The 56,669-nt window shown below is 59.7% G+C and carries 53 protein-coding genes and 1 pseudogene (2 of these 54 cut by a window edge); 23 read left to right on the top strand and 31 right to left on the bottom strand.

Annotated features, from left to right (window positions below; all coding sequences use genetic code 11):
* The 4 genes in view from hisG to hisS are tightly spaced (at most 16 nt apart) and all read right to left on the bottom strand, a layout consistent with a single transcriptional unit that may run on beyond the window.
* A protein-coding gene (gene hisG, locus AC1DCP_RS02765; RefSeq protein WP_065688313.1) for an ATP phosphoribosyltransferase crosses the window boundary here: on the bottom strand, positions 1 to 491 show its 5' portion. It extends 202 nt beyond the left edge of the window; 491 of the gene's 693 nt are visible here — the first part of the coding sequence; it begins with the start codon at positions 489 to 491; its stop codon lies off the left edge, out of view.
* Positions 488 to 1,615 carry an ATP phosphoribosyltransferase regulatory subunit gene (locus AC1DCP_RS02760; protein WP_004432209.1) on the bottom strand — a complete coding sequence of 376 codons (1,128 nt, stop codon included), beginning with the start codon at positions 1,613 to 1,615 and terminating at the stop codon, positions 488 to 490. The genes hisG and AC1DCP_RS02760 overlap by 4 nt, the downstream gene beginning before the upstream one ends.
* A 16-nt stretch (positions 1,616 to 1,631) precedes the next feature.
* Positions 1,632 to 2,000 (bottom strand): VOC family protein, encoded by a 369-nt coding sequence (locus AC1DCP_RS02755; protein WP_065688461.1) that lies wholly within the window; start codon positions 1,998 to 2,000, stop codon positions 1,632 to 1,634.
* 4 nt (positions 2,001 to 2,004) lie between these two features.
* Complete coding sequence (hisS, locus tag AC1DCP_RS02750; protein WP_065688314.1) at positions 2,005 to 3,528, bottom strand: histidine--tRNA ligase; 1,524 nt, start codon at positions 3,526 to 3,528, stop codon at positions 2,005 to 2,007.
* 156 nt (positions 3,529 to 3,684) lie between these two features.
* Here hisS and relB point away from each other — a divergent pair, with 156 nt between their 5' ends.
* The 3 genes and pseudogenes from relB (at position 3,685) to AC1DCP_RS02735 (ending at position 4,941) form a co-directional block, all read left to right on the top strand.
* Positions 3,685 to 3,918 (top strand): type II toxin-antitoxin system RelB family antitoxin, encoded by a 234-nt coding sequence (relB, locus tag AC1DCP_RS02745; RefSeq protein WP_004432214.1) that lies wholly within the window; start codon positions 3,685 to 3,687, stop codon positions 3,916 to 3,918.
* Positions 3,902 to 4,170, top strand: a pseudogene (locus tag AC1DCP_RS02740) (type II toxin-antitoxin system RelE family toxin). The gene relB and the pseudogene AC1DCP_RS02740 overlap by 17 nt, the downstream one beginning before the upstream one ends.
* A gap of 6 nt (positions 4,171 to 4,176) precedes the next feature.
* Positions 4,177 to 4,941 (top strand): hypothetical protein, encoded by a 765-nt coding sequence (locus AC1DCP_RS02735; RefSeq protein ID WP_065688315.1) that lies wholly within the window; start codon positions 4,177 to 4,179, stop codon positions 4,939 to 4,941.
* 51 nt (positions 4,942 to 4,992) lie between these two features.
* Here the strand turns inward: AC1DCP_RS02735 and AC1DCP_RS02730 are convergent, their stop codons facing one another.
* Positions 4,993 to 5,910: a LysR substrate-binding domain-containing protein gene (locus tag AC1DCP_RS02730; RefSeq protein ID WP_476774123.1), complete on the bottom strand. Its 918-nt coding sequence runs from the start codon at positions 5,908 to 5,910 to the stop codon at positions 4,993 to 4,995.
* A gap of 82 nt (positions 5,911 to 5,992) precedes the next feature.
* Here AC1DCP_RS02730 and AC1DCP_RS02725 point away from each other — a divergent pair, with 82 nt between their 5' ends.
* Positions 5,993 to 7,036 (top strand): YeiH family protein, encoded by a 1,044-nt coding sequence (locus AC1DCP_RS02725; protein ID WP_065688317.1) that lies wholly within the window; start codon positions 5,993 to 5,995, stop codon positions 7,034 to 7,036.
* A gap of 15 nt (positions 7,037 to 7,051) precedes the next feature.
* On the opposite strand, the gene AC1DCP_RS02720 is transcribed toward AC1DCP_RS02725, so the two are convergent.
* Positions 7,052 to 7,495 carry a hypothetical protein gene (locus AC1DCP_RS02720; RefSeq protein WP_013635544.1) on the bottom strand — a complete coding sequence of 148 codons (444 nt, stop codon included), beginning with the start codon at positions 7,493 to 7,495 and terminating at the stop codon, positions 7,052 to 7,054.
* Positions 7,492 to 8,121: a DNA-3-methyladenine glycosylase I gene (locus AC1DCP_RS02715; protein WP_004432231.1), complete on the bottom strand. Its 630-nt coding sequence runs from the start codon at positions 8,119 to 8,121 to the stop codon at positions 7,492 to 7,494. The genes AC1DCP_RS02720 and AC1DCP_RS02715 overlap by 4 nt, the downstream gene beginning before the upstream one ends.
* A gap of 237 nt (positions 8,122 to 8,358) precedes the next feature.
* Here AC1DCP_RS02715 and AC1DCP_RS02710 point away from each other — a divergent pair, with 237 nt between their 5' ends.
* Both AC1DCP_RS02710 and AC1DCP_RS02705 read left to right on the top strand, forming a co-directional pair.
* Positions 8,359 to 9,132 carry a L,D-transpeptidase gene (locus tag AC1DCP_RS02710; protein WP_065658316.1) on the top strand — a complete coding sequence of 258 codons (774 nt, stop codon included), beginning with the start codon at positions 8,359 to 8,361 and terminating at the stop codon, positions 9,130 to 9,132.
* Positions 9,133 to 9,395: 263 nt separating this feature from the next.
* Complete coding sequence (locus AC1DCP_RS02705) at positions 9,396 to 10,055, top strand: outer membrane beta-barrel protein (RefSeq protein ID WP_065688318.1); 660 nt, start codon at positions 9,396 to 9,398, stop codon at positions 10,053 to 10,055.
* Positions 10,056 to 10,205: 150 nt separating this feature from the next.
* On the opposite strand, the gene glcF is transcribed toward AC1DCP_RS02705, so the two are convergent.
* From glcF to AC1DCP_RS02690, 3 genes are all read right to left on the bottom strand, one after another.
* Entirely contained in the window at positions 10,206 to 11,507 is a 1,302-nt protein-coding gene (gene glcF, locus AC1DCP_RS02700) for a glycolate oxidase subunit GlcF (RefSeq protein ID WP_065688319.1), read from the bottom strand.
* Positions 11,508 to 11,510: 3 nt separating this feature from the next.
* On the bottom strand, positions 11,511 to 12,713 hold the full coding sequence (gene glcE / locus AC1DCP_RS02695; RefSeq protein WP_065688320.1) for a glycolate oxidase subunit GlcE: 1,203 nt from the start codon (positions 12,711 to 12,713) through the stop codon (positions 11,511 to 11,513).
* A 91-nt stretch (positions 12,714 to 12,804) separates the two neighbouring features.
* A complete protein-coding gene (locus AC1DCP_RS02690; RefSeq protein WP_404944505.1) occupies positions 12,805 to 14,253 on the bottom strand; it encodes an FAD-linked oxidase C-terminal domain-containing protein in 1,449 nt (482 codons plus the stop codon).
* Positions 14,254 to 14,351: 98 nt separating this feature from the next.
* Here AC1DCP_RS02690 and AC1DCP_RS02685 point away from each other — a divergent pair, with 98 nt between their 5' ends.
* Positions 14,352 to 15,251: a LysR family transcriptional regulator gene (locus AC1DCP_RS02685; protein WP_004432244.1), complete on the top strand. Its 900-nt coding sequence runs from the start codon at positions 14,352 to 14,354 to the stop codon at positions 15,249 to 15,251.
* 9 nt (positions 15,252 to 15,260) lie between these two features.
* On the opposite strand, the gene AC1DCP_RS02680 is transcribed toward AC1DCP_RS02685, so the two are convergent.
* Complete coding sequence (locus AC1DCP_RS02680; RefSeq protein WP_065688321.1) at positions 15,261 to 16,535, bottom strand: DUF3422 family protein; 1,275 nt, start codon at positions 16,533 to 16,535, stop codon at positions 15,261 to 15,263.
* Positions 16,536 to 16,825: 290 nt separating this feature from the next.
* Between AC1DCP_RS02680 and AC1DCP_RS02675 the strand changes: the two genes are divergently transcribed.
* From AC1DCP_RS02675 to AC1DCP_RS02645, 7 genes are all read left to right on the top strand, one after another.
* Positions 16,826 to 17,599 carry a FadR/GntR family transcriptional regulator gene (locus AC1DCP_RS02675; RefSeq protein WP_112153182.1) on the top strand — a complete coding sequence of 258 codons (774 nt, stop codon included), beginning with the start codon at positions 16,826 to 16,828 and terminating at the stop codon, positions 17,597 to 17,599.
* A gap of 102 nt (positions 17,600 to 17,701) precedes the next feature.
* On the top strand, positions 17,702 to 19,048 hold the full coding sequence (locus AC1DCP_RS02670) for a glycosyltransferase family 4 protein (RefSeq protein ID WP_004432251.1): 1,347 nt from the start codon (positions 17,702 to 17,704) through the stop codon (positions 19,046 to 19,048).
* The gene (locus AC1DCP_RS02665; protein WP_019564256.1) at positions 19,045 to 19,815 is read left to right on the top strand and encodes an HAD-IIB family hydrolase; all 771 of its coding nucleotides are present in this window, start codon (positions 19,045 to 19,047) and stop codon (positions 19,813 to 19,815) included. The genes AC1DCP_RS02670 and AC1DCP_RS02665 overlap by 4 nt, the downstream gene beginning before the upstream one ends.
* A gap of 274 nt (positions 19,816 to 20,089) precedes the next feature.
* The gene (locus AC1DCP_RS02660) at positions 20,090 to 20,530 is read left to right on the top strand and encodes an NUDIX hydrolase (RefSeq protein ID WP_065658320.1); all 441 of its coding nucleotides are present in this window, start codon (positions 20,090 to 20,092) and stop codon (positions 20,528 to 20,530) included.
* A gap of 161 nt (positions 20,531 to 20,691) precedes the next feature.
* Complete coding sequence (locus AC1DCP_RS02655; RefSeq protein WP_065688322.1) at positions 20,692 to 22,197, top strand: inorganic phosphate transporter; 1,506 nt, start codon at positions 20,692 to 20,694, stop codon at positions 22,195 to 22,197.
* 20 nt (positions 22,198 to 22,217) lie between these two features.
* Positions 22,218 to 22,955: a 16S rRNA (uracil(1498)-N(3))-methyltransferase gene (locus tag AC1DCP_RS02650; RefSeq protein WP_065688323.1), complete on the top strand. Its 738-nt coding sequence runs from the start codon at positions 22,218 to 22,220 to the stop codon at positions 22,953 to 22,955.
* Between the two features lie 173 nt (positions 22,956 to 23,128).
* Entirely contained in the window at positions 23,129 to 24,502 is a 1,374-nt protein-coding gene (locus AC1DCP_RS02645; RefSeq protein ID WP_476774122.1) for a glutamate--cysteine ligase, read from the top strand.
* 207 nt (positions 24,503 to 24,709) lie between these two features.
* On the opposite strand, the gene AC1DCP_RS02640 is transcribed toward AC1DCP_RS02645, so the two are convergent.
* Positions 24,710 to 25,003, bottom strand: a complete 294-nt coding sequence (locus AC1DCP_RS02640) for a YjiS-like domain-containing protein (protein WP_003515205.1) — start codon at positions 25,001 to 25,003, stop codon at positions 24,710 to 24,712.
* Between the two features lie 204 nt (positions 25,004 to 25,207).
* Here AC1DCP_RS02640 and AC1DCP_RS02635 point away from each other — a divergent pair, with 204 nt between their 5' ends.
* Complete coding sequence (locus AC1DCP_RS02635; protein WP_112153181.1) at positions 25,208 to 26,158, top strand: LysR substrate-binding domain-containing protein; 951 nt, start codon at positions 25,208 to 25,210, stop codon at positions 26,156 to 26,158.
* Positions 26,159 to 26,238: 80 nt separating this feature from the next.
* Here the strand turns inward: AC1DCP_RS02635 and AC1DCP_RS02630 are convergent, their stop codons facing one another.
* Positions 26,239 to 28,677, bottom strand: a complete 2,439-nt coding sequence (locus tag AC1DCP_RS02630) for a DUF1217 domain-containing protein (RefSeq protein WP_476774121.1) — start codon at positions 28,675 to 28,677, stop codon at positions 26,239 to 26,241.
* Positions 28,678 to 29,043: 366 nt separating this feature from the next.
* Between AC1DCP_RS02630 and AC1DCP_RS02625 the strand changes: the two genes are divergently transcribed.
* On the top strand, positions 29,044 to 29,610 hold the full coding sequence (locus tag AC1DCP_RS02625; RefSeq protein WP_003515202.1) for a DUF6101 family protein: 567 nt from the start codon (positions 29,044 to 29,046) through the stop codon (positions 29,608 to 29,610).
* Positions 29,611 to 29,688: 78 nt separating this feature from the next.
* Here the strand turns inward: AC1DCP_RS02625 and ubiA are convergent, their stop codons facing one another.
* The 4 genes from ubiA to AC1DCP_RS02605 form a co-directional block, all read right to left on the bottom strand.
* The gene (ubiA, locus tag AC1DCP_RS02620; protein ID WP_003515201.1) at positions 29,689 to 30,642 is read right to left on the bottom strand and encodes a 4-hydroxybenzoate octaprenyltransferase; all 954 of its coding nucleotides are present in this window, start codon (positions 30,640 to 30,642) and stop codon (positions 29,689 to 29,691) included.
* 120 nt (positions 30,643 to 30,762) lie between these two features.
* Positions 30,763 to 31,563 (bottom strand): MipA/OmpV family protein, encoded by an 801-nt coding sequence (locus AC1DCP_RS02615; protein ID WP_003515199.1) that lies wholly within the window; start codon positions 31,561 to 31,563, stop codon positions 30,763 to 30,765.
* A 233-nt stretch (positions 31,564 to 31,796) separates the two neighbouring features.
* Positions 31,797 to 33,053 carry an SAM-dependent methyltransferase gene (locus AC1DCP_RS02610; RefSeq protein ID WP_003515197.1) on the bottom strand — a complete coding sequence of 419 codons (1,257 nt, stop codon included), beginning with the start codon at positions 33,051 to 33,053 and terminating at the stop codon, positions 31,797 to 31,799.
* A 167-nt stretch (positions 33,054 to 33,220) separates the two neighbouring features.
* Complete coding sequence (locus tag AC1DCP_RS02605) at positions 33,221 to 35,545, bottom strand: Tex family protein (protein ID WP_065688325.1); 2,325 nt, start codon at positions 35,543 to 35,545, stop codon at positions 33,221 to 33,223.
* 201 nt (positions 35,546 to 35,746) lie between these two features.
* On the opposite strand from AC1DCP_RS02605, the gene purD reads away from it, so the two are divergent.
* From purD to AC1DCP_RS02590, 3 genes are all read left to right on the top strand, one after another.
* A complete protein-coding gene (gene purD, locus AC1DCP_RS02600; protein WP_065661341.1) occupies positions 35,747 to 37,018 on the top strand; it encodes a phosphoribosylamine--glycine ligase in 1,272 nt (423 codons plus the stop codon).
* Positions 37,019 to 37,175: 157 nt separating this feature from the next.
* A complete protein-coding gene (locus AC1DCP_RS02595; RefSeq protein ID WP_013635527.1) occupies positions 37,176 to 37,688 on the top strand; it encodes a plant virulence effector HPE1-like domain-containing protein in 513 nt (170 codons plus the stop codon).
* A gap of 327 nt (positions 37,689 to 38,015) precedes the next feature.
* Positions 38,016 to 39,839, top strand: coding sequence for a methyl-accepting chemotaxis protein (locus AC1DCP_RS02590; protein WP_065688326.1), 1,824 nt, complete (start codon positions 38,016 to 38,018; stop codon positions 39,837 to 39,839).
* A gap of 59 nt (positions 39,840 to 39,898) precedes the next feature.
* Here AC1DCP_RS02590 and AC1DCP_RS02585 read toward each other — a convergent pair whose 3' ends face one another.
* The 12 genes from AC1DCP_RS02585 to AC1DCP_RS02530 form a co-directional block, all read right to left on the bottom strand.
* Positions 39,899 to 40,384, bottom strand: a complete 486-nt coding sequence (locus AC1DCP_RS02585) for a 2-thiouracil desulfurase family protein (protein WP_065688327.1) — start codon at positions 40,382 to 40,384, stop codon at positions 39,899 to 39,901.
* Positions 40,384 to 40,698 carry a helix-turn-helix domain-containing transcriptional regulator gene (locus AC1DCP_RS02580; protein ID WP_003515190.1) on the bottom strand — a complete coding sequence of 105 codons (315 nt, stop codon included), beginning with the start codon at positions 40,696 to 40,698 and terminating at the stop codon, positions 40,384 to 40,386. The genes AC1DCP_RS02585 and AC1DCP_RS02580 overlap by 1 nt, the downstream gene beginning before the upstream one ends.
* A gap of 1 nt (position 40,699) precedes the next feature.
* A complete protein-coding gene (locus AC1DCP_RS02575) occupies positions 40,700 to 41,044 on the bottom strand; it encodes a type II toxin-antitoxin system RelE/ParE family toxin (RefSeq protein ID WP_025592539.1) in 345 nt (114 codons plus the stop codon).
* A gap of 41 nt (positions 41,045 to 41,085) precedes the next feature.
* Entirely contained in the window at positions 41,086 to 43,239 is a 2,154-nt protein-coding gene (gene glyS / locus AC1DCP_RS02570) for a glycine--tRNA ligase subunit beta (protein ID WP_112153179.1), read from the bottom strand.
* Positions 43,240 to 43,337: 98 nt separating this feature from the next.
* Entirely contained in the window at positions 43,338 to 45,275 is a 1,938-nt protein-coding gene (locus AC1DCP_RS02565; protein WP_112153178.1) for a DUF2207 domain-containing protein, read from the bottom strand.
* A gap of 23 nt (positions 45,276 to 45,298) precedes the next feature.
* A complete protein-coding gene (locus tag AC1DCP_RS02560; RefSeq protein WP_065688329.1) occupies positions 45,299 to 46,576 on the bottom strand; it encodes a 3-phosphoshikimate 1-carboxyvinyltransferase in 1,278 nt (425 codons plus the stop codon).
* 84 nt (positions 46,577 to 46,660) lie between these two features.
* Positions 46,661 to 47,212, bottom strand: a complete 552-nt coding sequence (locus AC1DCP_RS02555; protein WP_025592535.1) for a LemA family protein — start codon at positions 47,210 to 47,212, stop codon at positions 46,661 to 46,663.
* A 78-nt stretch (positions 47,213 to 47,290) separates the two neighbouring features.
* A complete protein-coding gene (locus AC1DCP_RS02550) occupies positions 47,291 to 48,253 on the bottom strand; it encodes a glycine--tRNA ligase subunit alpha (protein ID WP_035241643.1) in 963 nt (320 codons plus the stop codon).
* Between the two features lie 100 nt (positions 48,254 to 48,353).
* Complete coding sequence (locus AC1DCP_RS02545; protein WP_003515179.1) at positions 48,354 to 48,548, bottom strand: NfeD family protein; 195 nt, start codon at positions 48,546 to 48,548, stop codon at positions 48,354 to 48,356.
* Between the two features lie 20 nt (positions 48,549 to 48,568).
* The gene (locus AC1DCP_RS02540; RefSeq protein WP_041694304.1) at positions 48,569 to 49,438 is read right to left on the bottom strand and encodes a S49 family peptidase; all 870 of its coding nucleotides are present in this window, start codon (positions 49,436 to 49,438) and stop codon (positions 48,569 to 48,571) included.
* 87 nt (positions 49,439 to 49,525) lie between these two features.
* A complete protein-coding gene (locus AC1DCP_RS02535; protein ID WP_019564271.1) occupies positions 49,526 to 50,326 on the bottom strand; it encodes a tRNA1(Val) (adenine(37)-N6)-methyltransferase in 801 nt (266 codons plus the stop codon).
* Positions 50,327 to 50,332: 6 nt separating this feature from the next.
* Complete coding sequence (locus AC1DCP_RS02530; RefSeq protein WP_003515173.1) at positions 50,333 to 50,563, bottom strand: putative signal transducing protein; 231 nt, start codon at positions 50,561 to 50,563, stop codon at positions 50,333 to 50,335.
* Between the two features lie 111 nt (positions 50,564 to 50,674).
* Here AC1DCP_RS02530 and AC1DCP_RS02525 point away from each other — a divergent pair, with 111 nt between their 5' ends.
* The 4 genes from AC1DCP_RS02525 (at position 50,675) to moaB (ending at position 55,190) form a co-directional block, all read left to right on the top strand.
* On the top strand, positions 50,675 to 51,691 hold the full coding sequence (locus AC1DCP_RS02525) for a polyprenyl synthetase family protein (RefSeq protein ID WP_003515172.1): 1,017 nt from the start codon (positions 50,675 to 50,677) through the stop codon (positions 51,689 to 51,691).
* 191 nt (positions 51,692 to 51,882) lie between these two features.
* Positions 51,883 to 53,727 carry a tetratricopeptide repeat protein gene (locus tag AC1DCP_RS02520; protein WP_026330626.1) on the top strand — a complete coding sequence of 615 codons (1,845 nt, stop codon included), beginning with the start codon at positions 51,883 to 51,885 and terminating at the stop codon, positions 53,725 to 53,727.
* 6 nt (positions 53,728 to 53,733) lie between these two features.
* Positions 53,734 to 54,618, top strand: a complete 885-nt coding sequence (locus AC1DCP_RS02515) for a 4-(cytidine 5'-diphospho)-2-C-methyl-D-erythritol kinase (protein ID WP_065658330.1) — start codon at positions 53,734 to 53,736, stop codon at positions 54,616 to 54,618.
* Positions 54,619 to 54,644: 26 nt separating this feature from the next.
* Positions 54,645 to 55,190 carry a molybdenum cofactor biosynthesis protein B gene (moaB, locus tag AC1DCP_RS02510; protein WP_003515169.1) on the top strand — a complete coding sequence of 182 codons (546 nt, stop codon included), beginning with the start codon at positions 54,645 to 54,647 and terminating at the stop codon, positions 55,188 to 55,190.
* Between the two features lie 44 nt (positions 55,191 to 55,234).
* Here the strand turns inward: moaB and AC1DCP_RS02505 are convergent, their stop codons facing one another.
* Both AC1DCP_RS02505 and adhP read right to left on the bottom strand, forming a co-directional pair.
* On the bottom strand, positions 55,235 to 56,113 hold the full coding sequence (locus tag AC1DCP_RS02505; RefSeq protein ID WP_065661349.1) for a dienelactone hydrolase family protein: 879 nt from the start codon (positions 56,111 to 56,113) through the stop codon (positions 55,235 to 55,237).
* 110 nt (positions 56,114 to 56,223) lie between these two features.
* Positions 56,224 to 56,669, bottom strand: partial view of an alcohol dehydrogenase AdhP gene (gene adhP / locus AC1DCP_RS02500; RefSeq protein WP_003515167.1) — the end only. Its footprint extends 583 nt past the window's final position; only the last 446 of its 1,029 coding nucleotides appear in the window; the start codon falls outside the window, past its right edge — the gene reads right to left on this strand; the stop codon is at positions 56,224 to 56,226.

Raw genomic sequence — 56,669 nt, 5'->3', positions numbered from 1 at the left:
TCGGTGGCGCCAAGGCTTTCGACAATACGGTAAAGCTGAATGCCGTGCTGGCGCGAAAAGAACTGCTGCGTCAGCCGCCAGTATTTGGTTGCGATTGCCAAACGGCGACCATGACGGGCACGGAATTCCGAGGCCACATCGCCGAGATCGGCCATGCTGTCCACATCCAGCCAGATTTCCGGCACGGCGACAACGACATCGGCATGGCCGAAACCGAGGCGGGCGCAGAATTCCACCTGCGCATCGGCGTTGGTCAGCCCCTCTCGTACCAGGTCTTCACCCGTCACGCCGAAATCCACGCTGCCAGCACCAATTTCGCGGGCGATCTCGGAGGCTGAGAGATAGGCAATCTCGATATCGTCGCGCCCTTCGATGCGGCCGCGATAGGACCGGTCGTTACCGACAGCTGCGACCTTCAGCCCGGCGCGTTCCAGAACGGCGGAGGCGTCTTCCTTCATCCGGCCCTTGGAGGGCAAGGCAATGGTGATCATGGCTTATCGCTCCCGCGCACCGTTTCGATGCGATCCAGCCAGAGGGAAAAGCCCACGGCCGGTATTTTTTCCTGCGCGCCAAGCAGCGTCAGCAGTCGGTCAAAACGGCCACCACCGGCCAGAACGCTATCGCTACCTTCTTCCATCACCTCGAAAACGAGTCCAGTATAATAATCGAGCGGACGGCCGAAGGCCGCGCCGTAGCTGACTGTTTCGAGATCGACCCCGGCATTCGCAAGGGCCGCGACACGCTTATCGAAAGCGGAAAGCGCACCGTCCAGTTTCAGCTTAGCCTTTGCGGCAAAATCGGCCAGAACTTGCGAGGCCTGCGGCAAGGGCGCCTGCAGGGCCAGAAACTGCTTGAGCAGTTCGAAACTCTCATCCGGCAGACGCGTGGCGGCAAGCGCCAGCTTTTCCCGCAGACGGCGGGCGATTTCCTGCGGCGAGCGGCTGGCATTGGTGGAATAGCCGGTTTCCTGCATTACCGTGTCGAGATAATCGACCAGCACCGCCTCTTCGCCCGTCGCCAGAAGGCCGGCGACCCGCGCGTCAAGGCCGGTCATGGGCTTGGGGTGCACAAGACTTTCCAGCAGCGCGTCGAGCTGCGCCATATCGCCGAAAGCCTGCACCAGCCGTTTCTGCCAACCGAGCGGCAGGCCGAGCGCTGCAACGACCGCCTCGAACACCTGCTGGTCGCCCAGCGTGACGGCGAGCGAACGGCCAGGCAGAAGGCGTTTCAGAATGGCGGTTGCATCAATCACGGCGCGGGCATCGGCGGCGGCGATATCGGTATCGCCAAGATCCTCGATGCCGGCCTGATAAAACTCGTTCGCACCCTCCCGGCGCTGGCGGAAGACCTCACCCAGATAGGAGTAACGCTTCGGCGTACCCGTCGCTGTCTCGATATGGCGCAGGCAGACGGGAATAGTGAATTCCGGGCGCAGACAAAGGCTTTCACCTGTCTCGCTCTCCGTCATGAAAATACGCCGGCGCAAATCCTCGCCCGCCATATCCAGAAACGGTTCGGCAGGCTGGATGACAGGCGTATTCACACGACTTGTGCGGCGCGCGGCGAATTCTTCCAGTAGCTCTCCGGAAAATTCCGGCATGTCGATCAGGGGCATGGAACGGTACTTTTCGTCACGGTTCGAGCGGCTGCATCATTTCGATGCGGTTTCCGAAGGGATCAAGGACATAAAACCGGTGATATCCTTCGAGCGGCTCATCCTCAACCACATGGTAGCCTGCAGTTTCAAGTGTTTTTCGCAAGATATTGAGATCGTCTACCAGAAAGGCAGGATGGGCTTTCCTGGCAGGTCTGAAATCCTGATCGATGCCGAGGTGGAGTTTTATCGGTTCAGATGAGAACCAGCATCCGCCGCGCGCCGCCAGATTGGCGGGTTTCGCCTGCTCCGCAAAGCCGAGCAGGTCGCCATAAAAGGCTCGCGCCTCGTCTTCCCGGCCGACGGGCATCGCCAGTTGAAGGTGATCGAGCGCGAGGATCGCCATCGCCTCAGCGCCCTTCAGCGGCGCGGCGAACGTCCCCTGCATGATGTTCCAGAATCTCGCGAACCTTCGCCACCAGTTCCGTCTCCGGCGCGGTGATCTGTGCCACCCGCGCTTCGCGCCAGCTGGCATTGTCCTCGATCTCGCCGGAGAGGCGCTTGCCTTCGATCAGATCCTTGATCTGCACGACGCCTTCGGCGCGCTCGTCACCGCCCTGGATGATGGCGATGGGGGAGCCGAGACGGTCGGCATATTTCAGCTGATTGCCGAATTTCTTCCAGTTGCCCTGGTACATTTCGGCGCGGATGCCCTCGGCACGCAGCGCCTGTGTGAAGCGTTGGTAACGGCCCATGCTGTCCACATCGCCATCCATGACGGTGATGAGAACCGGGGCGAGCGGCTTGACCTGACCGAGTTTGCCGAGGTTCTTCAAGGCCGTCATCAGACGGGAAACGCCGATGGAAAAGCCTGTTGCCGGAACCGGCTGACCCATGAAGCGAGAGACGAGACCATCATAACGGCCGCCACCGCCGACCGAGCCAAAGACGACCTTTTCGCCCTTTTCGTTGGTGACGTCGAAGGTCAGTTCGGCCTCATAGACAGGGCCGGTGTAATATTCGAGACCGCGCACGACGGAGGGATCGATCTTGATACGCGTCGCATCGTAACCGGCACCGGAAACCAGAGAGCCGATGATGTTCAGTTCATCGACGCCTTCCGCGCCTTTGGATGTGCCCGCAACCAGTTTTGCAAGATCATCGGCGCTTTCCACATAATCCTTGATGCCGACGAAAAACAGAACCTTTTCGATCTGCTCTTCACCGAGACCCGCACCCTTGGTGAAATCGCCGGACTCATCCTTACGGCCGGGACCGAGCAGCAGCTTCACGCCATCAGGGCCGAACTTGTCGAGCTTGTCGATGGCGCGCAGCACGTTCAGGCGACGACCGGCATTTTCCACGCCACCAAGGCCGATGGCCTCCATGACGCCGTCCAGCACCTTGCGGTTGTTGACGCGGATGACATAATCACCGCGCGCAATACCAAGCGCTTCCAGCGTATCGGCCATCATCATGCACATTTCGGCATCGGCGTGCACACCGGCAGCACCGACCGTATCGGCATCAAACTGCATGAACTGGCGGAAGCGGCCGGGGCCGGGCTTTTCATTGCGAAACACATAACCGGCGCGATAGGTACGGTAGGGCAGCTGGATTTCGTTGAAATTTTCCGCGACATGGCGGGCAAGCGGTGCAGTGAGATCGTAACGCAGGCTCATCCACTGGTCGTCGTCATCCTGCAGCGAAAATACGCCCTCGTTCGGACGGTCGCTATCAGGCAGGAATTTGCCGAGCGCATCGGTATATTCAAACAGCGGTGTTTCCACCGGATCGAAGCCGTAAAGCTCGTAGACCTTGCGGATCTTGTCGATCATTTCATTGGTGGCATGGATATCGGCAGCAGAACGGTCCACGAAGCCACGCGGCAGGCGGGCTTTCAGTTTCTGAGGCTTTTTTGCTTTTTCGCTCATGATGCCGATCCGATATTTTCCTGAAATTATGCCGGTGTATTAGATGATGAAGCCCGGTGCGGCAAGCCGCAAAGCCTCTGGTTCCACTGGCCGCACGGGGCAAACAATGCTATATGGGATGCATGTATCCCATTTTAGTCGAAAAGGGCGCAAGCAATGAGCAAACAGACTGCCATCCGCCTGCCGGACGAGACCTATGAACGGCTGAAAGCGCTTTCCGAGCGCACGGGCCGTACGTCCGCATACTATATCCGCGAGGCGATTGAGAAACATATCGAGGATATGGAAGATCTCTATCTAGCCGAAGAGGCGACGCGACAGCGCATTGCCAATAAAGAGCGCACCTATAATCTGGAAGAAGTGATGCGCGATCTTGACCTGGAAAATTGAATTTCAGCACCGAGCCGTCAAACAGCTTGGAAAGTTGGCAAAGCAGGACGCGAACCGCATCGTTTCTTTTCTGGCGGACCGGGTCGTCCAGGACGACAATCCCCGCCAGACAGGTGCCGCCCTGCAAGGCTCAGAACTCGGCAGCTTTGGCGTTACCGGGTAGGCGATTACCGTATCATCTGCGATATACAGGACCACAAGCTTGTCGTGCTGGTGGTGGAAATTGGCCATCGCCGCGAAATTTACCGTTAGGCATCAATGATCCTCGAAGCCCTGCAATATGCCGCCACGCGTGCGGCCACGCCGAAACCATTCCGGCCGCATATCCGCTATTCCGTCAATCTATGGGCGCGCGCCAATCGCTGCGCAACAGCATGGGCGGAGCATGAAAACAACAGCCAGCAATTTGTGCTGCAATCGGCGAGAAAACTCAAACAGAGACGGACGGCGGTGGTGCTCGGGTCGGGTCTGCTGCGCGACGTGCCATACGATGCGCTGGTGGCGATGTTCGATACCGTGGTTCTGGTCGATCTGGTGCATCTTGCCAGCGTGCAGGCGAAGCTACGCTTCAATTCCAAAAAGAATGTGCGCATCGTCAACCGCGATCTTTCCGGTTTTGACGACATCGTTGCAGGTAAAGAACCGGAACCGCTCGAGTTCCTGCGGCGGGTGCCCTATCTGGATTTCGTCGTCTCGGCCAACCTCCTGTCACAGATCGGCACCGGCGCGCGGCATCGGCTGGAGCGGGAGAAGATTGCCGGCGCGCCTGATGACCTTTTGCCGAGGCTCATTCAGACGCATCTGGATGCGCTGGCCGCCCTTCCCTGCAAGGTGTGCCTGATAACGGACACATCCTTTGACGTTATCGGCAAAGACGGCAGCCTGCACCAGCACGAGGACTTGCTGCACGGTGTTGATCTGTCCGCGCCGGCCGCCGCATGGGAATGGCCACTCGTTCCGTTGGGAGAGGAAAGCAGGGACTATCGAATCGTTCATCACGTCGTTGCGCATGAGCTGACGTGATAGGCTCTGCCCGCGCACCGCGATCCCGATAATGCCGCGCGGCCTTTCGACCTACAAACCGGCAAGACCGGCCTTGTAGTCCTCCGAGGCGGCACGGCTGAGGCGTTCCAGTTCCATGGCGGCACGGCTGGTGTGACGTTCCTTGTGGCGCAACAGAGCAAAATTGCGGGCGGGCAGATCGATGCCGGCGCGGACCAACAATCCCTGTCGTAAGAACAGGGAAGCGACGGAGGCGGAAACCGCCGTCGCCGCGCCGCCGGAGCGTGCCGCCATCACCACGGCCTCGTTGGAGGGCAGTTCCAGCATCACGGAAAGATCTGCCGGGTCGACACCCATCTGCCGCACCGCCGCCTCGAAGGCGGAGCGGGTGCCGGAACCCTGTTCGCGCAACACCCAGGACGTTCCGTATAGAATATCGAGGGTGGTGAGATAACGACCGTCGGCGAAGGGGTGGGCGGAGCCGGTGACGACCAGAAGCTTGTCGGATACCACGGGCTGCACCATCAGCGCCGGCTCGTCGATCTTGCCCTCGATGAAGCCGACCTCAGCCAGCCCATCGAGCACGGCCTGAGTTACCGTTTTCGTATTGCCGATATCGAGTTTCAGCGTAACACCCGGATAAAGCTTCTTGAATTGCATGAGGATCGGCGGCAGCCAGTAGCTGGCAATGGTCTGGCTGGCGCATACGGTGATTTCGCCGCGCGTCAGACCGCCCATTTCGGAGAGAATCAGTTCGGCGCTGCGCACGCGCGCCAGCGTCGCCCTGGCCTCACCCAGAAACACCCGGCCGCTTTCGGTCAATTCGATATTGCGGCCGACGCGATGGAACAGCTCGACATTGTAAAATGCCTCGAGGTTCTTGATAGCGGAACTGACGGCCGAGGCGGTCAACCCGATCGCCCGCGCGGCCCTTGTCAGGTGCTCCCGTTCGGCGACGGCGATGAAAATGCGGAGTTGTTCAAAGGTCATGGCTTTTTCATTCGATTTTATCGAATAATATATGCCATATTATTTGATAGAATAAAACAGGCCATTCCGGCATTGTCTGGCCATGGCACAGCATCGCACCCTCACTCATCCCTTCCAGTCTTCTTTTCGCTCGCTGACCCCGCTTCTGCCGGGCATTCTGCTTTGCGCGGCGGTCAGTTGCGCTGCCATTCTGGCGGAACGCTTTCAGGTGCGGCTTGCCGGACATGCATGGCTCGGCGATCTGGTGCTGGCTATTCTGATCGGTACGCTTTTGCGTTCGCTCGTGTCGCTGCCAGCGGTTGCTTCGGCCGGCATCAAGTTCAGTGCCAAGACCCTGCTCGAGATTGCGGTGGCGCTTCTTGGCGCATCCTTGAGCCTTGCCATTCTAAAAGGCGCCGGCGGTTTGCTGATCGGCGGCATCGCTGTCATCGTCGCCCTTTCGCTGATCTTCAGCTATGCCGCCGGGCGGATGCTAGGGCTGCCACCCAAACTCGCAACCCTTATCGCCTGCGGCAATTCCATCTGCGGCAATTCGGCCATTGCGGCGGCAGCGCCCGCCATTGGCGCCAAGCCAGAAGATGTCGCCGCATCGATTGCTTTTACAGCCGTTCTCGGTGTCGCCGCCGTTCTGCTGATGCCGTTTCTGCCGCAGCTTCTCGGTCTTGATGCCACCCAATATGGCATCTTCGCGGGCCTGACGGTCTATGCCGTACCGCAGGTGCTAGCAGCCACCGCCCCGCTCGGCGCCGTTGCGGTGCAGACCGGGACAATCGTCAAGCTCATACGCGTCCTGATGCTGGGGCCGGTCATTGCTGCCCTCTCCGTCATCCACGGCCAGTCCGGCAAGGGCCGGCTGAAGTTGCAGCAGATGGTTCCGTGGTTCATCATCTGCTTCGTGCTGATGATCATGGCCCGTTCCTTCGGCCTTATTCCCGATGTTCTGCTAGGCCCCCTCGCCTCGCTCTCCAACATCCTCACCATCATGTCGATGGCGGCACTTGGACTGTCGGTCGACATTCGCAGCCTTCGCCATGCCGGGGGCAAGGTCATCGTCGCCGCCAGCCTCTCGCTCGTGCTGCTTGGAATCTTGAGCTTCGGCCTGATCGCGCTGACGCAAACGGCCTGAAGGTGCGGCGGGCCGTTATTTCTGAGTGCTGACCGTCAGGATATAATGCGCGCCGAGCCCGCGACGCGGTGATCCCAGGATAAGCGTCGGGCGGATCAGCCATTCGGTATCCGCCTTCGGCGTCAAAGTGGCGATTTTACCTTCGGAGTCGCTGAAAAAGATCGCGTCCTGATCCGGCGTCGAAAAATCAAAGATCGCCATCAGGACGAATTCGCTGGAAGAGGTAAGCTCGACCTTCATCGTCTGCCCGGCCTTGACCTTCAGGCGGTAGACATCGCCACGGCCGCGCCGTGTCCAGCCATCTAGTTTCAACGGCCCTGTGGGCGGCAGGGCAACTTCCTTGAGCCTTTCGCCGTCGTCCAGCCAGATGCCGTCGACGTTGCGGCTTTCCGCAAGGGATGGATGCGGTACGGCCGCCACGGCCATGGCAAAAGCCAGAAGAAGGGACTTTGCTTTCATGGACGTACAAACTCCCGCCGCATGGCCTCGATCGGCTCACGGCAATGACAGCCTTCGATATGATCGTTGACCATACCCATGGCCTGCATGAATGCATAGACGGTCGTCGGGCCGACGAAGGTCCAGCCGCGCTTTTTCAAATCCCTGGAAAGACGAATGGACGCGTCGCTGGTGGGGTTGGCCCTTAACGTCGCATAGTCCAGCCTTTGCGGCCTTTCTGCGGCGGAAGGCTCGAACCCCCAGAAATAATGGGCAAGCGAACCGAATTCGTCCCGGAGCGCTATGGCGCGACGGGCATTGTTGATGGTCGACACGATCTTGCCTCGATGGCGGATGATGCCCTTGTCCGCAACACAGCGCTCAATGTCGGCTTCACCGAACTGCGCCACTTTTTCGAATTCGAAATTGGCAAAGGCAAGACGGAAAGCCTCGCGCTTGCGCAACACCGTCAGCCAAGAGAGCCCGGACTGGAAGCCCTCGAGACATATCTTCTCGAACAGGCGGCGATCGTCGGTGACGGGATAACCCCATTCTCCGTCATGGTAGCGGCTGTAATCCTCAAGTCCCTGCTGCCAGAAACACCGCACGCGGCCATCCGCGCCCGTTTCAAGTCCCGCCTCGTTCATCCCGCAACCACCCTTTTTCGCTCCCGCCTGTGACCGGCGTGATGCGCGCACTTACCACTCATTCACCACGTTTCAAAACGGGTCGCTAACCTTAAATCCAGCTTTTTCTAATCAAGCGCTTTTTAATGAACAGCCATTTACGATTCGCTGGCGTCAAGGTGCGAACGTAGCCGGCAAGGCGGGCGAATGATCCCGCAATTGCTATTGTTGCGACATACCGCAGAGAGAGTCCACCCGATGACGATGAAGTCCGTTTTTCTGGCGCTGAGCCTCGTTTCCACCTTCGCCGCCCCGGCCGCCGCAGCCGGTGAGCGTTACCGGGAGCGCCCGCCTGTCGTCGTCAGTCCAGACCTTTCCGCCCCCTGGGTAACGCAGCTTGGTGGCGGCAATGTGCGGCCCGTGGTTTACCCGCGCGCGCCAGCAGCCCGCCAGCCTTTCTTCCAACAGCGCCAGGCCACCATGCCACAGCGCCCAAGCTCCGGCGTCACCTCGCAGCGCCCGGCCCGGGTACAGAACGCCGCCGTTCGCCCGAATGCGCCGGTGCGCACGCAGATCGCCCCGCAATTCCTGCCCCAGATCGTGAGCTACCAGACCACCCAGAAGCCCGGCACCATCGTCATCGATACGCCGAACCGCTTCCTCTATCTCGTCATGGCGGATGGCAAGGCCCGCCGTTATGGCGTCGGCGTCGGCAAGCCCGGTTTCGAATGGGCCGGAACGCACAAGGTGACGCGCAAGGCGGAATGGCCGAGCTGGACGCCACCGAAAGAAATGATCAGCCGCGAAGCGACGAAGGGACACTACCTTCCGGCTTTCATGGAAGGCGGCCCTGCCAATCCGATGGGCGCGCGCGCCATGTATCTCGGCTCCACGCTTTACCGCATCCACGGTACCAACCAGCCCTGGACGATCGGCAGCAACAATTCCTCAGGCTGCATCCGCATGCGCAACGAGGATGTCACCGATCTTTACGAGCGTGTGAACGTCGGAACAACAGTCATTGTGATATGACGGCAACGGTGCCGCTAATACGCGGACTTGCAGCCGACACCACGGCAGATCGCGCTTGAATTGATGCCCCGCAGCGGTACAATCGCTACTAGATTGATTGAAGGAGACTTGGCGGGGGACGCCAGGCGCCGGACCTCTCTCAGGGGGATGATGGAACGGCCTTGAAACGGGTGGTCAACTGACCGCCCGTTTTTCGTTTCTGTCATTTAAATGTTACTAAAAAGCGGTTTGGTGTGTCCTCAACACCAAACTGGATTCTCCCCATGCTGCGCCACGTTTCCATTCTTTGCGCCCTGCTGCTCAGCGGCGTTTCCTTCTCTTCCGCAATCGCGGGGGAATTTGAATTTTCCGGTTACGGCGGCTGGCAAAGCGCCCCGCACAGCGATGTCACGGTTTCGGACGGAACGGACTTCCGGGCGGGGTGGGAAGGCAAGTCATTTTCGAGCCCTGCCTATTGGGGGGTGCGCGGCACCTACTGGTTCGAGGAAGGCCAGCTCAACAATCTCGGCATCTCGCTCGATTACACCCACGACAAAGTCTATGCCGACGACCAGACGCTGGCGCGTTCCGGCTGGTCGCATTTCGAGTTCACCGACGGCCTGAACCTTTTGACGCTGAACGCGCTCTATCGTTTCCCGCTGGAGACCTGGCGCCTGACGCCTTACGTGGGCGCGGGCGTTGGCATCAACGTGCCGCATGTGGAGGTTACCCGGGCTTCCGGCAAAACCTTCGAATACCAGTTCGGTGGCGCAACCCTGCAGGCGCAGGCCGGCCTCAGCTACCGCATAACCGACAACTGGTCGACCTTCGTGGAATATAAAGGCACCTACTCCTTTATCGACGTGGATATCGACAATGGCGGCAAGCTGAAAACCGATATCATCACCAATGCGGTGAACTTCGGCGTGGCCTACAAGTTCTAAAGCTGGGATGGAAATAGAGGGCGCTTTCCGACAGGGTGCCAAGCTACCCTCAAACCCCACTCCTGTGCTTGTCACAGGATGAGCAGAGCGAACGACGCACCGGCCCGAACCTTGTGTCGGGTCCCATGGCCCTTACAAGCGAACGGCGCTCTAAGCCAAAAGCCTCGCGGGTTTCGGTCCGCCATAAGCCCAGTCCAGCAGCTCGACCGTGTGCAGGATCGGCATTTCCGTGCCAGTCGCGATCTGCGTGATGCAGCCGATATTGCCGGTGGCAATGACATCCGCGCGTGTGGCCTCGATGTTCCTCACCTTGCGCGCCTTCAGCTTTCCTGAGATCTCCGGCTGCATGATGTTGTAGGTTCCGGCCGACCCGCAGCAGAGGTGCCCTTCCGCCGGATCGCGGACGGTAAAACCAGCCGCTTTCAGCAATTGCTTCGGTGCCATGGTGATCTTCTGGCCATGCTGCATGGAGCAGGCCGAATGATAGGCAACCGTCAGGCCCTGGCTTTCCTTTTGCGGCAGGTCGAGCGTGGCAAGATATTCGGTGATGTCCTTCGCGAGTGCCGATACCCGTGCGGCTTTCTCCGCATAGGCCGGATCAAGCCGCAGCATATGGCCGTAGTCCTTGATGGTCGTGCCGCAGCCGGATGCGGTGATGATGACGGCATCGAGGCCACCATTTTCCATTTCACGCATCCATACATCGACATTGCGGCGGGCGGCGGCGAGCGCCTCGGCCTCGCGCCCCATATGATGCACCAACGATCCGCAGCAGCCTTCCCCCTTCGGCACGACAACCTCGACGCCAAGCCGCGCCAGAAGACGCAGCGTCGCCTCGTTGATACCAGGATCGAGCACCGGCTGGGCGCAGCCGGTAAGAATGGCGACACGTCCACGCTTTTCACCTTCGGCTGACCGTTCACCCGGACGGGCAGAAGCTGAAACGGCGGGCACGGAAGCCGGGGCGAGAGCGAGCATGGATTGCAGCGGTTTCAGCGCGGGAAACTTCGCGAGCACACCGGCGAAGGGTCGCGTGATCCGTGCCAGATGCAAGGCCAGCCGGAAGCGACCGGGATAAGGCAGAACTGCAGCCAGAAGATTGCGGGTCAGGCGGTCCATGAAGGGACGTTTATAGGTTTGTTCGATATGGGCGCGGGCGTGATCGACCAGATGCATGTAATCGACGCCGGACGGACAGGTGGTGGTGCAGGCAAGGCAGGACAGGCAGCGGTCGATATGGGTGACGACTTCGCGGTCCGCCGGGCGGCTATTTTCCAGCATGTCCTTGATGAGGTAAATGCGGCCGCGCGGACTGTCCAGCTCATTGCCAAGCGTGACATAGGTGGGACAGGTGGCGGTGCAGAAGCCGCAATGCACACATTTGCGAAGGATTTTTTCGGATTCCGCCACATGCGGATCAGCCAGCTGCTCGGGCGTGAAGGATGTTTGCATGGTTCAGACGGCCCTTCCCATCTTGCCAGGATTGAAGATGCCCGCCGGATCGAGCTTTTCCCTGATGCGCGCAGACAATATGGTCTCCGCCGCCGGGCGCGGTTCGAATGCCGGCACGGTGGCGCGCACCGCGTCGCTCGCCCGCATCAAGGTGGCGTGCCCGCCGCCGAGCGCGCGGATGGCACCGCGCAGCAATTCCGCTTCCGGGTCCGCCTCCATCTGCATCCAGATGAGACCACCCTGCCAGTCATAAAAGGCATCGATGCCCGCTTCCATGCGCAAGGCAGCAACCAGCCTGTGGCCTTCGCTCGGCGCGACCGAGACTTTCCAGAGCGGTTTGGCATCTTGCCCGGCATAGGGCGCGACATTCCGCACCTGCCGCCATAAAACAGCACTCTCCTCGCCTTCCAGCAGCGCCCATGGGCCAACCCGATCCATGACGGAAAGGAGTTTCGCCGCGCGCGCCTCGACGGAAGCCCCGAGCCCTTCCAGCCGCAGGATTGTCGCCGGACCTTCCGGCAGAGCGCCTGCGATGAAATGGGAGCGAACGCTTTCCGGCAGATGGGCCGCACCGGAAACCTCGACGCTCATCGCCATCGCTGCCGCCATGATCCGCGTCGCGGCCTCGTCGTCCAGACCGGAGACAACCACGGTTTTTTCCGCTGGCGGTTTCGGCAACACGCGGAAGGTTACTTCCGTGAGAAAACCGAGCGTGCCGTGTGAACCCGCCAGAAGCTTCGAAAGATCTAGCCCGGTGACATTCTTCATCACCCGGCCACCCGCCTTGATGACTTCCGCCTTTCCATTGACGAAACGGATGCCGAGCAGGCTGTCACGCGCCGCACCAGCCACATAACGGCGCGGGCCGGAAACATTGGCAGCAAAGACGCCGCCGATGGTCGGCTCGCCTGAAGTTCCCATGATCGGGCGGTGGTCCATCGGCTCGAAGGCCATCATCTGCCGGTTTTCGGCAAGGGCGGCCTCGACGGTGGCGAGCGGTGTGCCTGCTTTGACCGTCATGACCATTTCGGCAGGGTTGTAGGCGATGATGCCAGACATTGCGCGGGAGGAAAGCGTTTCATCTGCCTCGACCGCATTGCCGAAACCGGAGCGGGTGTTGCCGCCGATGATTTTCAGCGGAGTTTTTCGGGTTGTGTGGTCGCGGATGATGTCGGCGACCTGGGTTTCTGCATAGGGGGTCAGCATGGGGTGCGCTCCGAGCAAGAGATACCCTCCTCTGCCCTGCCGGGCACGGAGGGGTGAGCCGCACCCACCAAGGCTACAAAGCTAAAGTACATCATCCCCTCCCCTCCAGCGGAAACACCTTGGAAGGGTTCATCAACCAACCCTCGTCAAAAGCAGCGCGAACCGCCATCTGCTGGGCAAGATCAGCCTCGGCATATTGGTGCCGCATCAGGTCGCGTTTTTCGATGCCGACACCGTGTTCGCCGGTGAGGCAACCGCCCGCATCGACGCAGAGCTTCAGGATTTCATTGCCCGCCTCTTCGGCCCGGGCGGCGTCTTGCGGATCGTTGGCGTTGAACAGGATCAGCGGATGCATGTTACCATCGCCCGCATGAAAGACATTGGCGACGCGAAGGCCGAGGCGGTCGGTGATTTCGCTTGTTTTTTTCAGCACATAGGAAAGCTGGGAAAGCGGCACCGTGCCATCCATGCAGATATAGTCCGCGATGCGGCCCGTTGCGCCGAAAGCGGATTTCCGGCCCTTCCAGATCGCAGCGGCCTCCATGGCCGACTGGCATTCCCTGACCGTCTTCACGCCGTGTTTTTTCGCAATGGCGACGATATCGGCCAGCATGGCGTCCATTTCCGCCTCCGAGCCTTCGACCTCGACAATCAGCAGCGCGCCGACATCCAGCGGATATCCGGCCCTAGCGAAGGCCTCGCAAATCTCGATTGCCGGCTTGTCCATGAATTCGATGGCGACAGGAATGATGCCCGCGCCGATGATATCGGCCACGCAGGAGCCAGCTTCTTCGGAGGTTTCGAAACCAAACAGTACCGGGCGCGCGCCCTCCGGCTTGGCAATCAGCCGCACCGTCGCCTCGGTGACGATGCCGAGCTGGCCTTCCGAACCGCAAATGAGGGCGAGAAGATCGTAACCGGCGGCGTCAAGATGCTTGCCGCCCAGCTCCAGCACCGTGCCATCGACAAGCACCATTTTTACGCCGAGCAGATTATTGGTGGTGACACCGTATTTCAGGCAGTGCGCACCGCCGGAATTCATGCCGACATTGCCGCCGATGGTGCAGGCAAGCTGCGAGCTTGGGTCCGGCGCATAAAAGAAGCCTTCCGCACCGGCCGCATCGGAAATGGAGAGATTGGTGACGCCCGCCTGTACCCTTGCCGTGCGATTGTAAAAATCGAGTTCGAGGATCGCGGACATCTTCGAAAGGCCGATCACCACCGCATCTTCCTGCGGAATGGCGCCGCCGGAAAGCGAGGTGCCCGCGCCGCGCGGCACGACAGGAATGCCGTAACGGTGACAATATTTCATCACCGCTGCGACCTCTTCGGTGGTCTTCGGCAAGGCGACGGCCAGCGGCAGGCGGCGGTAGGAGACGAAAGCGTCGGTCTCGAAAGGCACGAGCTCACGCGGCTCGTGCACGAGACAGTCCTCGGCCAGGATATCCTTCAGATCGGATATGATGCGGTCACGGCTCGATAAAACCGCCGCACGCGGCTCCAGAAACTTGATCGGCTGCGTCACCGCCCCCTCCTCCATGCACGTCTTGCCAAGTGGTATTGTTTCTTTACCACTTTGAAGGAGCGCAATCAAATGCTAAGGATTTTTTCCGTTCTGGAAATAATCGGGAGGCAACTGTGACAAATCTGGGCGACCTGGAGGTCTTCGCAACCGTTGCCGCCTCCGGCAGCATGTCGCTTGCCGCCAAGGAGCTTGGTTATTCGCCCGCTGTTATTTCCAAGCGCATCAAGCGGCTGGAAGAAAAGCTCGGCGCACGGCTGTTCCAGCGCACGACAAGGCAGATCTCACTGACCGAAGCGGGCCAGGGCTTTTACGAACGGGTACTTGCCGTGTTGGAAGGGCTGGAGGATGCCGAGGATTTCGTGTCTGGGCGCGCAAACACCGTCAACGGCACGCTGAAAATCTCAGCTCCCACCTCCTTCGGTCGCATGCATATTGCGCCGCATCTGAAGACGTTCATGGAGCGCCACCCGGACCTGTCGGTCAATCTGGTGCTCAGCGACGAATTCATCGATATCATCGAAGGCGGTTACGATCTGGCGATCCGCATCGCCGATCTCAATTCCTCCAGCCTCGTCGCCCGCCGGCTGGCGCCGGTGCGCCGCGTGCTATGCGCCTCGGCGGAATATGTCACTGCCCACGGCATGCCGGCGACGATCGAGGACCTTAAGAAGCACCGCTGCCTGCCGGCCCACAACAACGATATCTGGCGACTGGAAGGACCGGGCGGGGCGCTCAGCATCCGCCCGGAAGGCATGCTGGTCACCAATTCCAGCGAAGTGATCCGCGAGGCGGTGATATCGGGACTGGGAATTGCGTTGCGCTCCACCTGGGATATCGGCCACGAATTGCGCGCCGGCCGGCTGGTGCAGGTTCTACCCAGCTATGAGGGATCGCGAAACGTCACGCTGTCGGCGGTCTATCCAAGCCGCCAGTTCCTGCCCGCGAAGGTGCGGCTGTTCATCGACTATCTCGCCGGACTTTACGGCCCCTCACCCTATTGGGAGCATGATTGACGCCGGTATTCAGTGCCCGCCTTCGACATGGGAGCGGCGAATGCGGCGCACCACCCACCAGACGCCAAAGACGGCAAAGGGAACGGAAAGGCCGGTGACCACGGCGGGATCAACCGGCAGCACATCGTGGCTGATCGCCTTGGTGAGATAACCGATCAATCCGACGACATAATAGGAGATGGCGGCGACCGACAGGCCTTCCACCGTCTGCTGCAGACGAAGCTGCATGGCGGCGCGCTTGTTCATGGTGTTCAGGAGCACCGTGTTCTGCCGTTCCAGTTCCACGTCGATCCAGCTTCTGACGAGTGCCGTAGCGCGATAGAGCTTGCGCGACAGGTTGGCCTGCCGCTCCTCGACCGACTGGCAGGTGCGCATGGCGGGCGCCAGACGCCTTTCCAGAAAGCTGCCCATGGTCTCGTGCCCCTGAACGGGCGTTTCCGCAAGCGCGCGAATACGTTCACGCACGATGCCGTCATAGGCGCGGCTGGCGCCAAAACGATAGAGGCTGAGCGCGGCATTGGCTTCCAGTTCCGCCGCAAGCCGGGTCATCTCCGCCAGCAGCGCATCGGCCTCGTCGCGCGCGCCGTTTTTCATGCGCTGGGTGATTCCCGTCAGGCCATCTTCGATGCGACGGATTTCCGGCGACAGCGTCTGCGCCATCGGCAGTCCGAGCATGGCGAGCGTGCGATAGGTCTCGATATCCAGCAGCCGCTGCACCAGCGCACCGCGGCTGTAATCGCTCAAGCCACGGTCGATCACCAATATCTGCGTCAACCCGTCGCGATCCTGACGGAAATCGGTGAGGATCGCCGCCTGCCCGTCGCGCACGTCGCTGTAACAGAGGCTCGTCGGCTCGAACATGGTCTCCGCATTGGGAGCCGTTGCGCCCTCTGGACGGATTTCCAGCCGTATGCCTGATATCAGGGAGCCGGGTGGTGAAAAACCGTCGCCGAACGGATCGCCGACAATATCGCCGCCGAATTTTTCCGGCGCGGGGCCATCCCAGAACCATGTCGAGAATTCGGTATGCCGCTCCCAGCGCAGCGTGCCCTGCCCCCAGGGCATGGCATGGTGGCGGGCATCGCGTTCCGGCGGCGCGACACCCCGGCTACGCGACATTTCCGCAATGACCGAGTGATGCACGGCAGAACCGCCATCCATCATGAAGGCAAGCTGGACGATGATGCGCGACGGCGCGAGAAGCACGGTCGGCCGCGCATGAACCTCGCCGAGAGCCAGCGATCTTTCCGGCGCGCTTGCGAAAGCAAATCTACCCTTGGCCATTGCGATATCGTCCCCGCCTGTTTCGCCGGTTTTCTAGAACATCCATCGCGATGACGACACCGCAATCGAAGCAGATGTAATTGTTTTGATGCACCTGACGGAGAAAAGCCGCCATCACCACCCTGTGCGGGTGCTTTAACAAAAGCCAGTTTAAAAAGGCAGGTGCCGTGTTGCCGCAGGCATGGCGCAGAGCTTACGGCAGAACTGGACAGAATATTTGACCAGTGCGATGCTTCGCTGATAATTTGCCCCATCGATTACGGGGCGGGACTTCGCCGGAGAATGTTGCGATGGACGAAACACTGTTCGCCCGAATAGAGCATAGCCGCACATCGCAGGAGGTGATCTTACGTTTCGAGGAACTGATCCTCGACGGCATATTGCGGGATGGCGACCGGCTGCCCGGCGAGCGTGAACTGGCGCAGAAGCTCGATGTCTCGCGGCCAATCCTGCGGGAAGCGCTGAAGGAACTCGAAACGCGCGGCCTTCTCACCAGCCGGCACGGCGGTGGGACTTATGTGGCCGATATTGTCGGGCCGGTCTTTTCCGATCCCTTGAGCGCGCTGATCACACGCCACAGCCGCGCAACGCGGGATTTTCTGGAATATCGCCGATATATCGAAGGCATGACCGCCGAACTTGCGGCACAGCGGGCGACTGAACCGGACAGGCGCAACCTTGCGGCTATCGTCGAAAAAATGCGGGAGGCCCATGAGGCTGGCCGCTTCGAAGAAGAACTTGCAAGCGATGTGGAATTTCACAACGCCATCGGCGAGGCGGCACATAATATCGTGCTGATGCACACATTGCGGTCCTGCTACCGGCTCCTGAGCGACGACATCTTCTATAACCGCCATCTCATATTCAGTGTCGCAGGTGCGCATGACGAGGTGCTGAGACAGCATATCGCCATCCACGAGGCCATTGCGGGCGGTAATGCGGCAGGGGCAAGGGCTGCGGCGGAAACCCATATCGATTTCATCGTGGACACCACATCAAAGGCGCATCAGGCAAGGAAATGGGACCGGATTTCACGCCTGCGACAACAGCAGCGCAACGCCTGAAAACAGCTTCAGACGAAATGCGGCATCGCTTTTCTTCAGATTTTATGGAACCTTTTGTCCTCTTTGGTCTTTTTCTGGGGTTAATTGGAAAAATTTACCAAGATGGGACCCATGACGACCACGAGCGAAACTGAACGCTATCCAAGGATAGCTCTCATATCGACGCATGGCTATGTCGCCGCGCACCCGCCACTTGGCGCAGCGGACACCGGGGGACAAGTGGTTTATGTGCTTGAGCTTGCACGCAAACTCGGCCAGCTCGGTTACACCGTTGATCTCTATACCCGCCGCTTCGAAGACCAGCCGGAATTCGACGAGGTTGACGAGCGCGTCCGTGTGGTGCGCATTCCCTGCGGCGGGCGCGATTTCATTCCCAAGGAATATCTGCACCGCCACCTGATGGAATGGTGCGAAAACGCGTTGCGCTTCATCAAGAAAAACAACCTCAACTACTCTTTCATCAACAGCCACTACTGGGATGCGGGCGTTGCCGGGCAGCGGCTTTCCGAGGCGCTGAAAGTCCCGCATCTGCACACGCCGCATTCGCTCGGCCTCTGGAAAAAACGCCAGATGGAAACCGATTACCCGGAAAAGGCCGATACCTTCGAACTTGAGTTCAATTTCAAGGAACGTATCCAGCACGAACTCATCATTTATCGCAGTTGCGACATGGTGATTGCGACGACGCCGGTGCAACTCGACGTGCTGATCGAAGATTACGGTCTGAAGCGCAAGCACATCCACATGATTCCGCCGGGTTATGACGACAACCGATTCTTCCCCGTCTCGGATGCGACGCGGCAAATGATCCGGCAGCGTTTCGGTTTCGAGGGCAAGGTGGTGCTGGCGCTTGGACGCCTTGCCACCAACAAGGGTTACGACCTTTTGATCGACGGCTTCTCGGTTCTTGCGGCGCGCGAACCGGAAGCCCGCCTTCATCTGGCCGTCGGCGGCGAGAATATGGACGAGCAGGAAACCACCATTCTCAATCAGCTGAAAGAGCGGGTCAAATCGCTCGGGCTGGAGGACAAGGTGGCGTTTTCCGGCTACGTCGAGGACGAGGATTTGCCTGATATCTACCGGGCAGCCGATCTTTTCGTTCTGTCGAGCCGTTACGAGCCATTCGGCATGACCGCAATCGAGGCGATGGCGAGCGGAACACCGACCGTGGTAACCATCCACGGCGGGCTGTTCCGCGCCGTCAGCTACGGCCGCCACGCGCTGTTTGCCGATCCTTTCGATAAGGAAGACCTCGGCATCACCATGATGAAGCCGTTCAAGCACGAGCGGCTGTATGGGCGGCTTTCCCGCATGGGGGCGCACAAGGCGCGCAGCCTGTTCACCTGGACGGGAATCGCGCAGCAATTGCTGGCGCTGGTGGAAGGCAGGCCGCTGATGCCGGTTCTGGAAGAATCCGATTGGGCAGAGCCATGGAACGACGGCGACTGAAACCGCTTCGCCTGTTTTCCACCGATCTCGACGGAACCGTCGTCGGCGATAACGCCGCTACGCGCCGGTTCCGCGATTTCTGGCATTCGCTGCCGGACGATCTTCGCCCGGTTCTGGTCTTCAATAGCGGCAGGCTGGTCGATGACCAGCTCGCCCTCTTGGAAGACGTCCCTTTGCCGAGGCCCGACTACATTATCGGCGGGGTCGGCACCATGCTGCACGCAAGAGAGCGGGGCGAGCTTGAAAGCGCCTATACGCATTCGCTCGGTACGGGTTTCGACCGGAAAAAGATCGCCGATGTCATGGCCGGCCTGCCGGGTGTGACCATGCAGGCGGAACGCTATCAGCATGGCCTCAAATCCAGCTGGTTCCTGCATGGTGCGGATGAGAAGATGCTCAGTGATATCGAAGCCACGCTCGTTGCGGCGGATATCGATGCCCGGATCGTCTATTCCAGCAACCGCGACCTCGACATATTACCCAAGGCCGCGGACAAGGGTGCGGCATTGGCGTGGTTATGTGGACAACTGCACATTGGTCTCGACGAATCAGTGGTTGCGGGCGATACTGGCAACGATCGGGCGATGTTCGAGTTGAATGGTATTCGCGGTGTGATCGTTGGCAATGCCTTGCCGGAGCTTCTTTCGCTGGCGAACAATGACAGCCGTTTTTTCCTCTCGCGCGCGACCGAAGCTGACGGTGTGATCGAAGGTCTCCAGAATTGGGGATTGCACGCTGGCCAACGCAGTTCCGGCAATAATTCATAGCGGTTTTGCGTTCTGAATAGCGTAAAACAGAAAAAATGCAGTATTTCCGCGATCGGTCGCTGACGGTTACGTACCGGGCAAAGCCTTCGTTCGCACCCCTGCCACATCCCCTGCTGCCTACGATCTTCAACCGCATGAAGACAATCGTGGGTTATGCGTGAGAGGGGATTGGCGGGACATAAAGGATATCTATATTAGCAGTTACGACTAACAGGCGAAGAAGGATCCACACGGATTGAAGATTTTGAATCGATTGGCGACAGATGTAGGCTTGATGTTGCGCAGACCGCCGCGACAGCAATACGCAGCGCTGTGCTATCGATCGTCCAAAAAACATCGTGAGCCGGAAGTCCTGTTGCTGACAAGCAGGGATACGGGGCGCTGGGTCATTCCCAAAGGCTGGCCCATGGCCAACAAGAAGGCGCATGCCGTTGCCGAACAGGAAGCCTACGAGGAAGCCGGTGTCAAAGGCAGGGTGGATAAGGCCCCGTTCGGCTTTTATGAGTATGAGAAAAAGCTGAACAGCGGCATCAATGTGCTGTGCAAGGTTCAGGTACATCTGCTCGAAGTGGCGGAGCTGCAGGACAGCTTTCCCGAGAAGGATTCCAGACGGCTTGAATGGGTTACTCCCGAAGAGGCCGCCAAACGGGTTAACGAGCCGGAACTGAAAGCGCTCATGCTTACTTTCGACAAGCGGATGGCGCTTTCGAAATAGCGTCCTCGCCCGAATAGTGGCAATCTGCAGTTTGTTTTTCCAACATGGCTTTTACTGTCTTTCATTTTGGAAAGATGTGCGAGATGTAACAGTCTTTCTGTAAATTGCCTTCAGCCCGCGACATTGCCGGACGAATGGGAATGCTGGCGAACGAGGTCTGAATGGCAATGAAGCCGCCACCGAACATGAAGCCGACGCTCGACAAGGATCTCGAGAAGATCACCCGTGTCGAAGAGGCGACGCTGCACGTCACGCAGCAGCTTGCCGGCCTTGGTGCGGGGGTGATGTTCGTTGTTCTGGCGGCGATATTTGCGGGCGCCTTCGTCACGGGCACGGCGGGCGCCGTCATCATCATCGCAGCCGTCGCCATCGGCGCCTATATGGCAATCAACATCGGCGCGAACGATGTGACGAACAATGTCGGCCCGGCGGTCGGCGCCAAGGCGATGCCGCTTGCGGCGGCACTCATCATCGCCGCCATCTGCGAAATCGCGGGTGCCTTGATCACCGGCGGCAACGTCGTCGAGACCATTTCCAGCGGCATCATCAACATCCAGACCATTCCCGACCGCACCGTGTTTTCCTGGGCTATGTTGTCGGCCCTTCTCGCCGCCGGTCTTCTCGTCAATATCTCGACCTGGACGAAAGCGCCGATTTCCACCACCCACACGGTGGTTGGCGGCGTTGCGGGGGCTGGAATGGCGGCCTATGGCATCCGGGCAGTCGACTGGCTGTCGCTTGGCAGCATCGCCTTTGCCTGGGTTCTAGCACCCTTTATAAGCGCGGCCATCGCCATCGCCCTCCTTGCCTTCATCAAGGAATTCATCATCTACCGGGAGGACAAGATCGACGCCGCGAAGCGTTGGGTTCCTGTTCTGATCGGCATCATGACCGGGGTCTTCACCGCTTATCTCATCTGGGTGGGGCTGAGGCAGATCGTGCATGTCTCGCTTGGCCATGCAAGCGGGATCGGGCTTTTGACCGGCCTCGTCTCCTGGCGACTGTGCGTGCCGATCATTCGCAAACAATCGGTGGGATTGGAAAACCGCAACCAGTCGCTTCGAACCCTGTTCCAGTGGCCGCTCGTTCTTGCGGCTGGCCTCATGTCCTTCGCGCATGGGGCAAATGACGTTTCGAACGCCATCGGCCCGGTGGTGGCAATCGTGCGGGCACTGCACGACGAGGCGGTGGAGACGTCCGCCCGCGCGCCGCTCTGGGTGATGCTGGTCGGCGCATTCGGGCTTTCCTGCGGTATTCTTCTCTATGGCCCGCGCCTCATCCGCCTTGTCGGTGAACAGATCACCAAGCTCAACCCGATGCGCGCTTTCTGCGTTTCCGTGGCCACGGCTCTGACGGTTCTCGTCGCCTCACGCTTCGGCCTGCCGGTCAGCACCACCCATACGGCGATCGGCGCCGTGTTCGGCGTCGGCTTCTTCCGCGAATGGTACACGCAGGCGTCTCGACGGCGGCAGGAACTCATCCAGGCCGGCACCAGTCAAATCCGCCGGGCCGATCGATATCTGGACAATCCTTCCGAGATACGCCGCCGTTATCTCGTCCGGCGATCCCACTTCATGACCATCATCGCCGCCTGGCTGGTGACCGTTCCCGCGAGTGCTACGCTTGCAGCACTGTTATATTGGCTTATGTCCTTCCTCTTTCTCTGACGCTGAAACAGAAAAGTCCCATGCGCGCAAATTTCCGGATGCAACGCCTGTTCGTCGAAACCCCGCTTGCAGCGGGCGCGGCGCAGGAAGCGACAACCGAACAGTTCAATTATCTCGCCAATGTGCTGCGCATGACCGATGGCGCGGAAATCCTGCTGTTCAACGGCCGCGACGGGGAATGGAAGGCGAGGCTCTCCTTTCCGAGCCGCAAGAAGATCACCCTCATCCCTCTGGAACAGACACGGCCCCAGCCGCCGGCATCGGATCTACACTACCTGTTTGCGCCGCTGAAAGTCGGACGCATGGATTATATGGTGCAGAAGGCGGTCGAGATGGGGGCCGGTCTTTTGCAGCCGGTGATGACCCAGCATGTGCAGGGCAAGATCCACAATACCGAAAAGCTGCGCGCCAATGCCATCGAGGCCGCCGAGCAATGCGGCATCCTGTCGTTGCCTGGCGTGGCCGAGCCGGTGAAACTGAAAGACATGCTCGAGACCTGGCCCCGGGATCGACGGATCATCTATTGCGACGAGGGCGACGCGGGGCAAAATCCGCTGCCTGTCCTGCAATCCATCAAGGAACGCAAAATCGCTCTTCTGGTCGGCCCGGAAGGCGGGTTTTCCGAAGAGGAAAGAGAGTTGCTGCGCAGCCTTGCCTTCGTCACCCCCATTCCGCTCGGGCCGCGTATCCTAAGGGCCGATACGGCTGCGGTCGCAGCCCTTGCGGTCATTCAGGCATCGATCGGCGATTGGAATTGACCTATCTGGCACATGTCTTTATCGCAAAACCGCTGCACAGTTTTACGCGACATGCGCTGAACCATTGCGCTTCATGCATCTTTAAAAGAAATTCATTTGCCTCCGGATACGATCCGGCTCTATCTGCCACACATATGCCTCGCCGCAACAGAGACGTCATAACAAGGTAAGCCATGGCACGCGATACGACCGACCAGACACCCCTCTCCTCCGTCACGGAGCTTACAGATTATCTGGCCGGCGGTTGCAGAGCTGAAGCCGACTTCCGCATTGGCACCGAGCACGAGAAATTCGCCTTTTTCCGCGAGGGCAACCGGCCGGTTCCCTATTTCGGCGAGGCCAGCATTTCCGCTCTGCTGAAGGGCATGCAGGAAAAGCTCGGCTGGGAGCCGATCATGGATGGTGAAAACATCATCGGACTTGGCGAACAGCACGGCATGGGCGCCATATCGATCGAGCCGGGCGGCCAGTTCGAACTGTCAGGTGCCCCGCTCGAGAACCTGCATCAGACCTGCAAGGAATCCAACCAGCATCTGGCGACCCTTCGCGAAGTGGCGGAGCCGATGGGCATCCGTTTTCTCGGTATAGGCGGCAGCCCGCTGTGGAGCTATGACGAAACACCGCGCATGCCGAAATCGCGCTACGCGATCATGACGCGCTACATGCCGAAGGTCGGGACCAAGGGTCTCGACATGATGTACCGTACCTGCACCATTCAGGTTAACCTCGACTTCTCTTCCGAAGCGGATATGCGCCAGAAGATGCGCGTTTCCACGAAGCTCCAGTCGCTGGCAACCGCATTGTTTGCTTCCTCGCCCTTTACCGAAGGCAAGCCGAACGGCCTGCTTTCCTGGCGCGGCGATATCTGGCGCGATACCGACAATCGCCGCTCCGGCGTACTGCCCTTCACCTTCAATGACGATTTCGGCTTCAAGGATTATGTCGAATGGGCGCTGGATGTGCCGATGTATTTCATCGTGCGCGACGGCAAGTATCACGATTGCACCCATGTCACCTTCCGCCAGTTCATGAACGGGGCGTTAAAGGGTGAAATCGCTGAATGGGAACCGACCATGGGTGACTGGACGAACCATCTCTCCACGCTGTTCCCCGATGTGCGCCTGAAGCGCTTTCTGGAAATGCGTGGTGCCGATGGCGGCCCATGGAGACGCATCTGTGCCCTGCCCGCTTTCTGGGTCGGCCTTCTCTATAATCAGGAAGCGCTTGACGCAGCCGATGCGCTGACAGCCGACTGGAGTTTCGATGAGGTCATCGCCCTTCGCAATACCGTGCCGGCCAAGGGGTTGGCCGCGGAGATCGCCGGCAAGCCGCTTCTCGGTTTCGCCCGCGAGGTGCTCGACATTTCCCGCACCGGCCTCAAGAACCGCAACCGGCTGAACGGCGAAGGCCAGGACGAAACCGTGTTCCTGTCCTCGCTGGACGAGGTTCTCGCCAAGAAGACCACGCTCGCCGAAGACCTGCTTGCGCTCTATAACGGCCGCTGGGGTGGATCGGTGCTGCCAGTATTCGATGAATATCAGTATTAAAACATTCCGCTGACACTGCGCAGCGGCTTTACGTCCGGACAATGCGCAAAACAGGCAAGGCGTTGCCATAAAAAAGCCCGGTGCGGCCGAGGGGCCTGACACCGGGCAAAGGCAGGGTTATTGGCAAATCACCCTGCGGGGAAAACCTTATCGGTTCGCAAGCAATCCCGGCGTCTGGAGGTACGCCGGAATTGCACGAACACAAGCCTAGAGCGTCTTGAACCGCGTGACTGAGCGCGTGCGTGCGGCGCGGGTCAGATGGGCGGTCGGATCTTCGAGCAAGCCGGTATTGAGCGCGTTGGTCACATCCGAGCGCGCCAGCCCGATATCGGCGAGCAGGCGATCGTCAAGCTCCGTGAGACCATTTGCGACGATACGATTGTAGATGCGCTGCACAAACGTTTTCACGGTGGAAGCAACACCGAAAGCGATGCGACGCAGGGTGTCGCTCTGCTGGCCGGTTGCGAATTCCAGTTCCATTTTCCGTTCTGCCGTGCGCATAACAATGATCCTTCCGTAACGGCACGATGCGGCACCGCTCCCGACGCACCGTGCGCGGGAAGCTGCCTTGGGTTGGGGGCCTGACGATGTGCCCGCCCCGGGGTTGAGATTGATTTGCTGGGTGTCAAAATGTCGCAAGACTATTGATCAGTCCAACGAATGTTTCTAATGTGAGACATCAATCATTCTGATGGATGAGTATCAATGTCCGCACCTCTCGACATAGACCAGCTGCACACCTTCATCGCCATTGTCGATACCGGCAGCTTTACCAAGGCCGCTGAGCGCGTTTTCAAGACGCAATCCGCCGTATCCATGCAGATGCGGCGACTTGAGGAGCGGATCGGCAAACAGCTCTTTGCAAAGGACGGGCGCGGCAACCGCCTGACGGCCGAGGGCGAGAAACTGATGAATTATGCCCGCCGCATCATTCGCCTTAACAACGAGGCGATTGCGGCCTTCGATGACAACAGGCTCGAGGGCACGTTGCGCATCGGCACCCCGGACGACTATGCCGACCGCTACATGCCAGAGATCATCGGGCGTTTCGCCAAGACGCATCCGAATGTAGAGCTTTACATCGTTTGCGAACCTTCGGTGAGCCTTGCCGAAAAAATGGCGCGCGGCGAGCTGGATATAGCACTCGTCACCCACAATCCCCGCGCCCGCTCCTCCGATGTCGTGCGCACCGAGCCACTCTGCTGGGTCACCTCCGCGAACCATCCGCTGAAGGATGATGCGCCAGTGCCGCTGGCTGTCGGCCGGCGCGACTGTCACTGGCGCCAACTTGCCTGCTCGGCGCTCGATGCCGACGGGCGGGATTATCAGGTGCTGTTCACCAGCTGGTCTTCCACCGTGGTTGCCGCCGCCGTGCTGGCAGGCATGGCGGTTTCCGTGCTGCCGGAATCGGCGCTGCGTACCGGCATGAAGGTTTTAACCGGTTCGGACGGTTTCCCACCGCTACCGCCGGTCCAGATCGGCCTGATGAAACGGCCCGGCCTGTCGCCCTCGCTGGTGAACGCCATTACAGACCACATCACCGCCTGCCTCGACAACATCTCTCCGATGAACGTCGCCGATGAGCTGGATAACGATGTGAAGACCTACCCGAAGATGCCGCGCCTGCGCGCCGGGCACATGCTGCCGGGCTGGTGAATGGGCGCGCAAATGCGGGCGTGTGAGACGCCTTAACCGGGTAAGCTCGGCCTTTCCATCGTCCGTCTTCGCGTTGCAACCTACCGCGCACGCAGCGATGCGACAGCCAGCAGCGTGTCGCCGCTGATGCCCACCGAGCCGCTGCCGTTGAACAGCATCATGATCGGGTTGGTGGTGTTCTGCTTGTCGTCGTACATGATGGTAAAACGGGCGATCAGCTTCTTGACCTTATCGGGGTCCTGAAAGTCCTCGATGTCGAAATATTTCTTCATCATCGCCACCTGCGTATCGACCCCGGCATTGCCGAGTTCATCGGGAATGCCAAAGGTGGTCGTGATGAAGTTCTGGATCGCGGTGTCGGCAAGAATGGAGTAATAGGACGTTGTTCCCGCCGCCATTCGCTTGAAATAGAGCGCCAGACGCACGCCCGCATTTTCTTCACCTGCCTGCGTCTCCAGCGTCTGCGTCAGATAATTGTCCAGCGTCTCGTAGAGGCCGCGACGAGTCTGGATGGAGCTTCGATCCTCGCGCAGGATATTACCGTCCGTGTCGAAATTGAACGCGGTGACGAGACGGCGAAAAGCCGGGTCCATCTCCTTGTTGAGATAGCTGTCCTTGTCATCCAGATTGGACGTGAACATTTTTTGTAGCTGGTCCTTGGTGACCTTCGTCGGGTCGATGCCAAGCGATTCCATCGCGAATTTCGTCAGGCGATCATTCCCCAGAAAATCCTTGAGCGTCTTGACCTTCTGTAGCTCCGAACGGAAAAATTCCGCCTCCTTCTTGGCGGCTTCCTTTTCCTGGTCTGTTCCGAAGGCTGATTTCTTCTTGATGTAGTCGACCGACATGCTCTGAATTTCAAGTTCGGACTGCGCAAGAACCGGAGAGCCTGGCGATCCGTCAGACTTGAAGTTGAAGAGTTCCGCGAGTTTGACGTAACGGTCGTCTTTCAGCGCATAAACGTAGCTCTTCTTGTCCAGCAGGTCGCTGGTCAAGGCTCTACGAACGTCCGCAATATTCACCTTCGTCGGATCGAGGCCGACCGCCTTGAGCGCATAGGTGTAAACCGCGCTGCTTTCCAGGAAGTCCGCAACAGATTTGACGTTGGCAATATCGCTCTTGAACAGCTTCAAAGCGTTTTCGTCAGCGGCCTCGTCCTTGTCGTTGTAATGGTTCATGTACCCGTTGGTCGTGGTAACGGTCTGGGTCGTCGTCTGTGGTGCCGTAGCGTCCGGCAGCGTTCCATCCGCCTTGAAATTGAACGCTTCGCGCAATGCGATGTAACGTTTGTCGCCATTGCCGAACTTGGCGATATAGTTGTTGGGATCGCTGAGATCGCTGGTCAAAATGTTCTCGATCGTCGCATTGACTATGGTCAAGTCATTCAGGTCGAATGCGACCTTGATGTAATTCACCAGACGCGGGTCTGCCATTAACTCATCGACGGTCTTGATCGAACCGATCTTCGATTCGAAATAATCCCTGTTCAAGGTGGCAACGGTCGGGGTCACACGCGGGGCACTGCCGACATAGGCCTGGGTAAGGATCTTGACGTTGTCGGCCGTCTGCGCCTGGCCGGCCGCAACGGTACCGTCATTGGCAAATTCGAAAGCCTGGGCCATCTGCGCCATCGTATTATATTGCGAGACGGTATTCGATAGCTGGGTCTGCTCCGCCGTGATGGAGGCAAGGGTCGCCGCCCACTGGTCCTTCGGCGGCAGCACGGCTTCAAGCTGGGTGAGCTGATCCTGCCGGGTGGTTTTCTCTGTTTCAAGGGCGGTTCGCTGTTCGGCGGTCAGCGTGGTATCAGCCAGCGCGGTATCGATGGCCTTTATCCGATCCGTCACATCCCCATGCAATTCGATATTGCCCTTGGTCGTAAGCTTTTCCACGGCAGCGGAATAGGCCGCGCCGAACTTCTGGTTCAGATAGCTGTTCGGGTCATCGATATCGCTCGTCATCAATCCCTTGATGTGGGAATAGCTGTAGGTCTTCTCATCAATGCTGAAGACTTCGAAGATGTAGGCGCGGGTTCTATCGTTCTGAAGCAGCTGGTCCACGTTCGTGACCGTTCCGATGATCGCCTTATAATAACGGGTTTCTTCGGACAGGCTGTCATCGAGATTGGTGATCGAGGTGTCGTAAAGCCCGATCATCTTGTCGAGCTGCGCCTCCGTCTGCACCGTGGTGGTGGACTGCGTGAAGTTGAAGGATGCGGCAAACTCGCGATAACGTTCATCGGTCAGCTTGTTGGCAAAGCTGTTCTGGTCGTTCAGGTCGCTTTCCAGCACCTTCTTCATGAAGGCCTTGGCATAGGTCATCTCGMCGAGACCGAAGGCATCCATGGCATAGGAATAGAGCTGGTAGTTATTGAGGAACTCGTCGACGCTTTTTACATTGCCGATGTTTTCCTTGTAATATTTCGTCTGCCGCTCGACGATCCCCTGCTGCGACACGCGTGAAATGCTTGCCTTCATATCGCGGTTGATGAGGTCGTAGCTCAGAAATGTCGATACCATGCGAATGCCCCATGGAGCACCGCGCATCACGCTGGATACGGCCGGCTCCGGTTTTGAATTCGCCCACCACACCTCCATCCGGACGCACGGCAGGCCTTGGCGCGACTGTGCATGACGCGCCTTGCCCGGAGCTTGAAAGAGCACAGTTTCGGGACTGAGAAAAATCGCATTGTCTCAATCGGCTTTACCTCAGCGAAACCATGCCACGGTGGGTTTTGCTAACCATTTGGGAATGCAAAGTTTTCTTAACCGCGATTTTTAAGCAGTCTCGAACATGCGGCGGATATTCTCCTGACATCAGAGGACGAAAAGTCCCGATGAGAAGACCGGAAACCGGCTCTCAGGTAAAACAAGGGTAGAATAAACATGACCAAGACCGTTCTGAAGCCCGACTGGGCCGTCGCCACACTCAGACTCGACCCGGCACGTTTTCCGCAACAGGTCACCTATGGCAGGGGCAATGGCGCAACCGATGTTGCCGTCACGCTCGATGAACGGGGCGCCGTTCTGCGAAAGGTCCTGTCCTCTTCCGGCCTGCCTTTGTCCTTCGCCCTGCCAGCCCGCGCTTTCAAGGGCGTTGCCGCCCGCGCCATCGACCATGGTGATGGACAGGTGACGGTGACGCTGGAGCTTCACCACGACGATCCGGAACTTTGCGTTCCGCTTCTCGTCGCCCATGATCTTTGCGACATCGCCGCCGACTGGCGCAGCTGGTCCGAGGCCTACCGCATTCCGATGCTGATGGTGGAGGCCGATGGCGTCGCCCGTCCGCTGGAAGAACATCTCGGCAAGGTGCGCACCAAGAACAGCCGCCCCCGTCGCCGGCACTCCTATTTCGCGGATCGTCGCCCGCGCTTCCTCGTGCGCCGCTCCACCGGTTCTCTCGGCATGAGCATGAAGATCGAGGGCAAGGAAATCATCGCTCGCAGCTGATAATCTTCAGACAAAACAATAAAAAGCCCGGCGCGGATATCGCGGCCGGGCTTTTTTGCATCTTGCCTTTCAACAACCTCACGCCAACAGAAGCGGCAGAATGAGACCGGCGAAAATCAGCACGCCGACGCGGTTGTTGGATTTAAACAGCACAAGGCATTGCGCCACGTCGTCGATATCGAGCACCCAGACCTGCCGGAAAAGCATGATGGCGGCGGCGGCAAGGCCGCTATAGGCGATCAGGTTAACGCCCGCTCCCCAGAAGGACAGGGCGATCATGACAAGGGCTGTGCCATAAAGAAAAACCAGCCAGCGATGTGTGTTGTCTCCAAACAGCAGCGCAGTTGAACCGATGCCCACAGCCGTGTCGTCTTCCTTGTCCTGATGGGCGTAGATTGTATCATAACCGATCGTCCAGGCGATGGAGCCGACATAAAGCAGGACAGCAGGCCAGGCGATGGACCCGAACTGCCCGGCCCAGCCCATCAGCGCACCCCAGGAAAAGGCAAGGCCGAGAAAAAATTGCGGCCAGTTGGTGAAGCGCTTGGCGAAGGGATAGATTGCCACGAAGACCAGCGAGAATATGCCGGTGGCAATCGCAAATCCGTTGAACTGCAACAGCACCACGAGTCCGGCGAGCGCCTGCAACACGATGAAGACCTTCGCCTGCGCCCTGCTCACGCGACCAGATGGCAGCGGCCGCGAGCGCGTGCGCGCAACGGCCATGTCGATCTTGTGGTCCGCAAGATCGTTATAGGTGCAGCCTGCACCGCGCATCGCCACCGATCCGATGAAAAACAGCGCCAGATGCCAGATCAGCGTGCCCCAGGAAAAACCGCCGCTTGCTACCGCGGCATTGGCCGCGAGTGCTGCGGACCAGAAACACGGCCACATCAGCAATTGCCAGCCGATGGGGCGGTCCCATCTTGCCAGCTGCGCATAGGGCCAGAGGGGTCTCGGCAAAATCCGATAGACCCAGTTGTTGGATGGTGCGTCGGAGACGCGGTCTGACAAATCGCTGTGGTGAACCATGGGGATGGTTCTACAGCATCGGCAGGCGAATCGGAATCGATTTCAGCACTTGGCCGTAGCCACAAAAAAGCCCCGCAACGCTTTCGCGGCGGGGCTTGGGGTGGGCATATTCGCCTCGCCTCAGGGCAGCGTGAAGCCGAATTTGTAGCTTGCCTGGACGCCGACGACGAACTGGTTCTTGGAGCCGCGCTCACGCACCAGCGAGCTGTCGGCGGCATCGCCCGTCAGGCGGCGATATTCGGCGAAGGAACCAACTTCAGCGGCTTCCGTGACCTTCCAGGTGATGGCGGCGCCGACGCCGGCGGAATGCAGGCCGCCGCCGGGGCTGTAGGGCGATGGCGCGCCGGCCGCTGTCTGCGCGGCGCTTACGCCGTAATAGCGTTCATTGTATTTGCTGCTGACCCATGTGGCGCGCGGGCCGGCGGAAATCTGGATACCGGGGGCGATATCGGTGAAGACGTCGGCCGAGAGGTCGGCGACCACGCCGCTATGGCTGCGGATGCCCTGACGGGCTTCGCCGCGAATACGCAGCCAGTCGGTGGGATAAGCCTCGGCGAAACCGCCAAGCTCGCCGCCGCGCTTGATGCGGGTCATGCCTTTCAGATCGGCCGAATCCTTCTGGTCACGCGGAGACACCAGCTTTCCCGCAAGACCCATGCTGATCGGGCCATTGTCCAGCAGCGAGATCGAGGCGCTGTCGTTGCGCGACGTGAAACGCGCGCCCTGACCCTGACGGCCGAGAGAAATGATGGGCGAAAAGCCGAATTCGTTCTTGTTGTCGCCCTGATATTTCGGCGCAGAAAAACCCGAACCGCCGAGCTTCAAATACCAGTCGCCGGAAAACCAGCCATCGGCATGGGCGTTACCGACGGCAAAAAGCGATAAAACACAAGCGGCGACGGCCGCTGATGGCTTGAACATGAAAATAACCCCAGGAAACGCAATACAAACAGGTAAGCGTAGAATTAGAGGGATTCCGTTTCCATTCCATTAACCAGCGCGAGAAGGCGGCGATTAGCTCTTCCGTCATTCCGGCCCTGAGCCGGAATTCAGCCGTCGCACGTCTGCGCGGCAGGAAGCCTTCTTTCAGCCCGAGGACTTGGGCCGACTGGAGGCCGGATCAGGTCCGGCATACGGCGGAGAATGCGCAAGCCTTAGAACATAACCTTCTCAAGCGGCGGCCGCGTCTTTTCGAACTCCAGCAGCTTTTCCTCGTTGCGGGCAATGTAATCGCGATTATGCGGAACGGCGTCGCGATCCTTGGCGAGCTGGATCTGGAAAATATGGAAATTTTCGTGGGTAAAGGCCATTTCGGACCCCGCCAGATAAAATTCCCACATGCGGAAGAAACGTTCGTCATAAAGTGCTACCGCCTCTGCCTTGCGCGCCACGAAACGTTCGCGCCAGTGCCGCAGCGTATGCGCATAATGCATGGGCAGGATTTCGATATCCTTCACCAGCAGCCCCGACTTCTGGATGGCCGGCAGCACCTCGGCAAGCGAGGGGATGTAACCACCGGGGAAAATATATTTTTCGATGAAGGGATTGGTTGCAAGTGCCGGACTGGGCTGGCCGATGGAGTGCAGCACCATTACGCCCTTGTCGTCCAGAACCTCCGCCACTTTGTCGAAATAATCGCGGTAATGGGTCGGCCCGACATGTTCGAACATGCCGACCGAGACGATACGGTCGAATTTCTTCGAGGCAGGCAGGTAACGGTAGTCCTGCAATTCGAAACGAACATTGCCGGCAAGCCCACGTTTTGCTGCACGGTCGCGGGAAACGCGCAGTTGCTCCTCGCTGAGCGTGATGCCGGTCACATCGGCACCCGCACTTTCGGCAATATACATCGCCATGCCGCCCCAGCCGGACCCGATCTCCAGTACGCTCTGGCCCGGCTCCGTCATCAGCTTGGCGGCGATGTGCCGCTTCTTGGCGACCTGCGCCTCATAAAGGCTGATGCCCGGCGGATTGAAATAGGCGCAGGAATATTGCCAGTCCTCATCAAGGAAGATGTCGAACAGCTTGGCGCTCAGATCGTAGTGATGGGCGACGTTGCTCTTGTTGTGGTTTACCGGCAGATGCATCCTGATGCGGGCGGCGATGATGCGGGCCATACCACGCCACACCATGCCGAAGGACAGCGCCTCGCTTAGCGTGTTGCTTTTAACCAGCGCCAGAAAGTCGTAGATGTCGCCCTCGACGACCTGCATACGGCCTTCCATATAAATTTCGGCGAGTTTCAGCGCAGGATCGGCAGCGATCTCCTGCATGGCAGCTTCGTCGGTGAAATTCAGAACCACCCTTGTTCCGGTACCGTTACCAAATGTACGGCTACCACCCGGGCTATTGACGACAAGATTACCGTTCTTGATTATCTTTTCGAGAAGAACATGCAGAGACGACGCCATGGCACCCCCAATTGCTAAGTCTCACTTATCAATTTTTCTGACCGTATTCCTTTCAGCACAAGTTTCAAGATAGTCTTATTTCAAAAAAATTGAACGATTTCATCAAGCAAAAAGCCCCACCGGGGTTTCCGGCAGGGCTTTTCCATAGAAATCATTTCAACCGGAGGTCAGCGTCGCTTCATCGCTTCGGCCAGAGCCGCAGCAAGAGCACCACCGGATTGCGACCCTTCGTTGTGTCCCTGCGGTTTGGAATTCGCGTGGCGCATGGCGCCCGCATTGCCCTTTTCGCGCATTGGCTGGGGTGCCGCCTCGCCGCCGTCCTTGCGCATGGTGAGGGCAATACGCTTGCGCTTCACATCCACTTCCACGACACGGACCTTGACGACATCACCCGCTTTCACGACCTCATGCGGGTCTTTCACGAAACGGTCGGCCAGCTGCGAGACATGCACGAGCCCGTCCTGATGCACACCGATATCCACGAAAGCGCCGAAGGCGGCGACATTGGTGACGGTACCTTCCAGCAACATGCCCGGTTTCAGATCGGTGATCTCGTCCACGCCGTCAGCAAAGGTCGCCGTCTTGAAGCTTGGGCGCGGGTCTCGGCCGGGCTTTTCCAGTTCGGCGATGATGTCCTTTACGGTGGGCAGGCCGAATTGCTCGTCGATGAAGCGCTTCGGATCAAGCCCCTTCAGCGTGGCGCTGTCACCCATCAGCGTGCGCAGGTCGCGACCGCAGGCGGCAACGATCTTTTTCGCAACGCCATAGGCTTCGGGGTGCACGGAGGACGAATCCAGCGGTTCCTTGCCGTTGGGAATACGCAGGAAGCCGGCGCATTGCTCGAAGGTGCGCTGGCCAAGGCGCGGCACCTTCAACAGCTCCTTGCGGCTGGCAAAGGGGCCGGTCTGGTCGCGGTGTGCGACGATGGCATCGGCAATCGAAGCACCGAGGCCGGAAACGCGCGCCAGAAGCGGCGAGGAGGCGGTATTGAGATCGACACCGACGGCATTCACCGCATCTTCCACGACCGCGTCGAGTGAACGGCTGAGACGGCCCTGATCGACATCGTGCTGATACTGCCCGACGCCGATGGATTTCGGCTCGATCTTCACCAGTTCGGCCAGCGGGTCCTGAAGGCGGCGGGCGATGGACACCGCGCCACGCAGGGACACGTCGAGATTGGGGAATTCCGCCGCCGCCCGTTCCGACGCGGAATAGACCGATGCGCCCGCCTCCGAAACGATGACCTTGGTGGGCTTTGCGCCGGAAGCCGAAGCCGGCATCTGTGTCAGCAGATCGGCGACCAGCTTTTCCGTCTCACGGCTGCCCGTGCCGTTGCCGATGGCGATCAGCTCGACATTGTGCTTGCGGATGAGCATGGCGAGTTCCGCCTGCGCGCCGCGCACGTCGTTCCTCGGCTGGAAGGGATAGACCGTCGTGGTGTCGAGCAGCTTGCCGGTGCCATCCACCACGGCCACCTTGACGCCGGTGCGGATGCCCGGATCGAGCCCCATGGTGGCGCGTGAGCCCGCCGGTGCGGCCAGCAGCAAATCCTTGAGATTGCGGGCGAAAACATTGATCGCCTCTTCTTCCGCACGTTCGCGCAATTCGCGCATGAGATCGAGCGAAAGCGACATGGAGAGCTTCACCCGCCAGGTCCAGCCTGCCACTTCCATCAACCATTGATCAGCGGGGCCGGCATTGCGGATATCGAAGGCGGCCGCGACGGTACGCTGCGCGGGTTTGACCGGAGAGGGATCATCCGCATCGACATCGATGGTCAGCGTCAGAATTTCCTCGTTCCAGCCGCGCAGCATGGCCAGCGCGCGGTGTCCCGGCACCGTCGCCCAGCGCTCGAAATGATCGAAATAATCGGAGAATTTTTCGCCTGCCGCCTGCTTGCCGTCGACCACCTTGGCGCGGAAAATGGCGTTCTGGCGCATATAGTCGCGCAGGCGTCCAAGAAGATCGGCGTTTTCCGTCATGGTTTCCGCCACGATGTCACGCGCGCCTTCAAGCGCTGCCTTCGCATCCGCCACCTCGCCCTGCACATAGGCTTCGCCAAGCTTTGCCGGATCGGCTGCGCGGTTTGCCCAGATCGCTTCGGCCAGCGGACCGAGACCGCGCTCGCGGGCGATTTCGGCGCGGGTGCGGCGCTTCGGCTTGTAGGGCAGATAAAGGTCTTCCAGCTCCGCCTTGGTGCCCGCCTGCATGATCTTGACCATCAGGGCGTCCGTCATCTTGCCTTGACCGTTGATGGTATCAACAATGGAGGCGCGGCGCGCATTGAGTTCACGCAGATAGACGAGGCGTTCGGCAAGCGTTCGAAGCTGGGTATCATCCAGCCCTCCTGTCGCTTCCTTGCGGTAACGGGCGATGAAGGGCACGGTCGCTCCCTCGTCCAGCAACGCCACTGCCGCCTTCACCTGATCGGCGCGGGCGTTGATTTCGGAGGCGATGAGCGTGGCGAGGCGGGCATTATCTGCGGTCATGGGGTTCTCTGATGTCACATCTGGAGCGGCGAACATAATGTCTGATTGTGGCGTGACAACAAGAGGCGGCAACGATTCCACAGGAAAGGCTGAGTTCGAGGGAAAGACGGGCATTTGCGGCGCTTTCTCCTTGACCTTTCGCCCCCCTGCCCTTAACGCCCCTCAAACAAGGTTAAAGGCGAATTTGCAGGGGTGTTGACCATGAAAGTTCTGTTGATCGGTTCCGGCGGACGCGAACATGCGCTGGCGTGGAAAATCGCCCAGTCTCCCCTGCTCGATGAACTTTATGCCGCTCCCGGCAATCCCGGCATAGCCGACCATGCGACACTCGTTTCGCTTGACGTGGAAGACCACGCCGCCGTTATCGCCTTTGCCAGGGAAAAGGCGATCGACTTCGTCGTCGTCGGACCGGAAGCGCCGCTGGTTGCCGGTCTGGCAGATGATCTGCGTGCGGCTGGTATTGCCACCTTCGGGCCTTCGAAAGCAGCCGCTCAGCTTGAGGGTTCCAAGGGGTTCACTAAGGATCTATGCGCCCGTTACGATATTCCAACCGGGGCTTACCAGCGTTTCAAGACCGCCGAACCGGCAAAGCAATATGTCCGTGAACAGGGCGCACCCATCGTCATCAAGGCCGACGGGCTTGCCGCCGGCAAGGGCGTAACGGTTGCCATGAGCGAGGCGGAAGCGCTTGCCGCCATCGACGACTGTTTCGACGGCGCTTTTGGCGCTGCCGGCGCCGAGGTTGTGGTGGAAGCTTTCCTCGACGGTGAGGAAGCCAGTTTCTTCTGCCTTTCCGATGGCAAAACCGCGCTGGCGTTGGCAACAGCCCAGGACCACAAGCGCGTGGGTGATGGCGACACCGGCCCCAACACCGGCGGCATGGGCGCCTATTCCCCCGCCCCGGTGATGACACCAGCCATGGTGGAGCGCACCATGAAAGAAATCATCGAACCGACGATTTCTGGCATGGCGAAAGACGGCAATCCCTTCTCCGGCGTATTTTTCGCCGGTCTGATGATCACCGCCAAAGGCCCCGAGCTGATCGAATACAATGTGCGTTTCGGCGATCCGGAATGTCAGGTGCTGATGATGCGCCTCAAGAGCGACCTGCTGCCGATCCTCTACGCCACTGCTACCGGCACGCTGGACAAGGTAAAAGCGGAATGGCGCGACGATGCGGCGCTGACGGTTGTTCTAGCTTCCAAGGGTTACCCCGGTGCCTACGACAAGAACACGCCCATCGCCCATATTCCCGATGCCAGCGAAGAGGCAAAGGTGTTCCATGCCGGGACGGCGCTGAAGGACGGCAGACTGGTGGCGACGGGCGGACGCGTGCTGAACGTCACCGCCTTTGGCAAGAACGTGACGGAAGCGCAGGCGCGCGCCTATGCGCTGGCGGCCAAGGTGGAATGGGAAAACGGCTTCTGCCGTCGCGATATCGGCTGGCAGGCCGTGGCGCGCGAAAAAGTCTGACCATTCAAGGCATACAGCGGCCCGAGCGCAGATTTCGCTCAATTTTTACCAAGTTTGCTGACCTGATGGAAACGAAAGACCGATAATATCTGCCGAACATTGAAGGGCGCATTCTGTCTCGATCGTGAGGCTGCGCCGTCATTTCGGGGGTTTTTCGATGCGTCGTCTTCTTTTGACAGCGGTTGTCGCGCTGACCGGCGGGTCTGCGATGGCGTCTTCCATCGAATATGTAAACGGCACCCACACCAGCAATGGCAGCTTCGTTCGTCTCGACTGCGCCCGCTGCCAGCCCGTGAAGGACAACCCTGCCCCCGAGGGCTTTGCCATCCCCTCCATCGAGCCGGGCACGCAGCACACGGAAATGCGTGAAATCGAGGGTAAGCGCACGCTGGTGCGCACCGAGGCCTGGCTTGGCGGCGCGCCCGTCACCTTCGTCAGCACCAATCCCGCTTGGATGCCGCAGGAAACCCCCGGCACCGCAATTGCCACCTATGATGAGGGTGAAGCTGGCACTCCCCCCCAGGAAACGGCAGCCACGCCAGCAGGCATAGACATGACCGCGACCACGGCAGCGACGAAGACAATTTCGGCGGCCAATGCCACGGCACCGTCAAGCGCATCAGCAATGGCGGCACCCGATTTCCAGGATTTCAAATTGCGCGGCAATTGACCGACAGTGTCGGCGGMGTCTTTGATGACAAAAGTCAAATAATCGCGTCATCGCTGCATTTTTCGAAGTGCACGGCAACCATCCGGTGAATAATAAATTATGCATCCATTATTCTGCCAAGCACGCTCATAAAGCTTTTGCTAATTAAATATTTATTCAAATTTTTTGCCGCTAAGTGACCTCATAGTGCGATGCAGCACGACATGAGGGCTTGGAGCGGACTTTCGCTTTCAGGCTGATCACAGCGCATCAGGCGCCTTCCCATTTTCGAAACTTCGGCAGCGCGCGGCTTTTTCCGGCTCGCGACGCAAAAGCTTGTGAGCGCCCATGAAGAATCTTTCCATTTCCCGTCAGCTGATCGTGCTCGTGGTGGCCCTTATGGCCGCCTTCGCAGCAGCAACGTTTTACCAGCTGAAATCTGCCACCGACGCGATCTATGAAGAACGCTACGGCATGCTGCGGACACAGGTGCAATCCGCCATTTCCATCCTGCAATCCTTCCACGACAAGGAAAAGGCCGGGACGCTTTCACACGAAGACGCCATGAAGCAGGCCTTCGCCACCGTCAGCGCCATGCGGTTCACCCCAGATGGCTATCTGTTCGGTTACGACTACGACGTGACGATGAAATTCCATCCCGACGCGAAGCGTGTCGGCGAGAACTACAAGGGCAAGCCGGACAGCAAGGGCTTCCAGTATCGTGACGAGCTCGTACGGCTTGGCCGCAACGGCGGCGGCCAGACGGATTTCTACGGTCCGAAGCCCGGCATGGAAGGCAATGACTACGCCAAAAGCTCCTACGCCCTTGCTTTTGAGCCCTGGCAGGTGGTGGTCGTGACCGGCGTTTACATCGATGATCTGAATGCCCAGGTTCGTGGCGAGGTGATGAGGGCGCTGTCCATCGGTGCCGCCATCTTCGTGCTGGCACTTGCCGCCGCCTTCTACGTTATCCGGGGGATCTCGAAGCCGCTCGGCGACATTCACAGGGCGCTCGGTGAAGTCGCCAATGAGAACGTCTCGCTCACCATACCCCATACCGGGCTGACCAACGAAGTGGGCATGATGGCGAAGGCCACGGCCTCGCTTCAGGACAAGGTGCGGGAGCGCCACGCCATGCAGCGCCGAGAGGAAGAACAGCAGCAGCAGCTCAACGCCGAGCGCCAGAACAACCTCGACATGCAGCGCGACGAGGCCGCATTGCAGGCGCGTGTCGTCACCACCATTGGCGAGGCGCTGGAAAAACTCGCCGGCGGTGATCTGACCGTGCGTTGCGCCGATCTCGGCAACCGTTACGCCGCGCTGCGCGACAATTTCAACGAGGCATTGACCCATCTAGACGCCGCCATGGCCAAGGTGAATTCCAAGAGCATCGATATCGGCGGCTCGAAGGAAGAAATCCGCAAGGCCTCCAACGAGCTTTCGCAGCGCACCGAACGGCAGGCGGCAAATCTCGAGGAAACCTCTGCCGCGCTCGACGAGTTGACGGTTGCGGTACGCCAGACGGCTGAAGGTGCAGCCGACGCCGCCAAACGCGTCACGACAGTCAGTTCCGAAGCGATGCGCAGCGACCGGGTGGTGGAAGAAGCGATTGCGGCGATGAGCGGCATCGAACAATCTTCCGATCAGATTTCGAACATCATCGGCGTGATCGACGATATCGCTTTCCAGACCAATCTTCTGGCACTGAATGCGGGCGTGGAAGCGGCGCGTGCCGGGGAAGCGGGCAAGGGCTTTGCCGTGGTGGCACAGGAAGTGCGCGAACTGGCGCAGAAATCTGCCGCCGCCGCCAAGGAGATCAAGGACCAGATCGCCCGCTCTTCCAACCAGGTGGAAAACGGCGTGCGTCTTGTCGGCGAAGCCGGTGACGCGCTGAAACGCATCTCGGACCAGATCAAATCCGCCAACGAGATCGTCGGCAAGATCGCCCATTCGGCGGCCGAACAGGACACGACGCTGCGCTCTATCTCTACATCGCTCAACCAGCTCGACGTCGCCACCCAGCACAATGCGGCGATGGCGGAAGAGACCACGGCTTCGGCGGAAGCGCTGGCCGTCGATACCGAAGAGCTGCTGAACCTCATCCGCGGCTTCCGCGTCTCCTCCGGCAACCAACTCCACGGCTTGGCAGAGCAGATGCGCATGGCGGGGTGATAGACGCTGAGGTGTTGGATAAACGAAAACGCCGGAGGGAACTCCGGCTTTTTTTTGTTTCAACGTGTCGAAGTATCCAGCCGGTCGATATCGACAGGCGAAAAGACCGTAATTCCCGCTCTTTCAAGCAGTGCCGCCGTCACGCCATTGCCCGCATGTTTGATGCCGGAGAACGAGCCGTCATAGATTGCGACCGATCCGCAGGACGGACTGCCGTCGATCAATAGCGCGTGCGTGCAGCCATTGGCTTCCGCGAGGGCCAACGCCTTTTCCGCACCGGCAATAAATTCCGCCGTGACATCGCCGCCGGTTACTTCCAGCACCCGGGCGCGGCCTTCCAGCACATCGAGACCGGAAGCTCCCTTCTCGATCTCTGCCGGCGGGCGCGGCACGGACATACCGCCCGCCATTTCCGGACAGATCGCCACCAGCCTGCCTTCATCCCGCCAGCGGTCTATCGCCGGGTGGACGAGAGGTTTGCCCTTGCCGTCATAGCGGACCGCCTGGCCGAGGAGACAGGCGCTGATTAGGATTTTGGTGATCATCAGGCCGCTGCGACAGCGAGATGTATACCCGAGTTCTTCTGAAGCGCTTGAATGACACTAAACAGATTATCGGCCCGGGGATTTCCCTTCGGGCCGAACATGCGCATCAGGCTTTTCGCAGGCACATCCACGTGTTTGGATAAAGTCTCGAAACCGATCGTGGCGTTGATGAAATCTCGCAATACCGACTTGCCGGTTTCGACATCTCCCTCCAGCAACAGTTCCACAGCATCCGACAAGAGAGCCGCCCGGAAGGCTGGGTCTTTTTCCGCCCTCGCCTTGACTGTCTGTTTGAATTCCCGCGTTAGCGCCATGTCACTCACCCGTCCCGGCACCCTTTCGGGCGCCCTTTCTGGATTTATAATCCTGCCAGAAGGCCTTGGCCGCTTCGATGTCGTTCTGCTGCCGGGCCTTGGTTCCGCCAATCAGCAGGATCACCAGCTCATCGCCGTCACGACCGAAATAGACACGATATCCGGGACCATAATCGATCCGGTATTCGAGAACACCGGAGCCAACGGATTTTACGTTGGAGAGATTGCCCTGCCCCATCCGGGTCACGGCAATCGTTACCTTCGACGCGGCAAGCGCCTCGATCTTTACGAACCATCGCCCAAATGGGCTCGATCCGTTCGGGTCCAGATATTCAACGACCTTCATGGGCCAATGGTAACATAAACATTACCATTGGCAAGCCTGTCTCAGCCGGTAATCTTCGAGAAATCCGCAACCGTTCCGGTGGCTTCACGAATGGCCTTCAACAGCGCCAGACGGTTTGCGCGGATGGCCGCGTCCTCATCGTTGACGAGAACATCCTCGAAAAACTTGTCGACGGGCGCGCGAAGCGTCGAGAGCGCCTGCATGGCGGAGCGGAAATCTTCCGTCTCGACGGCCTTTGCGGCATCGGCGGAAGCGGTCTTGATCGCCGCGTAAAGCGCCTTTTCGGCGTCGAGCTTCAGCAGTTCTTCTGAAACGCTGTTCGCAACCACGGTGCCCTTCTTTTCCTCTGCGGCCAGAAGCTGGGTGGCGCGCTTTGCACCGGCCAGCAGGTTCCGGCCATCTTCGCCGGTGATGAAGGCGGTCAGCGCCTCGACACGGCGGGCGATCATCAGCAGGTCGTCGGATTCCGGCGTCAGGACGGCGTCGATCAGATCGTAACGGGCGCCGAGGTCGCGCAGATAGACTTTCAGGCGGTCGTGGAAGAAGGAGAGAAGGTCAGTATCCTTCGCGACGCTCAAGAGCGGCAGGCGCACGTTCTTTTCAAGCAGAATACGAACCACGCCCAGCGCCGCACGGCGCAGTGCGAAGGGATCCTTCGAACCGGTAGGCTTTTCATCGATGGCCCAGAAGCCGACGAGCGTGTCGAGTTTGTCGGCGAGAGCAACCGTAATCGCCACCTTGTCGGCTGGCAGGCGGTCGGAGGGACCCTGCGGCTTGTAGTGATCCTCGATCGCCGCGGCGACACTTTCGTTTTCGCCCTGCAAGGTTGCGTATTTTCGGCCCATCAGGCCCTGAAGCTCGGGGAATTCGCCGACGGCTTCGGTGCGCAGGTCGGCTTTCGCCAGCACCACGGCGCGGTCCACCAGAGCAGCATCGGCACCGACGACGGGGGCCAGAGCCTTGGCCAGTTCGCGAATGCGGGCCACACGCTGCCCTTGAGTGCCGAGCTTGGCATGGAAGGTAACGTTCAGCGCATCGAGCTTGGCCATGCGCTGGTCGAGCGGCTTCTTGAGATCGAGGCCAAATTTCGCAGCCGAATCCTTCAGCGTCTCCAGATCAGGCAGATCGCCCTGGTCACGGTTCCAGAAATGGCGGGCATCCGACAGGCGGGCGCGGACGACCTTGCCGTTGCCATGGATGATTTCCTTGCCGCCGTCGCTTGCCTCGATGTTCGAGATGAGGATGAAGCGGTTGGAAAGACCCTCTTCCGCACCCTGATTGCGGGTGACAAAACACTTCTGGTTGGTCTTGATGGTCAGCCGGATGATTTCCGCCGGGATTTGCAGGTAATCCTCCTCGAAAGTGCCCATCAGCACCTGCGGCCATTCAACAAGGCCGGAGACTTCTTCCAGCAGGCCTTCGTCTTCCACCAGCTCAAGGCCGTTGGCAAATGCCAGATCCTTGGCATCGTGCAGGATGATATCCTTGCGGCGGTCGGCATCGAGAATGACCTTCGCCTTTTCAAGGCTCGAGACATAATCCTCGAAACGGCGCACGGTGATCGGACCCGGCGCATGGAAACGGTGGCCATAGGTGACGTTGGCAGCGACGATGCCGTCGATGACAAAGGGAATGACCTGGGTTTCGTCATGTTCGGGGCCGAACAGGCAGACGATGGATTGCAGCGGGCGCACCCAGCGCAGGCTCTCCGAGCCCTTGCCTTCGATGCCGGCATAGCTGGAACCCTTCGGCATGGAGGCCGGGCCGGAGCGCATGGATTTCGGCCAGGGGAAGGAGCGGATGATGCCGGGCATCACCTCGGCGATGATCTCTTCCGCCGGGCGGCCGGGCTTGTTGATGATGGCGATGTAGAAATCGCCTTTCTTCGGATCGGAAACGACCTGAGCCTCGGAGACATCATTAAGGCCAGCGCCGCGCAGAAAGCCCTCAATCGCCTTTTCGTTGGCATCGGTGCGCGGACCCTTCTTTTCCTCACGCACATCGGCGGAGCGGGCGTTGAGGCCCCTAATATCCAGCGTCAGGCGGCGCGGCGTCCAATATTCGCGCGCGCCCTCATAGGTCAGCCCTCTCTCCACCAAGGCGTCAGTGACGAGTTTCTTCAGATCGCCCGCCGCCTTGCGCTGCATGCGTGCGGGGATTTCCTCGGAGCGAAGTTCAAGCAGAAGATCGGGCATGGGATAAGGACTTTAATCTGTTGCAAAAGAGTGTCGCGGACTTAGCAAGACCAGCGGCAAAAGTCATCAGCTATCGGTTAAATTACCGCCGGTGGACGTTACCAGCCGCCACCACCACCGCCGCCGCCGCCAGAACCGGAAGAACCACCGCCACCGCCACCTGAAAAGCTGGAGGAAGATGAGCTGACAGGTTGGGGAATGGTGGAAGCGATTGTATTCGCCATGGAAGTGGAGAACCCACCAATCCGGTCTCCGAAGCTGCCGTAATTGCTGCCCAAATACCAGCCGGGCGCATAACTTGCCGCGGCGGCACCAGCGGCGGCTGTCGCGAGCCAGGTCTCGAAGGTACGGCTCCAGGGTTTTTCCACGCCGAGCGCGACCGCATAGGGCAGCAATGTCTCAAAATGCTGCGGCGACATGGCGGGGGCATCCGCCATATTCATCCGGTCCTTTTCCGCCAGCGTCAGATAGGTTCTGAGGCCCTCGATGCCGTCCATCAGCTTGCGGCCGAGCGGCGTCGGCGCACCCATCAGGAACAGGAACAGCGCGTTGGTAAGCACGATGCCGCCGATGGCAGCCAGCGCCAGCGACTTGGTGTCATGCGTCACATCCAGCAGGATCTGCGTGGCAATGCCGCCAATGACGGAAAAAGCCACAAAACCGGCAAAGGCCAGCATGACGATGCCGCCGATGCGCTTGCTCAACGACGCGCCACGCGAGAACTGTCGGCCGATGCCGATCGACAGGATGCTGAAGAAGAAGGCGAAAAAGCCGAAGACCAGCACGGCGGCAATGGCGCTTTCATCGAGATCACCGAACACCAGCGTCGCGACGATGACGGCGACACTGAAGAAGATGCCGAAAACGATGTAACCGGCATTGCTGCGGTAATATTTGCCGCGGTGCTCTTTCTCTATCGCCGCGCGAAACTGCTTGCCGACCTTTTCGACTTCCGTTCCATGCGCCTTGTCGATGGTGAGCGTCTCGCCCGGACCACCGATGGAGGACAACAGCGTCTTCTGCCCGCTCGGCAACTCCGCCCCAGCCTGCTTTTGCGTGCGGCGGATGACGATGGAGTTCTTCAGATCCTCCAGAACGACATAACCCTTGACCGCCAGATCAAGTGCCGAGGCGGACAGCGCTGTCCAGCCTGCGCCGGAAAAACCCCTGTTATCAACGTAATTGACCAGAGCCGGCGAAAGCCCCTCCGGTGCATCCCAGCGCGGCACGACTACACCCTTGGCCGGATCACGGCCGACCGCGAACCATGCTCGCAGATAATAGAGCAGCACTGCGAAAAGCCCGCCGCCCGAAAGCAGGATGGCGAGATTGTCACGTAGCCACCAACCTGCCTCCTGGGAGGAGTCGGGGGCGGCAATGGCGCCCTTCGGTAACTTCACGGCAACTGTCATGCCCTCGCCCACTGAAAACGGGCGGGTAGAGGCAAAAAACACCTCGTTGCCTTCGCTCAAAATGCGCGCATCCTTGCCCTTGGCACCGAGTGGACCGGTGAAAACGGCAGTATCGGTGGCCTTCACGCCCTGTGGCAAAGTGATGGTGGCGGAAATCTCACCCATCGGAAACTGCCAGCCATTGCCGGTGACATTCCAGGTGAGTTCGTCATAGTCGCTGAAATAACGGATCTGCCGGGCGGTGGTGTAGGTGATCTGGAAGATATGCTCACCGGTCGGAAGAAAACGGTCGGCGCTGCCGGTATAAATGCGGATGCCGCCATCGATATTCTCGGTGCGCCAGTTCTCCGGCGCGCCATCGCGCTCCACGGAAACGACGTTAAAATCCACCTTGGTGCGTCGGTTATTCGCATCCAGCGCATAAAGCGGGAAATCGCGAAAGATGCCGCGCTTGATGTTCTGGCCTTCGGCACGGGCGGTGATGGTTTCCGTCACCGTCAGTTCGCCACTCTTCGCAACCTCGACGACGGAATGATAGGAGCGGATGAATTCTTCCGCAAAGGCCGGGCAGGTCGCGCCCAGGAAGACAAGCAGCGCGAGAAGTCTTGCGGCGATGGTCTTCACGGGGCGGTCTCCTCCAGCCGGTTTCAGTGCTGCGGCTCGGCAGCACTTTCCTTTTCGGTATAGTCTACGCCGAGCGAGGCGAGCGCCTTCCAGTAGCCCGGATAGGTCTTGCCAACGCAGGCCGGGTTCTGGATGGCGATGCCGCCAATCTTCAGCGCCGCCAGCGCAAAGCTCATGGCGATGCGGTGATCGGCAAAAGTATCGATGGAGGCATCGACCGTCTGGCCCGCCAGCGCCGGGTCGGCATGCACGATCAGGTCGTCGCCTTCCTCATGCGCCAGACCGTTGCGGATTTCGTTGAGGCCGAGCGAGACGGCGCGGATGCGGTCGCATTCCTTCACACGCAGATTGGCAATGCCGACGAAACGTACTGGCGTTTCGTTGAACGCGGCGAGAACGGCAATGGTCGGAATGGCGTCCTGCATCTGCGAACCGTCGATTTCAGCGGGCAGATGCGGAAACTGCGCCATGACCTCATAGGCCTTGGCATCCGGCTGGGTGAACTTGTCGGCGGGCGTGCCGATGTCGATCGCACCGGCGGTAAGAAGCTCCGCGCCCCAGAGATAGGTGGCGGCGGATGCATCCGGTTCGATGTGGAAATCGGTCGCGGTGTAGCCGGTCGGATGCACGCGCCAGATGGCGTTGCTAACTCGCTCAATCTTCGCACCGAAAGCTTCCATGGCTGATGTTGTGAGATCGATATAGCCCTTCGCGCCGATTTCCTCGCCCTTGAGGATGATATCAACGAACTTGTCGCCGCAGGCGGCCGCCATCAGAAGTGCCGACACATATTGGCTGGAGAGGTTGGCATCGATTGTGACGCTGCCCTTCGGGAAACCCATGCCCTTGCCCCGCACGGTAACTGGCGGGCAGCCGGTCGGCGCATCCGCTTCGACGCCGAGGGCGCGCAGCGCTTCCACCAGCGGCATGATCGGGCGTTTGCGCATGTGCTCGTCGCCATCGATGATGACGGCGCCATCCACCAGTGCTGCAGCCGCAGTCAGGAACCGCGTGGCTGTGCCGGCATTGCCAAGAAAAAGCGGCTTTTCCGGCTGTTGAAGCACGCCTGTACCCTCCACCACGAAGGTCGTGGCGTCAGGTTCTGTCACCTTAACGCCCATGGCGCGCAGGGCTTCGGCCATATAGAGCGTATCATCGCTCTTCAACGCGCCGGTTAGGCGGCTTTTTCCCTTGGCGAGGCCAGCCAGCAGAAGCGCGCGGTTGGTGATGGATTTGGAGCCGGGTGGCTCTACCTTGCCGGAAAGCGGGTGGCCGGGCGGGGTGATGGTCAGTTCGATCATGATCGTCGTCTTGTCAAAGAATGCGGCAGAGAGCCGGGATACAGGAATGTCGGCGGGAGGATTTGGACCCTGGGAACGGTGGCCTTAGAATTTCACGGTCGGCACGGCGCGGTCTGCCGGGTTGTCGATCTCGAAATAGGGTGCCTTGGCAAAACCGAACTGGCCGGCGATCAGATTGGATGGGAAGCTTTCCACCCTGACGTTCAGATCGCGCGCGGCGCCATTGTAATAACGGCGCGACATCTGCAGTTCGCCCTCGATGGTTTCCAGCGAGCGCTGCAATTCCAGAAAGTTCGTATTGGCTTTCAGATCAGGATAGGCTTCAGCGAGCGCAAAGAGCTTGCCGAGCGCCTGCGAGAGCATGCCTTCCGCCTGGGCGCGGCCTTCGACATCGCCAGCAGGCACGGCTTGGGCCCGGTTGCGCATGGCAATCACCTCTTCGAAGGTGCTTTTTTCATGCGCCGCGTAGCCCTTCACGGTCTCGATGAGATTGGGAATGAGATCGGCGCGGCGTTTCAACTGCACGTCGATGCCCGACCACGCCTCTTCCTTCATCTGCCTCGCCTTGACGAGGCCGTTATAGATGAAGACGACATAGAGCGCGATTGCCGCGATGATTGCCAGCGTGATGAACATTCCCGACCCCTCCTCAAGAGGCGCGAGCGCCGCAACGGCACCCGCACGTTAGACTGTTGCCCCGCCTTACATAAAGGTTCAAGCGGCCCTGTTCCAGTTCAACCCGCCCGCATCCGTGAGCAGGAAGGCTTCGCCGCAGGCTTTTGCCAGCGTGCGCACGCGCAGGATATAGCTCTGGCGTTCCGTCACCGAGATCACGCCGCGCGCATCCAGCAGGTTAAAGACATGGCTTGCCTTGATGCACTGGTCATAGGCCGGGAACACGCATTTATGCAGGCGCTGATTGTCATCATCACCCGGCGCACCGGCGGCGAGAAGCGCCTGGCATTCCTTTTCGGCGTCGATGAAATGGCGATGAAGCATGGCTGTATCGGCAAATTCGAAATTATGGCGGGAGTATTCCTGCTCGGCCTGCAGGAAGACGTCACCATAGGAGATCTTCTCTTCACCCTCGCGGCCGTTGAAGTTGAGGTCGTAGACATTGTCGACACCCTGAACATACATGGCCAGACGCTCCAGACCGTAGGTCAGTTCGCCAGCGACCGGCGAGCATTCGATGCCGCAGACCTGCTGGAAGTAGGTGAATTGCGACACTTCCATACCGTCGCACCAGCACTCCCAGCCGAGACCCCAGGCGCCGAGCGTCGGGCTTTCCCAGTCGTCTTCGACGAAGCGCACATCATGCAGCAGCGGATCGAGACCGATCGCCTTCAGCGAACCGAGATACAGTTCCTGAAGGTTGGAAGGGTTGGGCTTCAGAATGACCTGATACTGGTAATAATGCTGCAAACGGTTGGGGTTTTCACCGTAGCGACCATCGGAAGGCCGGCGCGAGGGCTGCACATAGGCAGCCTTCCACGGCTTCGGGCCCAGCGCGCGCAGCGTCGTTGCCGGATGAAACGTACCAGCGCCCACTTCCATATCATAGGGCTGCAATACCGCGCAGCCCTTGTCGGCCCAGTAATTGTGCAGCGTCAGGATCAGCGCCTGAAAGGAACGCTTGGGGTTCATATGGTCTGGAATATCGGTCATTGCAGTCATCGCGGCGTTGTGAGGATAAGTAAGCACTGACTTACTTCGGATGCGGACTGGTGCCACGGCATGGCGAAGGGGTCAAGGATTTATGCGTGGAGACACCGGCTTACGTCTCATCCTCACGCTTCACGCGGTATTCGCCGGTTTCGGGATCCTTGATCAGCGTGCCGATGGCGCCGGTTTCGCGTTCCTTTTCGCGCTGCTTCGATTTTGCCGAAAGCTTTTCCGCATCGCGAACGAAGCGGCGGTAGAGGATGACGGATCCCACCACCAGAAGAACAATTGTAATAAGCTGCGCCATAAGGCCCTATTCCTGCGACATCATAGACCGAAACGCGACCACAATGCCTTTTCTTCGGCAACTTCCGCAAGTCCCGAGACGGCGCCTGCCGCAAGCCTTTCGGCATTGAGGCCGAGTGCCGCATTCACGCCCGGCACTTTTTTGCCGAACAGCGAGCGCCCGCCGGTGACGAGCTGTAGCTTGACCTTCGTCCCGTAACGGCGGCGCAGAACTTCCCTCATGTCGCCCAAGCCGTCGATCAGGCCGAGATCCAGGCCACGCATACCGGTCCAGAACAGGCCGGAGAAGACCGTCTCATCGCCCTTCAATTTTGCACCGCGGCGCATCTTGACCATATCGATGAAAACATTGTGGATTTCGACCTGAAGCGACTTCAGATATTCGATGTCGCCCTCTTTTTCCGGCTGGAAGGGATCGAGGATGACCTTGTTCTCGCCGGCGGTATAGACGCGGCGCTCCACCCCGATCTTCTTCAGCATTTCAGGGAAACCGAATCCGCCGGAAACGACGCCGATCGAACCGACGATGGAGGTGGGGTCGGCGATGATCTCGTCGCCGGCAAGCGCGATCATGTAGCCACCGGAGGCCGCCACATCCTCAACGAAGATCAGGACCTTCTTGTCCTTTTCCTCGGCAAGCTGGCGGATGCGATTATAGATCATTCGCGCCTGCACCGGCGAGCCACCGGGAGAATTCACGGAAATGGCGACAGCTGGCGCGTCCTTGACGGCAAAGGCCTTTTCCAGCAGCGGTGCATAGGAGGCAAGATTGAGGGCGGGGCGGAACTGGTTGCCGCCAGCCATGATGGCGCCATGCATGCGCACAACCGGGATGACGAGTTCTTTTTTGCGAAAGCGTTTCGGCACCAGATACTTCAGAAAACCCACAATTCACTCCTCGCAGCATTTGCCTGTTCGTCACGGATGTATGTATTGCCCTGCAAAACACAATGGTTTGCGGCCGGAGGAACGGCGAATTTATAGGCCAGGCCCGATTGCCTTTACATTACGGCGATAGGCGGTGCGGCCATTATTCAGGTCATCCACGATGGGCGTGAAGGCATGGCTGCCGGTCTCGTGCATGACGAGCGGCGCCCGGAACGACAGCCGCGCCCGTGACCCCTTGATCGCCGTTACGAGCATGCGCACCGCGTCCTCGCCGGGGCGTGGGTGGATGAGTGTGATCTCGATGCCGCCGAAACGGCTGCCACACGCGGCAATGATCTCCGCCACCGATTGCGGCCGTGCAATAAGGGAAAGCTGCCCGCCTGGAACCGTGATCGCACCTGCGGTCCTGATCCAGTCCTCGAACAGGCCCTCCGTCATGGCGTGGGCCTCAGCCTTCAGCGCATCGGGCGTGCGGCGGTCGCCTGCATCATTATAGGGCGGGTTCATGATGACGTGGTGAAAATGCCCGTCCGGCAGACCGGCCTCGACGCGCGCCTTGCCACGCAGCGTCACGTCGGCCTCACGCACGCTGACACGGGCGGAAAAAGCGGCATTTTCCGGCAATGCCAGGCTGCGGCGGGCAAATTCCACCATTTCCGGCGAACGTTCGAACAGGGTCACTTCGGCCTTTTCAAGCCGCGTGGCAACCGCGAAACCTGCCGCGCCCGCGCCCGCGCCGAGATCGGCTATGCGGCAGGCGCGCTCGTCCGCCACCATCGAGGCAAGAAGCATGGCGTCCATGCCGGCGCGGTGCCCCCTGCCCTTGGGCTGGAGAATGTGAAAACGGCCCCGGTGAAACGCATCCAAAGTTTCCGAAATCTCGCCGCCCACGTTCGTTTACGCCTCTTCGTTGCGCAATTCGTCGCCCAGACCGGCATCCACGAGAATGCGGCGGGCCTCACCGGCGCGGTCTTCCTCCACCAGGAACCGGCGGGGCAAAAGACCGAGCGAACCTTCCAGAATGCTCATTGCCTGATCGGCGACAAGGCAATGGATGCCAGCGTCCTTCATCAGGCTTTCGGCGAAGGATAACAGCACGGCATCGTTGGTACGAATCAGTTCACGCATGGATAAGCCCCAAATTCCCATTTTTTTGAATGGCTAGCGGCAATTCGCCCCTTGCCGCGACAGGCGCCAGTTTTTATTGTCGAACTCAAATTCGAACAGGAGTCCTGTCCCTTGGGCGTCGTCATACCGCTTGAAGAAAGCAAAAACAAACTCGCATCCGTCAAGCCGCTTGTCGACCTGACCCGTGCCGACATGGAACGGGTGAACCAGCTTATCCTTTCCAGAGCCGGTTCCGATGTCCAGATGATACCTGAGGTGGCCAACCATCTGATCTCGTCCGGAGGCAAACGCCTGCGGCCGATGCTGACGCTGGCCTCTGCCTCGATGTTCGGTTACGAGGGCGACCACCATATCAAGCTCGCCACCAGCGTGGAATTCATGCACACGGCGACGCTGCTGCATGACGACGTGGTGGATGAAAGCGATCTGCGCCGTGGCAAGTCCACCGCCCGCACCATCTGGGGCAACCAGGCAAGCGTTCTCGTCGGCGACTTCCTGCTCGGCCAGGCCTTCCGCATGATGGTGGACGTCGGCTCGCTGGATGCGCTCGACGTGCTGTCCACCGCCGCTTCGGTCATCGCCGAGGGCGAAGTGCTGCAGCTTTCGGTCGCCAAGAACATGGAAACGACCGAGGACGATTATCTGCAGGTGATTCGCGCCAAGACGGCCGCCCTTTTTGCAGCGGCCGCGGAAGTTGGCCCCATCGTCGCCAAAACCGACAAGGCAAGCCGCAGCGCGCTGAAATCCTACGGCATGAATCTCGGCCTCGCCTTCCAGCTCGTTGACGACGTGCTGGATTACGGCGGCAAATCCGCCGATCTCGGCAAGAATACGGGTGACGATTTCCGTGAGGGCAAGATAACCCTGCCGGTCATCCTGTCCTATCGCCGCGGCACGCAGGATGAGCGCGCCTTCTGGCGCAACGCCATCGAAAACGGCGAAAGCAGCGACGAGAACCTCGAAAAGGCGCTCGGCCTCATCACCAAATACAACGGTCTTGGCGATACGATCGGCCGCGCCACGCATTACGGCACCATTGCCCGCGATGCGCTTGCACCGCTGCCGGAAAGCCCGTGGAAAAACGCGCTTCTGGAAGTCATCGACTTCTGCATCGAGCGTCTCAACTGACGCTGGAGGCCTCAGGCAAACGGCGGATGGACAAGACCGTCCGCCGCTGTTTCGGACTGGGTGTCCCGCAAGGGGAGATTGTGGCGCGGGCCATAATTTCTTGCGGGGTTGCTTCAAAAAAGCCATTCTATCGTGACCAAACAATGGAAACTGATTTTTCCGTGCTTCTGCACAAAGGCAAAGGTTCCCTCATGCGGCGTAAACCAGCACTTCGTCTTCTCTGCAGCGCGGCTCTTGCCGCCGCTCTCGCACTTGGCGCGGGTGCAAGCCCCGGCTTTGCGGAGACGAAAACGGAAGCCAAGGCCGTTACTTTCGATCCTGCCAAGGTAAATACCTTCTCCGGCGCATTCCTTGCCGCGCGCAATGCCGATGTCGATCAGGATTACCCCACCGCGATTTCGCTCTACAAGAAGGCGCTGGAATTCGATCCGGCCAATTCGGAAATCCGCCAGCGCCTGATGATCGCCGAACTGTTGAGCGGCAATTTCGAGGCTGGCGCCAAGATTGCCGATTCGATGAAGGACGATACCTCCGTCGAACGCGTGACGACCATCGTGCGCGGCCTCGACGCCATCAAGGACAAGGAATTCGTCAAAGCCGAGAAAATCCTGAAATATACCGGCCCGAACGATCTCGACCGCATGGTCAACACGCTTCTGACGGCATGGGCGCGCGCCGGTTCAGGCAAGCCCAAGGAAGCGCTGGCCCTCGTCAACAACATGAAGGGTCCGGGCTGGATTTCGATTTTCCAGAAATACAATGCCGCCGCGATCGCCCTTGTCGCCGGCAACACAGATGCTGCGCGCAAGAGCCTCAATGAGGCCGTGACGGATCGTGAAGGCGGGGCAACCGCTTCCGACACCTATATGCGCGCGGTGATGGCGCTTGCACGGCTGGAGGCTTCAGCCGGCAACAAGCAGAAGGCGCTGGACGCAATTGCGGTCGGCGACACTTTTGCGCCGAACTATGCGCCTCTCAAAGCGCTTCGCCAATCCATCGAGAAGGGCGAGAAGCCGCCGCAGCAGATCACCAATGCCGTTGAAGGCGCGGCTTCCGTGATGTTTTCCATCGCGGGCGCGCTGAACCGCGAAGGTGCCGAAGAGATCGTCACGCTTTACCTTCAGACCTCGCGGGCGCTCGATCCGCAAAGCGCCGATACGCTGATCCTTCTCGGCGGACTTGCTGAGGCGATGAAACAGCCCGACCGCGCCATCGCCTTCTACCGCGACGTGCCGAAGGATTCGCCGATGCACCGCATCTCCGAGCTGCAGCTCGGGCTGACGCTGGCGCAGACGGGCAAGGTGGAGGAAGCGCGCAACCACCTGCAATCCCTGCTGCAATCCGATCCGAAGGATATCCGTTCTTACCTCGCCTATGGCAGCGTGCTCTCCGACGCCAAGGACTACAAGGCCATGGCCGAAAACTACGACAAGGCTGTCGAGGTGATCGGTGCCGTGCCGCAGAAGTCGGACTGGACCGTGTTCTTCCAGCGCGCCATCGCCCATGAGCGCCTGAAGGAATGGGACAAGGCCGAGCCGGACTTCAAGCGTGCGCTCGAGCTCAACCCGGAACAGCCGCAGGTGCTGAACTATCTCGGCTATTCCTGGGTGGACAAGGGTATCAACCTCGACGAAGCGATGAAGATGATCAGCCGCGCGGTCGAGCTTCGGCCGAATGACGGCTATATCGTCGACTCGCTTGGCTGGGCGCATTTCCGGCTGGGCGCGTTTGACCAGGCCGTCACCGAACTGGAGCGGGCAATCGAGCTCAAGGCCGGCGATCAGACCATCAACGATCATCTGGGCGATGCCTACTGGCGTGTCGGTCGCAAGATCGAGGCCGTGTATCAGTGGAACCGCGCGCTGATTGGCGACAATGACGATCTGGACAAGGCCAAGGTGAAGGAAAAGATTGCCAACGGCCTGCCGCCGCTGGAAAAGGACGCCGAAAACACCGCCAAGAAGGAGGCCGCGCCGCAGCCGCCGGCTCCGCCAGCACCGGCCCCTGTTGCCCCTGCCCCGGACAAGAAATCCTGACGCGACATGCGCGCGGATGACATTACCGGGGCTGTCGAAACAACCGAGGCGGCCCCGGCCAAGATCAATCTGGCACTGCATGTAACCGGTCAGCGGGCAGATGGTTATCATCTGCTCGAGACGCTGGTGACCTTCACCGAAGCAGGCGACGCGATCCATGTTCGCGATGCCGATGCCGACACTTTCTCCATCTCCGGCCCGTTTGGCGATCTGCTGCGCGCAGGCGATGGCGGCAACAATCTCGTCGTCCGTGCCAGAGACCTTTTGCGTGATGCGCTTGTGGCGGCAGGTCAATCGGCACGCCCGGTTGCCATCCATCTCGAAAAGAACCTGCCGGTCGCCTCCGGCATTGGCGGCGGCTCAGCGGATGCGGCAGCGACACTGCGGGCGCTGTTGCGGCACTGGAATGCCGGGATTGTTTCTGAAAATCTCGCACCCATCGCGCTTGCGCTTGGCGCTGACGTGCCGATGTGCCTTGAAAGCCGCCCACTCATCGCACGAGGTATCGGCGAGGATATCGAGCCGGTCTCCGATCTGCCGGAATTCTTTCTGGTGCTGGCCAACCCTCTGAAAGCGGTCTCGACGCCGGAGATTTTTCGGCGACTGCTCGACAAGGCCAACCCGCCCCTGCCGGAGCGCAAAGAAGGCGGCTGGATGGATTTTCTGGCGCAAAGCCGCAACGATCTGGAAGTCCCCGCCAAGGCGCTCCTGCCGGATATCGGCGCAATCGCCGGTATGCTGTTGCAGGAAGGTGCTTCCCTTGTGCGCATGTCCGGTTCGGGTGCCACCTGTTTTGGACTATTTCATTCCTTCGAGGCCGCCCGAAAAGCAGAAACATCGCTTCGAAACAAGCGCCCCGGCTGGTATTTTCAGGCGACGCGGACCATCTGAAGACAACACAATTCGAGGATAAGGCCATGGCAGGCGAAAGACCCTTCATTCCCCTCGGCATCGCGGTTCTGACCGTTTCGGACAGCCGCACGCTTGAGAATGACAAGTCCGGCGACACGCTAGTCGCACGCATAGAGGAAGCCGGACACAAGGTCGCCGCTCGCACCATCGTGGCAGACGACAAGGCTGCTATTTTCAACACCGTGCGCGACTGGACGCTCAACGGGAGCGTGGATGTGGTCATCACCACCGGCGGCACCGGCTTTACAGGCCGCGACGTGACACCCGAGGCGCTGGAACCCCTGTTCGAAAAGCGCATGGACGGCTTTTCCGCCATCTTCCATCGCATTTCCTATGAAAAGATCGGCACCGCCACCATCCAGTCACGGGCGACCGGCGGCGTGGCAAACGCCACCTTCATCTTCGTGCTGCCCGGCTCTCCCGGCGCCTGCAAGGATGCCTGGGACGGTATTCTCAAAGCCCAGCTCGATTACCGCCACCTGCCCTGCAATTTCGTTGAGATCATGCCCCGGCTTGATGAGCATTTGAAACGCGGGGCTGGCGGCGTCTAGAGTGGAATTTCAGGGGTTGTCCGTCACAGCGGACCAAAACCCCATCACGCCAGATATTTTTTGAAGAACTCCGTTGTCCGGCCCCAGGCGAGATCGGCCGCGGCCTTGTCGTATCGCGCCGAGGACGTATCGTTGTTGAAGGCGTGGTTGACGCCGTCATAAACGAAGATTTCGAAGGTTTTGCCGTTTTCCTCCAGCGCCTTTTTATAGGCGTCGATACCGGCATTGATGCGCTCGTCCAGACCGGCATACTGTAACAGCAGGGGCGCCTTGATAGCAGGCACGTCGGCCGCCGGCGGTTGCTGGCCGTAATAGGCGACACCGGCATTCAGGCCTGCCGATTTGGTGGCGAACCGGTTGACCAGCCCGCCGCCCCAGCAGAAACCGACCGCACCAACCTTGCCGTTCGCACCCTGCCTTGCGGCAAGCCACACCCGACCGGCTTCGGCATTGGCGACTGTTGCGTCCATATCGAGGCCGCTGAACATCTCCCGTGCCTTATCTTCATCCGAAGGCGTGCCGCCCTGCGGCGACAGGAAATCTACCGCAAGCGCCCTGAACCCCGCAAGCGCCACGCGTCTTGCCACATCGCGGATATGGTCGTTCAGGCCCCGGTTTTCATGGATGACGATGACCGAGCCAATGGGGCCGGAAACCGATTTCGGCGTGACGAGATAGCCCTTCATCTCGCCACCGGGGGCGGGATACGTCACCTCTTCCGCAACGATACCCGCATCATCAGGCGCGACGATTGCCGCACGGGCGCTGTTGGCCGAAAGAAGCGGCGCGATTGCGGCAGCAGCTGCGCCGGACCCGGCAAGCAGGCTGAGCTTTTCCATGAATTTGCGGCGATCGAGACTGAGATGGGTATATTCATCGTAAGCGTCGATCATGGCCTGCGTAATCTTCGGCTTGTCGTCCATCGCTCTCTTCTCCCTGAACGCGCAGATGCACAGGGAGGATAGCGCAGATTGCTACTCGGTGAACAAGCGGCGGCACACTTTTGCGTGAGCGCCGCCGCTGGTCATCTGTCTCAGGCGGCAAGGTCCACGACGATACGGCCGTCGATCTTGCCCTCTTCCATGCGACGGAAGATGTCGTTGATGTTTTCGAGTTTGTCCCAGGAGAAGTGAGCGGCTACCTTGCCTTCACCAGCGAAGGAAAGCGCCTCCTCCAGATCCTGCCTTGTGCCGACGATGGAGCCACGCACCGTGATGCGCTTCAGCACCGTTTCGAAAACCGGAATGGAGATGAAGCCCGGCGGCAGGCCAACAAGTGCCATCGTGCCCTTGGAGCGCAGGAAACCGTAGGCCTGCTCCATGGCTTTTGGCGAAACCGCCGTCACGAGCGCGCCGTGGACGCCGCCGGTCGCCTTCTGCACCTGTTCCACCGCATCCGGCGCCCGACCGTTGACGGTGAAATCCGCGCCCAGCTTTTTCGCAAGCTCCAGCTTGTCGTCATAAATATCGGCGGCAACGA

The sequence above is a fragment of the Agrobacterium sp. 10T429 genome (genome assembly GCF_056393925.1).
This window is presented reverse-complemented; position numbering and strand designations above follow the sequence as displayed.

Excerpts from the sequence above, each read along its gene's own strand:
- relB (WP_004432214.1), top strand. The coding sequence starts at position 3,685 with ATGAGCAAACAGACTGCCATCCGCCTGCCGGACGAGACCTATGAACGG.
- AC1DCP_RS02530 (WP_003515173.1), bottom strand. The coding sequence starts at position 50,563 with ATGCGTGAACTGATTCGTACCAACGATGCCGTGCTGTTATCCTTCGCC.
- AC1DCP_RS02625 (WP_003515202.1), top strand. The coding sequence starts at position 29,044 with ATGACCAAGACCGTTCTGAAGCCCGACTGGGCCGTCGCCACACTCAGA.
- hisS (WP_065688314.1), bottom strand. The coding sequence starts at position 3,528 with ATGAGCGAAAAAGCAAAAAAGCCTCAGAAACTGAAAGCCCGCCTGCCG.
- glcF (WP_065688319.1), bottom strand. The coding sequence starts at position 11,507 with ATGCAAACATCCTTCACGCCCGAGCAGCTGGCTGATCCGCATGTGGCG.
- AC1DCP_RS02730 (WP_476774123.1), bottom strand. The coding sequence starts at position 5,910 with ATGACCTTTGAACAACTCCGCATTTTCATCGCCGTCGCCGAACGGGAG.
- AC1DCP_RS02715 (WP_004432231.1), bottom strand. The coding sequence starts at position 8,121 with ATGAACGAGGCGGGACTTGAAACGGGCGCGGATGGCCGCGTGCGGTGT.
- AC1DCP_RS02680 (WP_065688321.1), bottom strand. The coding sequence starts at position 16,535 with ATGGCCAAGGGTAGATTTGCTTTCGCAAGCGCGCCGGAAAGATCGCTG.
- AC1DCP_RS02670 (WP_004432251.1), top strand. The coding sequence starts at position 17,702 with ATGGGACCCATGACGACCACGAGCGAAACTGAACGCTATCCAAGGATA.
- glcE (WP_065688320.1), bottom strand. The coding sequence starts at position 12,713 with ATGCTGACCCCCTATGCAGAAACCCAGGTCGCCGACATCATCCGCGAC.
- AC1DCP_RS02575 (WP_025592539.1), bottom strand. The coding sequence starts at position 41,044 with ATGAAGGTCGTTGAATATCTGGACCCGAACGGATCGAGCCCATTTGGG.
- glyS (WP_112153179.1), bottom strand. The coding sequence starts at position 43,239 with ATGCCCGATCTTCTGCTTGAACTTCGCTCCGAGGAAATCCCCGCACGC.
- ubiA (WP_003515201.1), bottom strand. The coding sequence starts at position 30,642 with ATGGTTCACCACAGCGATTTGTCAGACCGCGTCTCCGACGCACCATCC.
- AC1DCP_RS02555 (WP_025592535.1), bottom strand. The coding sequence starts at position 47,212 with ATGTTCATCACGCTGGCAATCATCGCGGCAATCGCGCTCTATGTCGTC.
- moaB (WP_003515169.1), top strand. The coding sequence starts at position 54,645 with ATGGCAGGCGAAAGACCCTTCATTCCCCTCGGCATCGCGGTTCTGACC.
- AC1DCP_RS02720 (WP_013635544.1), bottom strand. The coding sequence starts at position 7,495 with ATGAAAGCAAAGTCCCTTCTTCTGGCTTTTGCCATGGCCGTGGCGGCC.
- AC1DCP_RS02560 (WP_065688329.1), bottom strand. The coding sequence starts at position 46,576 with ATGATCGAACTGACCATCACCCCGCCCGGCCACCCGCTTTCCGGCAAG.
- AC1DCP_RS02655 (WP_065688322.1), top strand. The coding sequence starts at position 20,692 with ATGGCAATGAAGCCGCCACCGAACATGAAGCCGACGCTCGACAAGGAT.
- AC1DCP_RS02595 (WP_013635527.1), top strand. The coding sequence starts at position 37,176 with ATGCGTCGTCTTCTTTTGACAGCGGTTGTCGCGCTGACCGGCGGGTCT.
- AC1DCP_RS02675 (WP_112153182.1), top strand. The coding sequence starts at position 16,826 with ATGGACGAAACACTGTTCGCCCGAATAGAGCATAGCCGCACATCGCAG.
- AC1DCP_RS02615 (WP_003515199.1), bottom strand. The coding sequence starts at position 31,563 with ATGTTCAAGCCATCAGCGGCCGTCGCCGCTTGTGTTTTATCGCTTTTT.
- AC1DCP_RS02760 (WP_004432209.1), bottom strand. The coding sequence starts at position 1,615 with ATGCCCCTGATCGACATGCCGGAATTTTCCGGAGAGCTACTGGAAGAA.
- AC1DCP_RS02635 (WP_112153181.1), top strand. The coding sequence starts at position 25,208 with ATGTCCGCACCTCTCGACATAGACCAGCTGCACACCTTCATCGCCATT.
- AC1DCP_RS02660 (WP_065658320.1), top strand. The coding sequence starts at position 20,090 with ATGTTGCGCAGACCGCCGCGACAGCAATACGCAGCGCTGTGCTATCGA.
- AC1DCP_RS02650 (WP_065688323.1), top strand. The coding sequence starts at position 22,218 with ATGCGCGCAAATTTCCGGATGCAACGCCTGTTCGTCGAAACCCCGCTT.
- AC1DCP_RS02735 (WP_065688315.1), top strand. The coding sequence starts at position 4,177 with ATGATCCTCGAAGCCCTGCAATATGCCGCCACGCGTGCGGCCACGCCG.
- AC1DCP_RS02640 (WP_003515205.1), bottom strand. The coding sequence starts at position 25,003 with ATGCGCACGGCAGAACGGAAAATGGAACTGGAATTCGCAACCGGCCAG.
- AC1DCP_RS02610 (WP_003515197.1), bottom strand. The coding sequence starts at position 33,053 with ATGGCGTCGTCTCTGCATGTTCTTCTCGAAAAGATAATCAAGAACGGT.
- AC1DCP_RS02550 (WP_035241643.1), bottom strand. The coding sequence starts at position 48,253 with ATGACTGCAATGACCGATATTCCAGACCATATGAACCCCAAGCGTTCC.
- AC1DCP_RS02505 (WP_065661349.1), bottom strand. The coding sequence starts at position 56,113 with ATGGACGACAAGCCGAAGATTACGCAGGCCATGATCGACGCTTACGAT.
- AC1DCP_RS02710 (WP_065658316.1), top strand. The coding sequence starts at position 8,359 with ATGACGATGAAGTCCGTTTTTCTGGCGCTGAGCCTCGTTTCCACCTTC.
- AC1DCP_RS02545 (WP_003515179.1), bottom strand. The coding sequence starts at position 48,548 with ATGGCGCAGCTTATTACAATTGTTCTTCTGGTGGTGGGATCCGTCATC.
- AC1DCP_RS02690 (WP_404944505.1), bottom strand. The coding sequence starts at position 14,253 with ATGGAGGAGGGGGCGGTGACGCAGCCGATCAAGTTTCTGGAGCCGCGT.
- AC1DCP_RS02705 (WP_065688318.1), top strand. The coding sequence starts at position 9,396 with ATGCTGCGCCACGTTTCCATTCTTTGCGCCCTGCTGCTCAGCGGCGTT.
- AC1DCP_RS02605 (WP_065688325.1), bottom strand. The coding sequence starts at position 35,545 with ATGACCGCAGATAATGCCCGCCTCGCCACGCTCATCGCCTCCGAAATC.
- AC1DCP_RS02585 (WP_065688327.1), bottom strand. The coding sequence starts at position 40,384 with ATGATCACCAAAATCCTAATCAGCGCCTGTCTCCTCGGCCAGGCGGTC.
- AC1DCP_RS02520 (WP_026330626.1), top strand. The coding sequence starts at position 51,883 with ATGCGGCGTAAACCAGCACTTCGTCTTCTCTGCAGCGCGGCTCTTGCC.
- purD (WP_065661341.1), top strand. The coding sequence starts at position 35,747 with ATGAAAGTTCTGTTGATCGGTTCCGGCGGACGCGAACATGCGCTGGCG.
- AC1DCP_RS02580 (WP_003515190.1), bottom strand. The coding sequence starts at position 40,698 with ATGGCGCTAACGCGGGAATTCAAACAGACAGTCAAGGCGAGGGCGGAA.
- AC1DCP_RS02645 (WP_476774122.1), top strand. The coding sequence starts at position 23,129 with ATGGCACGCGATACGACCGACCAGACACCCCTCTCCTCCGTCACGGAG.
- AC1DCP_RS02590 (WP_065688326.1), top strand. The coding sequence starts at position 38,016 with ATGAAGAATCTTTCCATTTCCCGTCAGCTGATCGTGCTCGTGGTGGCC.
- AC1DCP_RS02725 (WP_065688317.1), top strand. The coding sequence starts at position 5,993 with ATGGCACAGCATCGCACCCTCACTCATCCCTTCCAGTCTTCTTTTCGC.
- AC1DCP_RS02755 (WP_065688461.1), bottom strand. The coding sequence starts at position 2,000 with ATGGCGATCCTCGCGCTCGATCACCTTCAACTGGCGATGCCCGTCGGC.
- AC1DCP_RS02515 (WP_065658330.1), top strand. The coding sequence starts at position 53,734 with ATGCGCGCGGATGACATTACCGGGGCTGTCGAAACAACCGAGGCGGCC.